The sequence below is a fragment of the Myroides sp. genome (assembly GCF_032073645.1).
GTDB classification, from domain to species: domain Bacteria; phylum Bacteroidota; class Bacteroidia; order Flavobacteriales; family Flavobacteriaceae; genus Flavobacterium; species Flavobacterium odoratimimum.
Map to the genome: position 1 here is coordinate 1 of NZ_DAMANB010000008.1, position 57,671 is coordinate 57,671.

Consider the following 57,671-nt stretch of genomic DNA (forward strand, 5'->3'; position numbering starts at 1 on the left):
ATTGTTATAGGACTAAAGAAATTTCAGAAAACTAAAAAGTCAAGATGACTTCAATGTGTAAAGGAAGAAAAAGATACTTTAGGTGATATAATATGTTTTGATAGGTATAATATTTTGAAGAGAATAGATTATCTGTATTTAAGTATTAATATTTTAAATCATTTTTTATGTAGAGATATGGTTTAAAAAAGTATTTTTGTTTAGAAACAAATAAAAGGAAGAAATATGCCAACTATAGAAAGAGTAAAGTGCTTAATTATCGGATCAGGACCTGCTGGTTATACAGCTGCTATTTATGCTGCACGTGCGAATATGGCACCTGTGCTTTATCAAGGTCTACAACCAGGAGGACAATTAACAACAACAAATGAAGTAGAGAACTTCCCTGGATATCCAGAAGGAGTTACAGGACCTGAAATGATGATGCAATTACAGGCACAAGCACAACGCTTCGGTGCTGATATCCGTGATGGATGGGTAACGAAGGCTGAACTAAAAGGAGATGTAAAGAAAGTATGGGTAAATGAAACGACTGAGATTCATGCTGATACTGTTATTATCTCTACTGGTGCGACAGCAATGTATTTAGGATTACCATCAGAGCAACATTACTTATCATTAGGAGGAGGAGTATCTGCATGTGCAGTTTGTGATGGGTTCTTCTATAGAAATCAAGAAGTAGTAATCGTGGGAGCTGGAGATTCAGCTTGTGAGGAAGCTCATTACTTATCTAAATTATGTAAGAAAGTTACTATGCTAGTGCGTAGTGATAAGTTCCGTTCATCTCGTATTATGGAGGAACGTGTACGTAATACTGAAAACATCGAAATCCTAATGAATACGTCTACAGTAGATGTATTAGGAGATGGTAATGTAGTAACAGGTGTTCGTGTGAAAAATAATATCACTGGTGAAGAGAAAGATATTGAAGCTACAGGTTTCTTCGTGGCTATTGGTCATAAGCCTAATACAGATATCTTTAAAGAAGAATTAGAGATGGATGAGACAGGATATTTAATCACTCAAGGAAAGACTAGTAAAACGAATGTTGAAGGAGTTTTTGCTTGTGGAGATGTACAAGATAAAGATTACAGACAAGCTATTACAGCTGCAGGTTCTGGATGTATTGCAGCATTAGATGCTGAGCGTTATTTAGCTGCTAAGTAATTTGTATTGAATACAGTATATAAGGGAACCCAATAGTGGTTCCCTTTTTTATTATTAAAAGTTAATATTATATAGTGCTTAAAGGGATATTATTATATTTGTTTTTCATAAAAAATAGAAATGCTTTTACTTAAAAATATATCATTTAGTTACTTAGAAGAAAAAACAGTTATTAATAACCTTAGCTTGGTTGTCGAAAAAGGACAGCATGTTGCTCTGTTGGGAGAAAGTGGATGTGGCAAGAGTACTTTGTTAAAATTGATTTATGGTTTACAAGATCTAGATCAAGGAGAAATTCACTGGAATAACAAGCAAGTTTTAGGGCCTGCGTATCATTTGGTTCCCGGAATAGATGAAATGAGATATCTAGCTCAAGATTTCGATTTAATGCCTTTTACTTCTGTAAAAGAAAATATAGGGAAGTATCTTTCTAACTTTTATATGGAAGAGAAAGAGCATCGTATAAAAGAACTTTTGACATTAGTAGATTTAGATGACTATGCAGATGTAAAAGTAAAACACCTAAGTGGTGGACAACAACAACGTGTTGCTATAGCTCGTGTACTTGCTTTAGAGCCTGAGATTCTATTATTAGATGAACCATTTAGTCATATTGATTATTCGAGAAGAAGTCTGCTTAGACGTAATCTATTTGCTTATTTAAAAGAAAAAGGAATTACCTGTATAGTGGCTACTCATGATAGTATAGATGCATTGAGTTTTGCTGACGAGACTATTGTATTAAAAGATGGTGAGTTAGTGGATATGGGAGAAACGAAGGATGTATATGAGTTCCCATTGAATAAGTATGTTGCATCTTTATTCGGAGAGGTAAATGAATTGTATATCTCGGATTTTACAACTTCTTTTGAAGAGGATGAATTATTGCTAATATATCCTCACCAATTAATGCTCTCAAAACAAAAAGGACAAATAGAGGTAGAGGTACTTGAATCTTATTTTAAAGGAGATGGTTATATGATAAAAACTTTCTTTAATGAGGATAGGGTAGTATTCTTTGACCATCCTTTTGATATCGAAAAAGGAACTAAGATTAAACTAGCATTAAAGAAATTTCAATAATAAAAAAACGCCACTTTAATTAAGTGGCGTTTTTTTGTAGTGGATATAAGAAAAAAGCTCAGCAATTGCTGAGCTTTTAAAATATATTATTTTTTGTTTTTTACATTTTTCTCTAAGAATTGATCTTGTTCCCATAGTAAATGGAAGATATTTTCCTTAGCTGCGTAACCGTGACTTTCTTTAGGTAGAATAACCATTCTTACAGGTGCTCCTAGTCCTTTTAAAGCTTGGAAGTAACGCTCTGTTTGTAATGTAAATGTTCCAGGGTTATTATCTGCTTCACCGTGTACTAATAACATTGGAGTTTTCATTTTACTAGCATTCATGAATGGAGACATTGTATTGTATACTTCAGGAACTTCCCAATAGTTTCTTTGTTCTGTTTGGAAACCAAATGGAGTTAATGTTCTGTTGTAAGCTCCACTACGTGCAATACCTGCTGCAAATAAGTCTGAATGAGTAAGTAAGTTAGCTGTCATAAACGCTCCGTAAGAGTGTCCTCCTACAGCTACTCTCTTTCTATCTATATATCCTAATGCATCTACAGCATCAATAGCTGCTTTACCATTCGCTACTAATTGTTCTACATAAGTATCATTAGGTTCTTCTTTACCTTCTCCAACGATAGGGAATGCAGCATCATCTAATACAGCGTATCCTTTAGTCACCCAATAGATAAATGATCCATAAGAAGGGAATGTAAACTCATTAGGGTTATGTGTTACTTGCGCAGCACTATTTTTGTCTTTGTACTCAGCAGGGTAAGCCCAGATTAATAGAGGTAATTTCTCCTTCTTAGCTTTAATATCATATCCTGCAGGTAAGTATAAAGTACCAGATAATTCTAAACCATCTTCTCTCTTATATTTAATCACCTCTTTGTGTACTCCGTTTAAAGAGCTGAAAGGATTTTTAAATGAAGTGATTGCTTTTAAGTCATTCTTCTTGTTGATATTTCTGAAGTAGTAGTTAGGATATTCAGTAGCTGATTGAATAGACACTAATACTAGTCCTTTCTTTACATCTTCTATAGATTGAATAGTCTCTTTTTTATCTGTGTAATTAGACTGGTACAATCTTTTTGTTTTTAATGTTTTTAAATCGAACTCATCGATGAAAGGGAATTGTCCTTTAGCTGTATAACCTTTTCCTATTAAGAATAGCTTATTGTTTTCTTTAGCTAGTACATAACGGTCAAATTCATTTCTTTTTAACTCGAATGTACCTGGATCACTGTATACGTCTTGTGAATTTCTGTCTTCTATTTTTACAGGAGCATCATTAAATTTAGATGGATTGATAATGAACGTTCTAGTATTTCTAGTGTCATACCATTGGTCACCTACTAAAGCTAAGTTGTTATCGCCCCAAGTGATACCACCATAACGTTGAGATAGCTTAACAATAGATTTAGGAGCATCAGTAAATGGAGCATCCCAAGTGAATACTTCGTCTCTGAAAGGTACATCTTTAGCAGGATCACCACCATCTAGAGCTTCTACATAATAAATAGTAGCAGCTTTATCAGCTCTCCATCCCATACTTCTTTTTCCTTCACGTGTAGCCATAAAACCTTTAGGCATAATTTCATTTAAAGGAATATCATTTACTTCTTTTACTAAGTTACCCGCTTTGTCATAAACTACAGTTTTCATAGGAAAACGGTTTAGTGATACTAAGTAAGAGAATGGTTTCTGTAATGTAGTAACCATTAAATATTCTCCATCAGGAGAGAAACTAGAACCAACAAATAAATCTCCTTTTTTGAAAAGTGTTTTATTTCCTTTTAGGTCTATTTTATATAATTCAGACGTAACTAAAGTTTCGAAGTTAGCCTCGTCAGTTTTATTCTTTAATAAATCTTGGTATGTTCTGTTTTGAGAAACAACACCTTCACTTACAGATACGATAGGGCCTGTTGGTAGGTTTTTAGAAGTATCGATTAATGCAGGTCTATTAGCAGGGATTTGGTTAATCAATAAAGATTGGCTATCCTTAAACCAAGTAATAGGGTTACCGATGTTTGCATTTAAATTTGCCTCAGTAAGTTTAGTTGCTTGAGCAGTTTTTACGTCTAAGATCCAAAGTTCCACACCGTTTTCAGCAGTGTTAGTGAATGCTAATTTTGATTGATCAGGAGACCAAGTAATATTAGTAATTCTAGGATTAGCTGGTAATCCTTTTACTTGTATTTCTTGAGTATCTTTTATTTTTCTAACTTTTAGGTTAGTAATATAAGTTACTGTGCTTGAAATATTAGTGTTTACATCGATACGTAAACCAGCAAGTCTCATTTCATTTACATTCAAATCCATTAATGTTTTATATGTACTCCTATAGCTTAGAAGCATATATTCCATTTTGTTGTCCATAGATATAGCAGGTGCTCTTTCGAAGTCAGCTAATTCTAGAATTTCTTGAGATGGCTTTTGATATGTAACATTTTCTTGTGCGTACATAGAACTAATCAAAAATAGGGATAATAAGGTTGTTTTGATGATTCTCATTATGGTTAGTTTTAACGTTAGGTTGGCTAATATAAATGAAATTATTGAGTGTTCTGTTAGTGTATAGCCTTTTTGTGGCAAAAATGTTTAAGTTTTTAGTTATTAGTGTATTTTTGTAGCTCGTAAACCAATTTTTTTAAAAATGTTTAGATCAAAAATAAGCGGATTAGGATATTACGTTCCTGAGAATGTAGTGACCAATGACGACCTGGCAAAGATAATGGACACTAACCATGAATGGATTGTAGAGAGAACAGGTATACATGAAAGAAGACACAAAGCATTAGAAGAAGATACAACTTCTGGAATGGGAGTAAAGGCTGCTCGTATAGCGATGGAAAGAGCAGGAGTAGAGGCTGAGGATATTGACTTTGTCGTATTTGCTACTTTGAGCCCTGATTATTATTTCCCAGGACCAGGGGTAATGTTACAACGTGAATTAGGATTAAATACTGTTGCAGCATTAGATATTCGTGCGCAGTGTTCAGGTTTTATCTATGCTTTGTCTATAGCAGATCAGTATATTAAAACAGGGATGTATAAAAATGTACTTGTCGTAGGGTCAGAAGTACACTCTACAGGTTTAGATATGACCACTAGAGGTAGAGGTGTGTCTGTTATTTTTGGTGATGGAGCTGGAGCAGCAGTATTGACTCGCTCTGAGAATGAAGAACAAGGATTATTATCTACACATATCCACTCACAGGGAGAGCATGCAGAAGAATTAGCTTTATTAGCACCAGGAATGGGAGGTAGATGGGTAACAGATATCTTAAAAGATAATGACCCAGACGATGTTAGTTACACTCCGCATATGAATGGACAGTTTGTGTTTAAAAATGCAGTAGTTCGTTTTAGCGAGGTGATTAATGAAGGATTAGAAGCAAATGGTCTACAGATATCAGATATTAATATGTTAATCCCGCATCAAGCTAATTTAAGAATCTCTCAATTTATTCAACAGAAGTTTGGTTTATCAGATGACCAAGTATTTAATAATATCCAAAAATACGGAAACACAACCGCTGCTTCTGTGCCAATAGCTTTAACAGAAGCTTGGGAAGCGGGTAAGATTAAAGAAGGTGATTTAGTTGTATTAGCAGCTTTTGGAAGTGGATTTACTTGGGGAAGTGTTATTATTAAGTGGTAAAAAATAATTATATTAGCTTTAATTAAGTTAATGTAGTTATGAAATTTGATAAAATCCACAATAAGGGTCAGGCTAGATTATTTAAGAATCCTTATTTAGAAATGCTTACTAAGGGGCATCCTGCAGTTATTTGGGGGATGTATATACCTGTATTATCATATATAGTATATCTAGGATATACAGATTACAATTTATCAGTCCAGAATCTGATTCTTCTATTCTTTGGAGGAATGATATTCTGGACTTTTTTTGAATATCTAGCACATCGTTATATCTTTCATTTAATAAGTGATAAACCGAATGCACAAAGGTTTGCTTATATTATGCATGGTAATCATCACCATTATCCTCGTGATAGACAGCGATTATTCATGCCACCTGTACCTAGTATTATTTTAGCTTCTTTACTTTTTGGATTACATTATCTGATTATGGGTAGATATACATTTGGTTTTTATCCCGGTTTTATAATAGGGTATCTGTTATATGCGTCGATGCATTATGCTATTCATGCATTTGCACCACCTTTTAAGTTTATGAAGCCACTATGGCGTAACCACCATTTGCATCACTATAAAGATGAAGACATGGGCTTCGGTGTAAGTAATACTTTTTGGGATCGAGTATTCGGAACAATGTTCGATCTAGATAAGGAGAAAGAAGATAAAGAGAAGGTAAAAGAACTTATGTTTGAAAAGAAAAATAAATAAAAAAACGACTATCAATCTGATAGTCGTTTTTTTTTTGTAAAAAATATTATTTTTTAGCCCATTTGTTTTCTGATAATTTAAGTTTACCATTATCATTTCCCCAGATTAGATTTGCTAAATAAGGGTTGTCAATAAAAGGATTTCTATTTCCTTGAGAATATTGATTATTTGGGTTACCGTGATAGTCATTACGTTTTATCTCTATTTCAGACACAGGATCTTCTTCATTCCATTTTAAGAATAAGTCAATCATGCCATCTCTTTCACCTTTATTAAAGAATAGGATAGATCCTTCTCCAATAGCTCCTGGATGACATTGCTGTTCATATCGCACGAACATATACATCATCATTCTAGCTACATCACCTTTCCACTCTTCACCAGGATACCAGTAGTTTCCTCTTTTTCCAGAATTACCTTTACCATCTACAAATTTTAGATTACCTCTAGTATTATTCCACTCACCATTAATAGGACGAAGGTTGTGGACATCTGTTCCTGCGATTAAACCTATTTCTGTATATCCAGGATATTTATCTGTAACTAGTTTTGGATTAGCGAGAGACTTTGCATACACGTGTTCACGTTCCCATAGTTTATCTCTTAGATTAGGGTTGCTTGTTCCACTTGTATTTCTGCGTTCTTTATCTAAAGATCGTGAATGTACATCTTTATTACTTTCTCCATGAGGCCAACCATATATTAATAAAACATTGTTTGGGTTATCAGGGTCTTCATCAGTTATTTTTGAAGCGTTCCATACATCAGGAGTGTACTTTAAGTGTCTATGAGTCTTAGTAACGAGTTTGTTTAAAGATTCTTTTAATTTTAACCCTCTTAAATTTAGATCAATATCTCTATAGTAAGCTATTTCTTCCTTTGTTACTGGAATATAGTTATTCGAATCATAGAGATTGTTGTCTGTGATAGGAGGATTTGGATCTTCAGGAATAGGTTTGTCTATTATAGCATTATCTTCTTTTGAACAAGAGAAAGATAATATGGCAAGACATAGTACTATACTAAATCTTTTAATCATTGGTAATTATGTTTTATTGTTTCTGTTAAAGCAAAATTACTTAATTAAAAAGTGATAATGACGGAAAGTGTCCAAAATAAACCAAATAAAAAAAGGACATCTTTATAAAGATGTCCTTTTACCTGTAGCCCCAACTGAACAAATCTCGAACCTTTTTTGGGAAGATTTGGAAAGGTTAGCCACTACAGATTTTCAAATTTAGATTTAAAGAAACCATATTCTTCATCAATGAGTATTCTTCTGTCTAGCCCCAAATTCATTTCCTCACAAGTAGTTTCAGCTACTAATGAACAAGAAAAGCAAGCAGATAAATTGAGGTCAAAAATACCTTGTCCGTCAGATTCCCAACATAATGGGTCTGACGAACAATTAGTTGATCTTTCTAATCCCTTTTTTATGATATTTAGTATTTCTTCAGGTTCTCCTTGTGAAACTAAACCTCCCATACTTCCCTCAGAGCCTTCTGCTGTATAAATTAGAACACCAGACATTGTTCTATCAGAAGTGTTTGAAATAAAAAGCCTTTCTTTTAAGCTAGCAGTTGGATAACCACAAGAGAATTCTAATTCTCTCATCATTAAATGGGAAAACGAGTGGATTAAAAAATGTTTCAAGCCATTGTTAGCTAATTTTTGTTTTATTCCAGCTCCTTGTTCTTTATAATTAATTTCTCGACTCGTAAATTTTGAAAATCTTTCGTTTAACTTTGTAGAATTCTGATTTATCCATGTATTAATTGCATCATCATTAAACTGAAAAAACAAACCTTCACCATAAGTTTCATTCGCTGGCAAAACAAACAACTCGTCCTTTCCTATTGAAAAAATATTTTGCCCTATTGATGCGTCTTCAACAACTTTTTCCCCAACCTCATTTAAACGTACTATTCGTTCTTTAGGCTTCACTCTAGTAAAATCAAATTGAATATTAGTTACCTTTAGTTCTTCTACTTGTTGTATTTTAGTAAAAAATGATTGTAGTTCACTTGTTAATACAATATCTTGAAAGCTAAGCCCTTTATTTTCTTTAATATTTGGAATTGAAGAATTCTGAGAAAAACATCTGTATTCTTGCCATCGATATTCTTCGTACGGATCCTTAGATTGTTCATTATCAATATTTAGGAAAATACTTTTTAATGATTTTGAAAATTGCTCTTGGTCTGATTCTATCTGAATGTCATTATCGCTTAAAAATTCGTCAAAATCATCTTCTACTTTATTTAACCAATAATCCTCTTTTAAAATAGCTTTGTTGCTATTTCTTTTGTTGTAGCGTTCTTCTAATATTTCGAGTGCATCAAGTAATTCTATTGAAATATCTTGAGCTAAATGCATTGGAATAAATAAACTGGAAAAAACGTTTGCATAATATACATTATTTGCTGTAACCAATGAAACCTGCATTTTCCCACGACCGTTCTGTTGTTCACCTAGAATATAACATTTTTCAAAAGGAATGGATTCTGGAACTGACAATTCTATTTCCCAAGGTTTTTGCCCTTTACAGTTTGGTTGTAAGCTATTAATCCCCTCTAAATTAACTTTCGGTTTTTCTTTTGAGACACCTGAACCTAATCCACAACTTTTACATTCTATATAAATACTTCCATAACCTTCGGATTTGGTTTTACTTTCTGTCCAAATTAAATTAGGATTACTGCAACATGGCTCTAAATCAAATAAATTCTCTCCATTTTCATTATCTTTCGCTAACTGATAATTCCCTTTTAGTGTTTTCCAGACTAAAAACTTTGACCAAGGTATATCGGACAAATGTCCATTAGGACAAATTAAAGATAAGTTTAGTTGTTCTAGTTCTTTATATTCTCTATAATTTATTTCACGCCCTTCAGCGTCTTTTCGCTTAAATTCTCTTACAAAATCAGATATATCTCTTGGCGGAGCAAATTCGCTGATTGTTGGTATTCCATTGTTTTTGCGACTTTCTCTTTCCCATAATTCTTTCCATTCCAAAACTGTTTTAAGTTCACCTTTTTTATTTTTGAACCATTTAGGAAAATGTGTTCCGACAATCATGTAATCACTTGACGTTCCTGTTTCTCCTGTGTTTTCCAATGCTGCCTTTATAGGATGATTTTTCCAATTTGGCGTATTGAAAGATTCATTGAGTGCCATGTGTGGAACACCAATTAAACAAACTAAATTGTTCAATTCTTTTTCAGCTCTTATAAAGCAAATAAATCGTTGGTCATTTATAAAATCAATACCACGTTTGCCTATTTCAGATTCACTTATATCATAAACTTTTCTGTCATCAGAATTGGTTGTACGAATTGTTTCTACTTTGGAATTCGCCCATTTCATAAATTTCCATTTGTTAATGTCAGAAATCAATACATAAGAACCAACCTTTGTTGTAATAATTGAACCCACACCTGCCGTTGAAGACAGTAATTTATACTTTCCTATACCTTGATTATACTGGTTGGAGTTTAATATTTTCATTTTTAAATTGAATTTATTTTAATTGCAGCTTCTGGCTCAATTACTCGTAGAGACATTGGAACTTGCCATTTTTCACTATGAATATTACCTTCATATTCCTCTATATCAACGTAAAGCTGTTCTTGTTTTCTTACTTGATTTGCTCCATTTTTCTTTCTAGTGAAAACTAAATCTGTTGAGCTATCAAGACTTTCTTCAAACTTCTTCCATTCTTCGAAAGCTTCTTCAATCCATTGTTTAATTTGAATAACATTCTCTTGTCTTAGTAGGTTGTTAACTAACTTATCAAAATTGGAAAGTCTTACTTTTCGTTTTTCAAAATAAGATGTCATTTCAGAAATAATCATAAAAAGTTCTGATTCTGTAATTGAAGAAATGCTACTTGCTGAATTTCTTTCTGTAAATCTTGTAGTATGACGAAGCATTGTCGCTAAATACAAGCCCATATACCTTTCAACAGATTTTTTTGTAAATGGTGTAATGGAAATAGGTTCAACATAACTATACATCTTTTCGTGAAACTCAATAAACTTCTCATAGTGTGATATATCTCTTGCCCTGAAAGGATGATGTACAGTTAAGACCAAACCATAATCATTCCTTGCTACACGGCTACTTGCTTGAATATATTCAGCATTATTTCTTGGCATTGAGTTCATAACAATAGTATTGAACCGTGAAACATCAATTCCTACAGAAATCATATTGGTTGCTACAACAAATTCAGGCGGCGTACTACCTCTTATAATTTCATCATTTTGATTGTTTGCAAATCTATTTTTAGCCTTCCATTTCGATTCTACTTCTTTAAGTTCCTCTTTCACTTCTTCTCCTGATAATCTGCCTGTTAATTCAGATTCTCTTATAGGTCCATAAGTATAAATTGGGTGCATTAATTTTTGTGGACGAATAACTCGATTGAAAACTCTTCGAAGTTCTTTCAAAATATAAGTCTGTATTTGAGATTGGGTTTTACCAACTTCTTTTAAGCTATTGAAATAGGAGATAGTTGTATGATAATAATCCATTGCTTTTTCAAAGTCTTTATATTTTTCAAAATCAATCGGAGTGTTATTAGATAATTCTTTTATTTCAAAAATTGCCCGATGCGTCATAATGATGGCTGCCAATCTCATTTGCATCCAAATTTGTGTTCTGCCCGTAGGTAACACTCCAATATATTTTCTTTTGGATAAATACTTTTCGGACTCTTTCTCAGCATTACTGAATTTTCTTCTATAGAATGCAAAGAACGAATCATCACATTCTACTCCAGGTTTGGGGAAAAGATTAACCTTTCTGTCAAACAATGCAGCAATTTGTAATTGCGTATTTCGAGTCGTAGCCGTGGATGAAATTATTTTTGGTCTTGTTCCATCCCCTCTTGTACAAAGTTGATCAACGGCGGCTTCAAACAATGCAACTGCAGAACCAAGAGGTCCAAGTAATAAATGAAGCTCATCTTGAATAATCAAATCTGGTGGCAGATAGCCAGCATGAGGTTTTCCTTGCTCCCAATTCCCCCTACCGAATAAACGTCTTGAATCTATATTTCTTCCTTTGTCTGTACCATTTACTTTGTGAGCTAATTGCGCAAATTTATCAACTGTACCAAATAACAATGTTGGTGGATGTTGATAAATGATTTCATCAGAAAGACAAACAGGGATTGAACCTTGATCACTTTGTCTCACTCTTGCTCGTCTTTTTGGATATGAAAAGGAACATTTATTATCTGAACACTTTAGGTGAACTTTATTTGAGAACCAATGATTTTCTCGGTTATTTAAATTTTCAGTATCTTCTTTATCCTCTCCTTCAATGTCATTTCCACACCAAGGACAATTTGAAAAAGGAATTTTATTAGGTTGCTGATTGTTTAGTTTTTCAAATTCAATTATTAAGTCTTCTGTTTTATTTGGTAGGGAGTTATCTCCAACCCATAACCCAATTGTAATAGGCTCACTTCCTAATTCATATTGATTCCAACGTCTAATTAATTCCAACGCCATTATCACTAATGTTGCTCTTTGAAATTGTTGCATTGTAAGCAAACGTAAAGTATATCGCATAATAGAAGCAACTCCTCCACCTTCTTCTTTATACAATTTTCTTCTATTGATTATTGTAAGAGCGATTAATCCAAGATATGCTTCTGTTTTTCCACCACCTGTCGGAAACCAAACTAAGTCCACCCATTCGTTTCTTTTCTCCCAATTATTATCATTTTTAATTTTGAAGACACCATCGAGATTTAAAAGAATAAAAGCTAATTGGAATGCTCTCCAACCAGCAGATTCCGTTTGAGAAAACAGTTTATCATCAGCTTGTTTATAAAAATCGAAATCAAAAAGATGAAAATCTTCTTGTTCAAGTATAGAAATGACTTTATTTTCTTTAACCTTTACAGAATGCCATAATTGCATAAACATCGCTCCATTCATCAATCGGAATGAATCTAAATTGTCTTTATTATTTTCTCCTTGCAATAAAGTTTCAATATTAGTTTTCATTCGTTGATAATCTTTCTTACATTCTTCTAATTCTTGAAAGGCAATATCTTTTAAATCAGATTGATATTTTATATCATTTTTTTTGTTCTCAATCCATTTTCCATACGAATTTACAAATGCCAGTAAACCGTTTACAACGTCGTTATTTTCTGTATCGGAAAATATAGAAAGCCATTTGAACTCTTGTGGGTGTGAATTTGGTAAAAATAGTGGCGAAACAAAATTACCATTAACAGTCTCAATTGCAGGTTTGCTTTTATCTCGAGGTATTGGATCAATATCAGGCGTTTGGCAGTCGGGCAAATATTCTGTTTCTACTCTTTTATTATCGATATCCCATTTTGCAGAACAACCATGACCGATAGCGTAATCCTTAAATTGATCATAAATAAATTGAGTTGTTGTATCTTCATCGTAAATTCCAGATTCATTTTTTAAATATTGATAATCAGAGTACGGTACCAAAAAATCGTCTTCTACAGAAATTTTAACACCAAAAAATGTTCGTTGATTTACCACTTCATTAAAAGTCGAGAAATATCTGTTATCATCATTTTTTTTGTTTAATGTAAAAGGAGAGCTTGTGTTAATTAATTGGATTTTTACAAAAATCTTATCGGATTTTACTCTTGAATCTCGGTTTAGTTGAATATTGGCAGATAGAGAAGCGTACTCTTCTTCTTTATCCGTAATATTGAATTTGAAAAGATGTTCCAGTCCTGTTTTTTCTTCTCCGTTCTCGTCAATTACAATAATATTTTTTACTGATTCTGGTTTATTATATAAAAAAGATGTTTTGCTTCTTGATTTTGGAAAATCAATATTTTGAAGTTTTATTGTTCTATTAATTAGATTTGATTGCCAAAGTCCATAACCTCCAGAATATGCATCTAATAGATTTCGTAGATGATCCGTAATATTTTCAATCAATTCTATTTCTTGAGTAATAACATATAGCTCTTGTCTTGTAATGTTATCAACAATTGAGTTTTTTAGTTCATAATAAATCGTTGATTTTAAACTGCTCAAGTAAGATTTATTCTTTGTTAAACGGGGTAAGCTATAAATTTCACTCGCTTTATCGAATAAGTTTTCTGCACAGCTTTTTTGTATATTTCGAATAGTTGTTTTTAGTTCAGTTATTTGTTCTGAACTAATTTTTGATAATAACAAAAAAACGTTTTGCCCTTTGGTAAGAATTGAAAATTGAGCTAACTTATTTTCAGTCAAAAAGTTTCTTAGCTTTTCTATTTCAACTTCGCACAATAATCCGTATTTGTTGTTGAACTTTCCTTCTTTGTCTTGTTTTAGTTTTTGGTAATATCTAAATGAAACGTCGAATGTTATTTCATCTTTCTCTAAATTTTCTTTTTCTAAACAGAAAGTAAGTCCCATCATTTTGGGGTACATCTGATTTAGTTCTATGCCATTAGAAGCCTCGTCAGATTCCATACTATTATTCTGTGAATCTTTTTCGTCAACACCATCTTCTTCTTTAGTTTGTTCATTGTTATCTAAAACGGCTCCTTGCTGGCAGGTTTCACTATGATCTTCAGGAAAAAGAATACCTGTACTATAAATCGCAGCAGGAACAATGTCTAAAATTTCAGTGTTATAGTTTATTGATGGTTCTTTACTAAGATCTTTTTCTAATAAAAGTTCATTTTCTAAGTCAACAAACTTATACCCGTTTATTCCTGGGCCTAATGTTTGTTCCCGAATAAACGTTTCTAAATCTTTTCTTTTTTGTAGTACTTTATTCATTATTCAACCTTTTTGAATTTTTCCATTTCTTTTAATACAATCTCTGGCTTTATTAATTCAACTAAAGCAACCAAATTGTCTCCCAAGTATCTTTCATCAATACCTAATTCATCCAAAGGATGTTTCCTTTTATAGTTTTCAAGATTAGCTGTGATAATTTTATCAATATCCTCACTTTCGTCAAAACTACTATCATTGAATAAATCCTGTAAAAGTCGATTCATTTGCCGAGTACTTTGCCGATTGGATTGTTTAGATGCATTTTTTAATCGACGAATTAGTGTGAAATATATTGGTGGTAATCCAAGAAAATTACAAAGTTCTATAAATACTTTTTTACTGATAGGAGCAATAGAATCACTTTCTGGATTTATCCAATTATTTGTAAAATGATGTAATGAAACAATTTTAACTCCTTTGGTTTCAAAATGATTTTTTAACTCTTCATATAATGCTTCTTCATTACTTGTTGATGCTTTTTGTTTTAATAAAAGTTTCCAAAGCCTTCCTGAATCTGTTTCATTTATTTCAAATTGCTGACGAATAATGTTCAACTCCTCATCTTGTTGAGATCTATCCATTATCTTTTCATACAGATTGATGCGTTCTTGAATTTCATCAAGATAATGAACAAAATATTTTTCATCCTCATCAATTGCTTCTATAATATTTCCGATTTTATCAACTTTAAAAACCTTTTTATCTCTTGAATAAATAAAAAGATCTGAACAGTTGAAAGTCTTTTCTCTTTCACCTTTCAGTTTAAGCTTAATGGTTTCTCGATTTGTGTTCCCTGAATATTGTTGTTCTAAGTCCCAATTTGTATTTTCTACTATTTCTGGTTTCATGGCATTGATTGATTTCTTTAATCTTTCCCATTGAAAATATTTTTGTCTTAAAGGGTGATCTAAAAGTTTATACAAATCTTTGGTAACATTATATTTTGCCCATTGGTATCTTATTAAAAATAAAAACTTATGGTAGATAGCCGTAATTTCTACATCTTTTAAAACTGTAGTTTCTATCACATTCGGATAAAAATAATACGGGAATTTTCCTTGATCTTGATATGATAAAATGATAATGTTATTATACTTATTAGGGATTAATTCAGACCAAGAAATTAGTTTATTACTATCTTTTAGTGATAGGGATTTGGAAATCAAACCTCTTAATTGTTTTGATTTAAGTATAAAAACATCAATAAACAATGTGGTTTCGCTTTTTATTTTTTCAGATACAGATTGTTTCATATCAGAGCTGATAATCAATTCTAATATATTCCCAAGACAATTCCTTAGAGTTGATAAATCTTCATATCTTAAATTCAATAGTCTTTGCTTTGTTTCTTCCGATATTAGTTCAGAAGTGTCTTTCTCTGAAAAAATATCTTGCAGTATGTAATCTTTGATTTCACTGTCGAAACATAAAGAATATAAATTCATCATTTTTATAGACCTCAATTCGTATAAATCCTGAACGTTTGTTTCAAGTAAAAAAGCATCCCAAAAACTAGACTTCTCAATTCCAACAAAAGTAACAGGAATGTATTTTGTAGATTTTCGTTTTAGACAATCATCAATTTCTGATTGAAGTATTGGATAACTTTCATTATTTGTTATTTTGAATCTGCTCTGAATTAATACCAGTTTATCTCTGAAAGTTTGAACAGAATTGTTTTTATTTCCAAAGGAAAAAATCAAATATTTTTTCAGATTAACATCATAATCTTTTATCATGTCTTGCTGTGAAAAACTTTGCATCATTCTCTTTCTTTCACAGTCAAATAGTACAACATTCTCTAAATTGTCAATGATAGAATTATCTATCTCATCGATTTCATTTAATGTCGATTTCGTATTTAATAGGTTAAATGTGGGATAAGCATTGTAATTATCAATTGTACAAGCATATGGATTAGTAGTAAGAAAATCATTTATGGAGTTTGTTAACCAGACCTGACAATTAAAAACCGTATTATTTAAAATTTCATTACCATTTCCTAAATCGCAATAAAAATCAATTAGAGTTTTTATACTAGTTTTTTCTTTAATCCAATTTTTATAAATTTTATTTCCTCCATTTTTCCCACTTGCACCATCTGGACAAGTGTTGAGTTTTCTCAATTTTGAATTAAGCTTGAGTTTAACTGATTCAAACCAATCATTATTTCCACTTGATAAATTGTTTTTCGTATAACTTTCTTTAAATAAACGTATTAACACATATTGAGCTATTATAGATAACGAATCATCATTAAGACTATGTGTAAAATGTAAATGAAATATTTGAGGGTTATCGTTTTCTTCGGAAAATACTGCATTCAATAATAAATGAATATAACGTAGCAAAAGGATGTTTTTTTCCTTCTTTTCGCTTTGAATCAACTCAACGATATTTTGAAAAAGAGCATCTTCCTCGTCCTGAAAACGAAACAAATGCTGACGAATATGTTGGTCTATTAAATTCATTATTTCACTATGTTTATTTCCAGATTTAACATTGCTCGTGTAATACCTATAAATATCTCATATTTATTTAGTTCGGAAGGCTCAGAAATAACTAAATAAACGTTCTTTTTTTCCAATCCTTTAAATTTTAATATTGACGTATATCGGAGCTTATTGGCAGTATCTCCAATATTTGATTCATTCAATTCCTCCACATCTTTTATTATTAACAGCTCCTTTAAATCTTCATGACCTTTATAATTTCCTTTTAGAAATGTTGATTCTATTAAAATAACACAATCATTTCCTTTAAGAGAAGAATCGGCTTCACGAATTGGCGTTAAGATCGATTTTACTATGTGCTTTTTTACACTTTTCAAATCATTATGATATATAATAGAAATATTAGAGAATTTAGCTTCAAAATTTTCATTGCTAAATATCTTTGGATTCTCCAATATTTCTTCACTTAATTTCCTAATACTGGGGTTTTGAATACTTCGTTTTACTTCATTTAGTTTAAAATGAGAATAATACTCTGAAATCAAATCCGCAAGCTCAGAAACATTTCTCCCACTATTAGAATAACTTTGGTCTATGTCATAAAGAATAAGTGAATTTCCATTTGAAAGTCCTTTACCATTATAACCTGAGAAAGAATTGATAAATAAATCTAAGCCTTTGTCAAATATATCTTGTGCTTCATCTATTACGATAAAGTCATAAGGAATAAAGCCTTTTTCATTCTCTATTCTTAAAATAGTATCTTTCACAAAATCATAAAATTCGTCTTCTGAAAATGATTTCAATTTTTCATATTCCATTTCTGGATTAAGTTTTTGGAAGAAACGAAAAAAGGTTGTTATTTCTATGTCGTTTAATAGATTTCGTTCATTCAATAGTGATTTAGTATAGTACATTAAAAAGCTATTCCAACACAAATAAATACCTTTTTTACCAGCTTGTTTGTCTATAAACGCTTTAGCTATAGTGGTTTTTCCAGAGCCAGGAGGTCCTTCAATAAGGATTCGTGGATTTTTATAAAGACCTTCAAGGATTTCAATGTTATGAACTCCAAGCCATTCCAAGGTGTTAATCGAGGTGTTTTGATTTCTATCTCCAATTCTTGGACTAAGTATTTTTTTAATTGCAGAATATTCCTTTGACGTAAGGTCTTCATAGTTCCTGAAATGTCGCTTGTGTTTAATCTTTGAATATTCAATCGCCCGTAAAAGAAATTCTTCGATTGAATTATTGAAAACTGGCGCATTGTAAGCTGTCCATAACAAATTGGAATCGATCAATTTTGAATCAAAAGGATAATCTACATGAGGAAGTGTTACAACTTCACAGAAGAAGCAATTCTTTAAGTTGTTGAGTATGTTATCTTTTAAGGTGAATCTGTACCCTTCTACTTGCTTGAATGGATTTTGCTTCATCGGTGTCTCAAAGTTTTTTCCATAATAAAATGTGTTATTCATTGTGGAAATAGGACCTCCTTTTACTTCTAATACAATTAATCCATGCTTTGAAAGTATTACAAAATCTATTTGCGCACTTGTTTTTTTGTAATAATTGTGATTATCTGAATGTTCTGGTAATTTTAAATCGTGCCAAACATCCCATTCAATGTCACTTTTACTCAGATCCTCCCAAAGCTTTCTGTAAACAGCAATTTCTCCGTTAAGAGGACTTCCGTCTTCTTTTACGATAATTTTTTCTAGTGCATCTATTGGGTTATTTGGATGAAATTGAACAGGCATAATCTTGGTTTATCAGGTTATATTAGTATTCAATTAAATGTGTGCTCATTAGCAAGTGTAGTAATTTTATTTACTCCATATAGTGCTAAAATCTGTTTCACAGGTATATTGTCTTTAAATTTAAATATTACATTTGATTGATTTTGAGAATATATCTCCTTATCTAATTCAATGTCATCAATAATTTTTTTAAGGTCATCCATCAAATGAGTAGGTTCTCTTTTTCCATTTTCACATTTTTGCTGTTCATACATTTTCTGCATCTGTGATGAATTTGCAATTTTCTCTGAAAAACCGTTGTTTATAATCTTTATAAATCTTTCCCCCCCCTTGACTTCATTTTTTATAATATTTTCTAAATTGAGATAGAAACCATCAGAAATTTCTTGATGTTTAAAATTAGCTCCTGTTCCATATTGAACAGAAGTAAACCATTTTCCCTCAGCTTTTTCATTAGACAAAATATTGAAGTTAGACAATGTAACTGTAAGGTTACCGTCTTTAATTGGATGTCTTCTATATTTCGAATTTTTAGTTCTTTTGGGAGGATTAGAAAAAATGGCTTCAGAAAAATCATTTAAATTGACTATGCCTTCTAAATTAACTTTTTTCTGCAAGGTTATCTCTAAAGGAATATTATAGTTGTTTTGAATTAGGAATTCTTTAGCCAATGCTCTACTAACAGAAGGACAAACCGCATTGCCCACTTGTCTCCATTTAGCATACAAATTTCCTGTGAATTGGTAAGTAATTGGAAACCCCATAATGGATGCGATTTCACGGATAGTTGGTGATCTGTATTCGCCATCTCCAGTTCTATTGTAATCAGATTTATAAACAAGACCTTCTCTTGATGTACCACTTTTAGTTGCAGTAACAGTTCTACTAGGTTTGTTCGCGTTTTCAGGAAAAGACATTTTTCCCATACAATGGTGATTAATCTTTAATTCTTTGGATTGTCGCCATTCACATTCATATAAACCACTATCATAGAAATGGTCTGTAAGCTCTATCGCTTTTATTTTTATTTCAGGATAAATAGGGTCAGTAATATTATCTTGCTGAGTTTTTAAACTAGGAGTTGGTAGATTGTTAATTAATTGTCCTAATGTTCTCCATGGTTTTAAAATAGTGCCTTTTTCCTCGTGAGTTGGTGTAGGGACAATAAAAGCCTCTTTAGAGATTATCTCTCCTGAGATAGATCTTTTACGTGATTGGTGTGAGCCATAATCCGCTGAGTTTATAATAAAGGTGTTTGATAAAAGTCTTAACGCTACGCAATCTGGTGTCTTTCCATTTTTCAATGCCCATTCTGCAAGATTTAATTCTGCGAAGGTGTAAACTTCTTGTAAATGTTTCTTAGAATTGACTACATTTTCCATAAACCATCCTTCAAGTATTGAATTTTCCTGATGTTTTTTTACAGCAACAATTCTTAAAAAGGTTTTTATTAAACGTAAACCTAATTTTTTATCTGCTTTTCCTGATTTGTTTGACGAAGAGAAGCTGACACAAGGAGGACTACCCAATATTACAGATGTATTAGGAATGTTTTCAATTTCTTCAATCGAATTTTCAAAGTCTAAAATATTTTTCACCTCACATTGAAGGTTGAAATTGTGATTAAAAGTATCGACAGCTGGCTTCCAATGGTCATAACCCTGTACGATATTAAATCCCATTTGTCTAAAACCTTCTGAAAAACCTCCTGCTCCACAAAAAAAGTCTATTATTGTCATTAATTATTATAGTTATCTTTAATATTATCTATAAGGCTGTATTTTTGGAAATCTAACTTAAGTAAGTTTCACAATACTACAAGTATGCTTATAGTTTGTAATATATACAAATGCTAAATTAAAAAAAAATTGTAGATCAGAAATGAAGTTAGTTCACTATAAAACATGAATTGCTATTTACATTAACTAATTCTCCTAAAAATACAACATAATCTATAAGATAATTCAACTACTTATCATATTTGGTAGTATTCAATTTGTATTGTCTCCAAACATAAAATATTTTTAGTAATCTCTATTACGGAAATCCGTAAACTACTCAATATTTTGAGTCTATCTACTATTTAAGCAAAAAACTAACGACTTCGGAGTAGTTTTCCAGCCCTCTGCAAGAGCAAGTAGTTTTGAAGGCACGAATGCAGTTTCGAGTGCCTCAAAACATAACTTGCTGTTACCTTTTCGGTAACTTTTTCAACATATTTATAATATGTTTTTTATAATATGAATACTGTTTATATACTTATAAGTAAACGCCAAATTAACTCTTTTAAGACCTGTTTTTAAATAGTTAGTCTATATCTCTGGTTATTTGCCTAATCAATGTTTTGGTTGGACAAACGCAATATTGTGGCTATGACTTTACATAGCTCCCAACGATTAAACACACAAATAGACTGTTGATAAAACCTTTATACAGTTTGATGTCTGAAACATTGGAATTGCAACTAAATGGACAACATAACATTTAACTAATAACATAAAAAGAGAGAATTATAAAAAGATATAAAAAACGAGAAATTATGGAAGAAGAATTTAAAAAGAAACGTGTTATTGACGAAGAAGCTATGATGGCACTAATGGTTGATGGACTAAGGCCTAATGGATTTACAGAGGCTGAACTCAATGCTCCTGGTATAAGAGATGAAGAGGAAGATACTGTGGATGAACCAAAGAAACAAAGACGTGTAAAAAAAGAACAGAACTCTACTAAAGAATGCGATTCAACAAATTATGAAGAACTCTTTTTTAAAGATGTCAAAAGCACAGCACGTCATGGGAAATCGGTGTACATAGATCCTGAGCATCATAAGATCCTTTCTCGTATTGTTCAAGTCATCGCAGAAGATAAACTTACTATCTATGCTTATTTATATAATCTATTAGAACATCATTTCAATGAGTTCGAACAACAGATAACTACAAGCTTTAATGAAAAGAACAAACCTATCTTTTAAGTATTTCACTAAAAAAATAAAGAAGTAAAACTGTAAAAGCACCTTTACAGTTTTACTTCTTTTAAAAAACAAAGGCACCTTATAAGATGCCTTCATCTACAAAAGAGTAGTAACTCTCTGCTGTTATAATTAAATGATCTAAAAAATTAATATCAAGTATTTTACTTGCTTCTTTAATCTTTCTTGTAATTTGTCTATCAGCATCACTTGGAGCTAATTTCCCTGACGGATGGTTGTGTATAAGCAAAAATCCGACTGCATTCGCTTTTAAAAGAGCGGAGAAAATGATTCTCAAATCTACTATTGTACCTGTTATTCCTCCTGAGGAAACTTCTAATACTCCAAGTACTTTGTTATTGTTTGAAAGCATAAGTACTTTAAACTGTTCTAATAATTCAATCTTATTACTATCCCATGCTTTTAATGCTATTTGATATGCACTATAAGAAGATGTAATCTGAGGTCTCTGGGAAGCCTTTACTTTTGATTTGTAGATCAATTCTACTTCTGAGGCGATAAGCCATTCTTTGTTTAAAACTTTAGTTTCCATACTATTAAATTTTTAAATTAATTATGGAACCACAATTGGTAATGGCTTAGCGAGCGCAAGAAGCAACGCAATAAAGCGCAGACTTTAGTCAAGCATTTATGGGGGAATTTCTTGTTAGCGAACCGCAAGGCATTGCCTAACTTTGTGCTATTATTAATAAAAATAATACTCTACTACTTAAATGATAGAATTAATTATACTATGAAAATATGCGGAAAACACGTATTGTTTTGAATTATAAAGAGTTGTAATTTTACCTCATAAGAATTTTTTCATGATTATATTTTTTTAGTTGAAGCTGTAATACTATACTTTGTACACGTATAGTAGGGATAGAAAAGTTCGATTTAGGGTAGCTACATAAATCGACTACGGTGAATAAAAGACATAGATTAACTTTAAAAGACGACCATTTTTATAACAGACACGAGGTTTGTTATATAATTTAAAAACGATAACATTATGAAACATTTGATAAAAAACCTACTTATGCCATTTGCCGTTGTTGCAATGCTAAGCGTAGGTGCATTCACAATGAATGCTAGTAATAAAGCTGATAATAAAATTGAAGCTACAAAAATTGCTGAATCACAAACACTATACATTGGTACATTACACTATAAGGTAGGAAGTACTTATCCAATAGCTACTATTGTAGATAGAAAAGACTGTACTTTGGATGAGACTACAGTTGCTTATTATGAAGAAGTAAATAACCAGCAAACAAGAATGTATGGTTGGGATTCTAATTTAAATGATTACAGGCCACTTTTTGAAATTACAGAATTGTAAATATTAAGTAAAAACGGAGAGCACCTATGTTTTAGGTGCTCTCTTATTTTAAAAGTTATCCAAAGGACTCCAAGAAGTATTGTCGTAATTAATTCCCTTTTCTATCCACTTAATTTCTTTTTTATCTCTTAAAAAGTAATCAAACCAATCAATAGTTCTTTTTGTTAAATCTTCGGATTCTATAGCATGATCTAATCCTAAGGCATGATCTATATCTTTGTAAAAAAGAGCAATAGTAGGTACTTGATACCGTTTTAAGGCAATATACATTTTACGGGTGTTTTCCCAATATACATTTTCATCTAAAAGACCTGTCCAAAGTAGCATAGGAGTAGTTGTTTTATGAGCATGTAAGATTGGAGAATTAGCCAAGTACTTTTCTGGATTTTCCGCATAACTTTGATTAAAAGCATATTGAGCGCTTTCTGTCATGAACCAATCTGGTATATTTCTCATATTACTATATCTATACATAAGCCCTCCTATTAAGTCATGAGCAGCTGCACCACTAACAACCGCTTTAAATAGATTGCTTTGAGTTGCAATAAAGCTACTTTTATACCCACCAAATGAATGCCCAATAAGTCCTAATTTATTGGAATCAATAGAAGATTCGGTTTGTGTTATGGCTTCAATCCCTTTAGTTATACACTCTAATGCAGATATTCCAGGACCTTGTTCAGAAACATAGGTCTGAGTATAAAAAACAAAATAACCCAGTTCTGTTAGCAAAGGAATATTAAATCCTATTTGACTTAAAAGCGTTGGTACTTCAAAGAAGTTGGTATCTGTTCTATTGAAATTATAGGTGTATACAATCATCGGATATTGTTTATTTGAATCAAAACCTTTGGGATAATAAAGTGTTCCTTGTAGCTCTTTTTGGTATTTATCTTTAAAAAAGATATTCTTTTTCTGTCTCCAAAAATAAAGCTCTTTAGGAATATCACTTGATAATAAGGTTTCAACCTTATTATTTCTCAATAGCATAATATCAGGTGCTTTATTGTAATTCTCTTGAGTAAAAATAAATATACTAAGGTCTTTACTGGTAAGATTTCTTAAACTTGAACGAGCTTGTGAAATATTATCATCTTTAATTTCTACTATTGTATCAATTTTGTTTTTATTGATTTTATAAATTGAAGAGACTTGTTCATCACTTGTTAATAATAAGATTGGTTTATCGGTATCCAAAGTATTGTTATTAATATCTTTAGTCAAGCTATTTAAAAAAGTAAACTGTGATTGGTTGTTTACTTTAAATAGTTTTTGATGGGTGCCCTTTTTCACATTAAGTTTAATTAGAAAATCATTATTTACATAAAAAACAAACTGTGAATTTTCCGACCACATAGGAATGAATCGATACTCTGTATCAGATGTTATTGATATTGTTTTTTTACTTTGTACATCCACTATTTTCCACTGTTTTGAATTGTTATTATCTATATACAAAACATACTTATTGTCTTGAGAAGGTATTAAATATTGTTTACTTCTACTAATAGTTGAGAATATAGAGTCAAAGTTATCTGTTCTAACAAGTGTGTACTTTATTTTTGCAAAGTAACTATCAAAGTCTTGGTAATCAAAAGGATTATAAGAGAGTATGTGATTGGGTAAATCAATAAACTCATAGTCGTTTTCTCTTGTTCTTTGTAATTCTTTAAGAGTATCACGTTGATAATTATAGACAAAAGCTTTATAAATAATCTCATACTTTTTTTTAAAATTACTCGGAAATAAGAATTTTGAATTCCCATTCCAAATATCAAGATACTCAGCGGCAGAAATCTCCTTATCAGATTTAACATTATACTTGATAAACACATCGTTATTACTGTAAAAATTGATTTCAAAACGCTCAATTTGTTTTTCGTTCAGTTTTATGGACTTTGCACTATTAGTTGTAGTGTTAACAAGATGTACTGTGTTTTTTGTATCTTTAAATGCAAATACATCTTGCTGTTTGTTCCAATACAGCATTTCTATTTTGTAGTCAAAAGAATCAATCTTTTGATTTTTAAATGTTTGCAAATCAAGAATAAAAACGGATTGACCTTGGTCGTTTTTTTGATACACCAGTTTTGTTTTATCGCTATTTATAAAGTAATTTCCTATTTCCAAATCACTAATTAAAACACGATCAATCTGTCCTTTACTATTTATTATACTAATTTTTATTTCATTGTTAGAAGATAAAGTGATTAATAGATTTTGATTTTCAACAGCTTTGGTTGTAAACTTTCTTATATTATTGACAAGTAATTTACTTGATGGATATCCAATTTTTTCTATTATGATATCTTGATTAACTTTTCCAACAACAAGATCATTGTAAAGCAAATTATTGGAAACATCTTTTAAGTGACCAATATCTACTTTTTGTTTAGTTAAAGTATTGATATACAATAAAGAGTCTTTGCTTTTATTGAACTTGTTTTGGTACCTTTTACTGATAAGAACCCACTTAGCATCAGGACTTAATTTACTTGGAAAAACAGTGTTCCATCTATCATCTATAGATAAAGTATCTTGCTGTAAACTGGCATTTGCATAACCAAATTGCAAGAATGCCAGTACTAACAAGATGCTATTTATAATATGTTTCATAACTAATTACATATAAAGATTTACAATGGTATCATTTTGAGGATAAAAACGAATAACATTAGGAGATAAAGACCACACGCTACACATAGATCCTTTTGGTACTTTTATAGAAAATGCACCATTTGTATCTGTTAAATGATAAGTACCTGTCCCTTCAGTATTATTATTAAAAGCTGATCCTACATCAACGTTTTTTAGTGGTTTTTGTGTTTTCTTACTATAAATATTCCCCTTAATTGTAATGAGTTTTTCAGGATCTACAGTTTGTACATGCTTATCCAAGTAATTTTTTAATGTAGGATTATTTTTAACTTGAGCCTCATATTCTTTATTCTTTGGTTCAACAGAGATATTTAGTATTTCATCTTTTGTGAAATCTGTAAAAGTATAAGCAGCTGTGTCCCTTCCATAAATGATATAGTTTGGAATTAAAACAAGAGTATCTGTTTTTTCTATTTGAATTTTATAGTATCCTTTTTTATCTACAAACACCCTTTCATTTTCTCCATAAACTTGTAATTCTTGGTTTTTCCACACCCATTTGTTCTTTATATTCATGGTTGTTAGTCCAAGTGGTACAGAATCCGTTGCTTTTACAGTCACTCTACCTTGTATTGTTATTTTGTTATCTGCTAGTTGAGGTGTTTTATCAAGTGATTTACATCCCATAATTAAAAGAAGCATTAACAATGAATGATAAATAGGTAGACGTTTTGTTATTGATTTAGGTGTATTAGTATCCATTGTTTTGAGGATTAAGATTTTTATTGATTAGTAATTGTTTCTCAGGTATAGGAAAAAGTTGATGAAATTCTCTCCAGTTAGGTTTAGTATCCTTAAGTATCTGTAGTTTTTCAAGTCTTTTTAAAGTAAAGAATCGATGCCCAGATTCAGTGAAAAACTCTTTATTTGATTCAGTAAGATATTGTGTTTCAAATTCTTGTTTTGTAATATTTAGAGGCAGACCATTTAATCCTCTTTTGATTCGTACAGTATTGATTACTTGTACTGCTTCAGAAATTTTGTCTTGTCTATAAAGACTTTCAGCTAACAAAAAGTTGGCTTGTTCTATTCTGAAAAAAACAGAGTACTCGTCAGTATTATTTGTTTTGTTTTTATACTTATAAACACCATATAACACACTTTCATTAGATTTCACTTCTTTTATCCAATGCTTAAAACGCATATCGTTAGTGTCAAAAGAATCTATTAGCTTTTTACTTAACACCGTTGTTGTTGGGGTAATTGACGTAAATAGATATAGATTTGCTTCCGGTGTAGCAGCAGAGTTTTGTAGTGGACTGATTTGCCATAGTGTACTTTTTGCAGTTTTCTTGAAAGTTTGGTCAAGATTCATTTCAATGTTGTACAACGAATTATAAACCAGTTTTTGAGCAAGGCTTTCAGCTTCACTATATTTTTTTTGCAGTAAATAATTCTCTACAAGAAGTAACTCCGCAACTGCTTTGTTAACATAAAACCGCTGATTATCCCTGTATTCATAAGAAAGAAGTTCTACAGCATGTAATAAATCCTTTTCAATTTCAATCAGTGCTAAATGATACGGTGTTTTGTAAATACTTGTATTAAAGATATAATCTGTTGAAGTTGTGTAAGGAATATCTCCATAGAGTTGTATTAGATACTGATAATGTAAAGCTCTAAGAGTATATGCTTCTCCTAATAACTGATTTTTTATTTGCTTTTCAAAAGCAGATGATTGGCTAACACCATTGATAAAAGCATTGATAGTATAGATGCTTTGATATGCGTTATCCCACCATAAACGGCTACTATTGTTATCTGCATTGATCGTATTTAAGTATAAATCATTGGTAGAAGTACCTAAATAATCTAATTCATCTGTGTAAAGACTAAGACCATATGCTAAACCACTGCTGTTTTTAGAGAGAAAGAACTTATCTCTTATATTGGAATAAATAGTTGATAACACTGCTTTAGTGGTGCTTATATTTTGATACACATCTTTCTCATTGATTTTATTTTCAGGTAAGTCAACCTCAATCATGCTTTCACATGAGGTGGTTAAAATGAGCAGTATCAAAAAAAGTAGTTGGGTTATGATATGTTTTTTCATGATTTAAAGCTTTAAAAAGTTAATTGTATTCCAAATGCATAGGTGCGCAAGGGAGGTAAATACCCATAAGTTGCAAATTCTGGATCCATTCCTTTATAGGAAGTGATTGTCCAAAGATTTTGCCCTTGTAGATATATTCTTAATGATTCAATATTTACAGTAGGTATTTTTAAAACATAAGAGACAGATATATTTTTTAAACGTAGATAAGAAGCATCACTAATAGAATTATCACTATCTATAAAAGCTTGAGTATTACTACTGGAAGCAGGTAAATTTGTATTGGCAGCTATATAAGGCGCATTTAAATTATCGATAGACCAACGCTGTGTCATTTCAACGGGTAAGTTTACGATTGCGGCACCAGGAAGGTTGTATAGTCTATTGATGTTATAGTTCTTTTGTTTTTTGAAATAGAATAAAAAATCAAGGGTAAAATTTTTGTAAGAGATGGTATTTTGTATCCCTCCATAGAATTTTGGGTTTAGATTTTGAACAAATACTTTATCTTGAGCATTTATTTTTCCATCATTGTTAAAATCTGTAAACTCATAAAAACCTGTTTGTGGATTAATTCCCTTGTATTGGTATGTTTTAACTATATTCAATGGTTCTCCAATAACATAAAAACTACTTTGTGTACCTTCTTCTAATCCTGGATAAGAAAGCAGTTTGTTTTTAGGAAATGAGATATTAAAGTTAGTAGTCCATTTCCAATCTTTATGTACTATGTTTTGAGTGTTCAAAGTAAATTCCCATCCTTTATTTTCAACCACAGCAGGAGAGTTTGTCAAAATAGAAGAAAAACCTGTGGTAGAACCAAGAGTTAGACCAACTAATTGGTCTGTTGAACGGTTGTTGTAATAAACAATAGAAGAATTGATTCGATCTTTAAACAAACTAAATTCTAATGCACCTTCAAGTTTAGTTGTCTTTTCCCATTTGTAATCTGCGTTATAAAGTGATGTAGGAGTTAATCCGCTCTCAGAATTATATGAAGTTGAAACAACACTATAGGTATTTAAGTACGCATAATCTCCTATATTATCACTTCCTGTAACACCATAGCTTCCTCTTAATTTACCAAAGCTCAACCAACTATTACCAGATAATAGCGACTCATTAGAAAACAGCCACGCAGCTCCAATAGCCCCAAAGTTTCCAAATCTATTATTTTCTGCAAAACGACTCGAGCCATCTCTTCGAGCAGTTAAGTTTAAAATATATTTGTTGCTGTAATTGTAATTTAATCGAGTAAATAAGGCAACATATTTGTAGGTTGAACTATACGTATTTCCTATATATTTTTGCTTAGCGGAACCAATATTTCTAATCAGTGATTCAGAAGAATAACCAACTCCTCTAATTTGTGAATTAGTACTGGTAGTTGTTTGATAGGTTGTTCCAACAAGAACACTAAAAGAATGATTATTAATCGATTTTTTATATTCTATTTGGGGCTCTATTAAATAAGTATTGAATTTTTGATCCGCCTTACTACTTGAGGAGTCATCACTTGTTAGACCATAGATTGGATTGTTAATTGTATAAGGACTAATTTTCCACTCTTCAAAGTTATTATTGGTTAACCCTGTATTTATTTTAAAATAAGTGTTAGATAAAAAATTATAAGTCAAATTAGCATTTAAGATTAGCGTATTTGTTTTGTTTTCATAAGTTTCATTTAATTGAGCAAGTGGATTTTCGAAAGTTCCGTTTTGCCAATTAAGATTACCCTTGTCATCATACAGTTTCGGCGCATTAGGCGCCAATTTAATTGCTTGTTGAGTTATATCTGTAACAGGAAGATTATTGCTCTGAGTTGAGTAGGTAGTGGTTGTGTTTATTGCAAGGCGATCATCCTTGCTTCGATGATTTAAACTAAGGAGGAGGTTATTTCTTTTATATCCTTTGTCTGTTGGAAAAACGGTAGTATTTTCATTGTGATTAAGATTGATATTAAACAATGTATATTGATTTCCTCCACTTGTGTTTAAAGCAATGTTTTTATCAATAGCCGTGTTTCCTATTAATTCTTTTTGCCAATTGGTATAGCGATTTCTATCCCATGTTCCGTTTAAATCATAAGCATTAATTGGGTAAGAAGTAACACCACTGTTTTTAAATGCTTCTTCACGCATTTGAAGATATTGATTGGTATTCATCATCTCTACAAACTTTGGTACTTTACTAAAACCAGTAGAGGATGAAATAGTAAAGCGCATTTTATCGCTATTGGCTTTTTTTGTAGTAATTAAAACTACGCCATTAGCCCCACGTGAGCCATAAATAGCTGTAGCATCAGCATCTTTTAGTATTTCTATACTTACAATATCTGATGGATTAATGGCATTTAAAGGAGAGATGTTATTGGGTAGTATTTCCGTTGCATAATTTCCATTGTTCTTACCTAAATTTTCCGAAATAAACGGTACTCCATCAATAATATACATCGGGTTATTCCTTCCAGAACTTGAACTATCTAAAAAGTTACGCCCTCGTATTTCTATATTCATTCCACCTCCTGCAACACCACTACTTTGGGTTATGTCAACCCCTGCAACTCTTCCTTGTATAGCCTGTAATGGATTAACCACAGGTTGAAATTCAATGTCTTTAGCAGTTACACGGGCAATACTTCCTGTACGTTCACGATCTTTAACGTTGTAATATCCTGCATTAACCACAATTTCATCCAGTGTACTACTATCTTCTAAAAGAGTAATATTTAATATAGAACCGTGATAATCTGAATAAGTAATAGTCTGCTGTTTATACCCTATCATTGAAAAAGTAATTTTATCACCTGCGCTTATCTCAATAGTGTATTTCCCACTTAAATCAGTTGCTACAACTTTATTGTCACTGGTAGATATGTGTACACCACCAAGAACACCTTGACTGTCTTTTACAATTCCAGTTAATTTAATCTTTTGCTTATTATCAGGTAAAGCATTTGGCATTGTAAAAAACAAGTAATGATTATTTGATACGGCATAGTTTGGATAACAGATTAAGAAACTTAATAGCATAGTTATCCTGTAACCATAATTGGTTAAAATTTGAGTTTTCATAATATTTATAATTGAAGTGATATAAGAGAGCTTTAAATCATTAAGATTATTATTGCCGTAGTACTTAGATAAGTCTATTATATCAAGGGTTAGTTAATTGAATTTTAAAACCATCTCCTTTACTCTAAAGCATGTCTCCCAAAATGCGATATAGAGCAAGGAGATAGTCATGGACTTTTATATGTCTTAAAATCCCTTTAAGCCATATTTTGTGTTGTGTGTTTAAGTGCTCACTAATAGTTTAATTCTACATTAACCAACTTAGAATAAACTAAGTAATGAGCGTTTTTCTCCATAGTGTAATAGTTTTTAAGTGTGATTAATAAATAGAACAGTGAATAAATTCTCTTCATAGCTTTTTACTTACTAACTAATCAATTTGCTCTATTGACTTAAAAATGAATATATTGATAACAATACGTTTCAAATTAATAGGCAATAGAAGTCCTGTACGCATCTAAAAAACTATCTTAGACATTGCGTAAAATGTGTGTTTATTCTAACTAAATAAGTAATAGGGTAGCTATCTAACATTAAAGCGTTAATGTCAAATTAATCTACATCGATAAGATTTAGTTAAACTAAAGTTTGATCATAGGCTAAATGTGAGTTTAGTTACTGATTGGTTGTTTGTAATAAAATGTAATAATTGAAAAAATCTCGAATAGAACATTCGATAAGTCCATTAAGGAAGAGGTATTGTTAGACTTCTATGATAGAATGTAAACAATATAACCTTGTTTTTTAAAACCTTTTAGAGCTTGTTTGGGAGACAGCATACATAAAAGGTCTGTTGTATTTTTAAGCAAAGAATAATTAATTCTCTTGCTTTTGTTCCTTGGATAGTCCAGTATATATACCAGACTATCACATCTTATGACCTTTACTTTTGGAGAACTGTAAGAAAGGATTTACTTTTAGAGTGCGAATTAAAAAAGAAAAAACCTAAATAGCTTAAAAGTTATCTATTGCGTAAAGGTAATAGTAGTGTAAAAAAGGGGAATCCCTGTTTTGCTACTATTAATGAGAGAGATAATTGCTTTTAGTGTAAAAACAAAAAAATCGCTCACATAAATTATATGAACGATGTTTAAGTATGATAGATCAAACCTTGTAAAAAAGCAAGGAGCGGTCGCATACTTTCAAGCCAAAGGGATCCTAAACCCTATTGAGTTTAACTCAATGCTTTTGAAAGTATACGTGAGTACCGCTCACATGCAAAGACAAAAGTATGAAACTTTTTTGCATGGAGCGACTGCACGGTTACTCTCGCAAGCAAATTTAGGATTTTATGGCGCGAGATAACATCGTTTGTTAAGCGTATAGCTTAATCAGTCTATTACTATAGACAAATATAAACAAATAATCTATAAACACAAAAAAGTTTTACAAATGTACTCTTTAGTGTTTTAAAAAATAAATGCAATATGCCTTATAAATTGACAATTGGCTTAAAGCTAAAGAAGAAAAGGGAAGAGTTAGATCTTACTGTTGAGAATATTGTAAGTATTACAGGTGTTTCAAAGGGAAGTGTATATAGAGTTGAAAGTGGTACTGCTGAAGACATTGATTTTTATGTAAAATATGCTATAGCTGTTAAATACCCATTAAAAGAATTAATGGATGTAGATTTAAGTATGGTAATAATGAATAATTCGGTTATTCTAAAAAATAGAAATCTTTCTTTGACTAAAAATATAAGGGATTTGATAAAGAATAGCTTTTTTTCAGAGTATCGGTCTACAAATGATATAAGGGAAAAATTGCTTGAGATGAAGTTAATAGACAGTTCTGTAAAGAGTAGTGTTATATCTAACGTGTTAATCAATTTAAAAAAGGACGGTTCTTTAACTGCTAAGAAAGAAGAGAATAAGAACTATTATAAAATTTAGTAGAGTTATAATTCTTTTTGTTTAAGACCAAGCGTCAAACATTACCTCTGATTGACATTTCACAAAATAAATGAATATCCCTCTTTAGTTTAGTCAATAACTAAAGAGGGATATTATGAAACGTAGAAATATAAAACGAATTAGTATAGAAGAGTCATTAGATTATTTTCAGAAAAATGGATTAGATGTTACTAAAGAGGAAGCATCTGAAATCCTCGATTTTCTCTATATATTAATTACTATAGTTTTTCGCGAATACTTTGATAGAGAGTAACTTATTTCTATCTTTGTGTTATCTCCCAATTTAATTTATCGTCTAATAATTAAATGGTTAGCTTATGAAAACAGCTGATTTGTATATTCGTGTGTCTACTGATGAGCAAGCAGACAAAGGATACTCACAAAGAGATCAAGAAGAACGCTTACGTCGTTATTGTTCCCAATATAATTTTAAAGTAGGAAATGTGATTTATGAAGATCATTCTGCAAAAACATTTAATCGTCCTGCTTGGAATAGTTTACTTCAAAATTTAAAGAAAAATAAAGGAAAAACTCATTTGGTATTATTTACTAAATGGGATCGTTTTAGCCGTAATGCTGGGGATGCTTATCAAATGATAAATATGTTAACCAAACTTGGTGTTAACCCTCAGGCTATTGAACAACCATTAGATTTAACTATCCCAGAGAACAAGATGATGTTAGCTATTTATTTAGCTGCTCCAGAGGTTGAAAATGACAGAAGAGCTCTTAATACTTTTTATGGAATGCGTAGAGCTAAAAAAGAAGGCAGAGTTATGGGGAATGCACCTTTTGGTTATGCAAATAAAAGTAAAGAAGATGGAAAGAAGTATATCGCCTTAATTCCAGAACAGAGTAAAGCAATGAAATGGGCGTTTACCGAATTAGCTAAAGGTATTCTCTCTGCTAATCAAATCAGATTAGAGATGAATAGAATGAATGCAGGAAAATTAAGTAGCACAGCGTTTCATGTAGCAGTACGAAATCCAATTTATTGTGGCAAAATCTTTATTCCAAAATATAAAGACGAGGAGGCATATTTTGTAACTGGATTACATGAGGCTTTAATAAGTGAAGCTTTATTTGATAAGGTGCAAATGATATTAGATGGAAATGTTCGTAAAGAAAGACCTAATACAAAGATTCTTTCGGATGAAAACCTCCCACTTAGAGGTTTTTTAGTTTGCCCAAAATGTAATAGGAATTTGACAGGTAGTGCTTCTACAGGAAGGAATAATAGGTATTATTACTATCACTGTTTAGCAAGTTGTGGTTTTAGACAAAAAGCTGGTGTAGCAAATGAGATTTTTGAAAATGGATTAAAACAACTTCAGATTAATAAAGTTGTGCAAAATTTTACGAAGAAGCTACTTATAGATAGTTATAATCAAGTCTTTGCAAATCCAGTAAGTCAGAAGAAAAGTATATTGGAAAACATTGATAAGATTAATCATAAACTGTCAATAGCTCGAAATAAATTGTTAGAAGGAACTTTAGAGGATGATGATTATTTAGCAATCAAGAAAGAATGTAAAATTGAAATAGAAAAATTTGAAAAGCAATTAATTGAGGAAGAAGGAAATAAAAAGATAGATATAAAAAGTATGCTTGATAGAGCATTAGATAAAGTCGTAAACCTTGGTATACTCTACGCTGAGGGAGGTATTCAAACCAAAAGAGAAATTATTGGTTCGATATTTCCAGAAAAATTAGAGTTTGATGGAAAAATTTATCGAACCACACGAATTAACACTTTAGTGAAGTGTATCTTTCAGATTAACAATGAATTGGCTGAAAATAAAAACAGGATATATGAGAATTTTCTCGATATATCCTGTGTAGTAGCGAAGACGGGAGTTGAACCCGTGACCTCAGGGTTATGAATCCTGCGCTCTAACCGACTGAGCTACCTCGCCATTTTTGGTCTGCATTACTTCCGTATTGCGAGTGCAAATATAGTAGTATTTATGGGTTCTCCAAACTGTTTTTACGAGTTATTTTTAAAATAAATGACACGATTAGTTTAACCTATTTAGAATGAAAAGTTTACTGAGTAAATATTTTTTTATTTTTTTTGAAATATTTTTATTCTAATCTGTTTTCTATTATAAAACACCTTTTTTAGACAGTAGAATAAGGATAGATGAAGTTTCTTGCACTATTTTTTGGATTTTAAATAAAGTATAGGACTATGTTTTTGTGTAGTTTCTCAAAAGGGTACACATTGTTATAATTTTGTGAAATTTCTTTTAGAAATTGTTTTGATATATATCTTTGAGGGTATGGAACTATTAGATTATCTTTTTCACATTGATAAGTATTTGCACATCTTTATAGAGCAATACGGAACGTGGTTATACGTTATTTTATTTTTAATCATTTTTGTTGAGACGGGCTTAGTGGTCATGCCGTTTTTACCAGGAGACTCGCTTCTCTTTGCGACAGGAATGTTAGTAGCTCAGTCAGATGAGCTGAATATAGTATTAACCATTGCGATTCTTCTAGTAGCAGCCATTACTGGAGATTCTTTAAACTATTATCTTGGACGAAAAGTAGGAATGCGTCTAACAGAATTTAAATTGTTCGGTAAACAAGTAGTGAAACAAGAACACTTAGATAAGACACAGTCTTTTTATGAGAAGTATGGAGAGCGCACCATCGTTATTGCTCGATTTGTCCCTATAGTTCGTACGTTAGCTCCTTTCGTAGCAGGGATTGGAAAGATGAGGTATGGAATATTTATGACTTACAATGTAGTAGGAGGAATAGTATGGGTAGTAGGACTTACTCTAGCAGGGTACTTCTTGGGTAATATACCTCTTGTAAAAGATAATTTCTCTAAAATTGTACTTCTGATTATCGTAGTGTCTGTATTACCTATTGTGTATGAGTTTATAAAGGCTAAAGTACAAAGCAAAAAAGCGATTGAATAGCATATTAATTTAAATAATAAACGATAGAACCAATGTGATAAGCATTGGTTTTTTTTATGTCTTTATCCAAAAAATATGTGAAGGTGATGTAAAAAAAACAATATGAGATAGTCTATATTAAGACTTAAGTACACTATAGTATAGTTTTAAAGCTAATGAAATAGAATTGCTTTGTAGTACTGAGTTAATGAGATAGAGCAGACGCTAGATATAATAAAAAAAGCTAGAAATCATGTGCTGACTTCTAGCTTTTACTTATAATAGGGTTTTGCTATTTACTCCAATTGTTTTTTGCCTTAGGACCACCCCAGATACGAGTAGCTAATTCAGGGTTGTCAATGAATGGGTTACGGTTACCTTGAGAATATTTATAGTTTGGATTATTCGGGTTACCATGGTATTCATTACGTCTTCTCTCTATTTCATCTACAGGATCTTCTGCATTCCATTTTAAGAATAAGTCAATCATTTCATCGCTTAATACACCAGCTTTAGCATCTATAGGCATTCCTACTTTAGTAGCTTTAGTATATCCTCCTCCATTTTCGTTTTCATAGCGGATATGCATATACATCATCATACGAGCTATATCACCTTTCCAGTCGTCACCAGGGAAATAGTATTCTTTACCTACTGTTTTTGAATTTCCTTTACCATCTACGAATTTTCTATTGCTTCTAGATGAGTTCGTAGATCTATTGATTGCACGTAAATGGTGTGCATCATGTCCTGCGATATCTTCTATTGCAGTTGGTTTATCATCAGAATATGTAGTTGTTAAGGCTTTTTGATTTTTGGCTTTATCTACAGCTAATGCTTTAGCGAATACATGTTCTCTTTCCCATTTAGAAGTAATTGGCATTGAAGGATTCGTACCATTATTCTTATGTTCTTTTGGGACAGATCTCATTTTAGTGATATCCCCCTTAGCATCTTTATCAGGCCAGCCATAAATCTGAAGAACATTATCTTTATTATCTGGATCTTGATCAGTAAATTCTGTAGCTTCCCATATACCCGGTGTATAGCTCTGTGGGATATGTGTATCTTTTACTAGTTTTGCTAACTGTTGTTTTAGTTGTGTTCCCTCTTTAGTGAAGTCTAGCTTACTGTAATACTGTTGGTATTGAGCAGGGATGATGTAGTCTCCAGGATTAGGTGTGATATTTCCTCCTTCGTCAGGTTTTTCTTCTCCACCGTTACCTGGTTTTTCTGTCGACTCAGTAGGTTCGGTAATAATAGGGTCTTTCGTACAAGAAGTAGCGAAGACGGCTAATCCTGCTAATACAAGTAATGTTTTTTTCATGTTTGGTAAGTGATTTATTATTCTGTTTTTTACAATAGAATGAATAATTATTGCGCTATTCTATTAGCTCGCAAGTTACTTATTCTATTCTCTAAGTTTAGTGGATATAGAGGGTTTGTGAATATTCTTGTATATACGCAAAAATAGGAAGTATGATATTGTTATTTATTGACAGTGTGAGAAGAACTTTAGTTTTTTAGGTCTTTTAGTATTAATTACTGAGGCGTTTTTAGAGGAATGAGGAAGAGATAAAACCAAAAAAAAGGACAATCCGTCAGATTGTCCTTTTTGTATATCTAAAATTGTACAGTTATTCTTTTGACCAGTTATTTTTTGCTTCTGGGCCGCCCCAGATTCGAGTAGCTAAATAAGGGTTATCTATAAAGGGATTTCTGTTTCCCTGAGCATATTTGTTCTTCGTGTTAGCATGATACTCATTTCTGTATCTCTCGATTTCAGAGACAGGATCTTCAGCATTCCATTCTAGCAATAGATTAATCATATTTGGATCTATCTTATTAGTAGTACCGACTACCACACCAGCGTTTCTTCCATTATTTCCTTTAGGAGTATACTTAGGGATACATCTATTCTCATAACGGATATACATATACATCATCATACGCGCCACATCTCCTTTCCACTCATCGCCAGGATACCAATAATCTCCTACTAGTTTAGAAGTACCACTACCTTGTACGAATGGTTTATTTCCCCTAATACTATTCCATTTGACATCTGCAGCTCTTAGATGATGTGCATCTGCCCCCGGACCAGCTTCATTTAGATTAGGTGTGCCTAGTGATTTAGCATAAGTGTGTTCTCTGTTCCATTGTCCTTGACCACCACCATTACTCTGTTTACCTCTGGTATAAGCTGTGGTGCCTGTGCGTACTCCTTTATGACCATATAATAGATATACTTCATTACCTTCAGGCGTTAGGTCAGTTGCTTTGGTAGCTTCCCATATTTCTTTATAACTTAATTCTCTTACGTGTTTACGAGTGCTTAGTTCTGTTAGCTCTTGTTTTAGCGCTAGACCTGTTTTAGTGAAATCTACTCCTTGGTAATAATCTTGTTCAGACGCAGGAATAGAGAAAATACCAGTGGTATTAGCCTTACTGTTTTTAGTGGCTTTTGTATCAGAAGTAGGTGCTTCTCCCGTGGAATAAATAGGAGTAAAGTTTGTATTACTCTTTTTATCACATGCACCTAGCGTAAGTACTAAAAGAAATATTGAGGCTATAAGGAAGTTGGTTTTCATATATCAGAAATATCAAAAGGAGTATATAAGTAAAAAGCCTGTTTTAAGGTAAAACAGGCTTTTGTTATCGGTAGGTTTATTTTTTCTCTAATAAAGCCATGTAGAATCCGTCAAAACCAGATTCACTAGATAGAATTTTATGATCTTCGATCAGTTTAAAATCTTTACCAGCATCTGATTTTAAGAACTTTTCTATCTGTAGTTCATTTTCAGAAGGAAGGATAGAGCAGGTAGCATATACCATCTTACCACCAGCTTTAAGTATTTTAGAATAATCTTGTAATACTTGCTCTTGTACTTGCTTAATTTCTTCTACGAACTCAGGTCTAAGCTTCCACTTGCTATCAGGGTTTCTTTTTAATACTCCTAATCCACTACATGGTGCATCGATTAATAGACGATCAGCCTTGTCATGTAGTTTTTTAATGGTTTTAGTACCTTCTATGATTCTGTACTCGATATTAAAAGCTCCGTTTCGTTTCGCTCTGATTTTTAATTGCTTTTGTTTGCTCTCATAGATATCCATTGCTATGATTTGCCCTTTATTCTCCATAAGAGAAGCCAAATGAAGTGTCTTACCACCCGCACCTGCGCATGTATCTACTACACGCATTCCAGGTTTTACATCTAACAATCTAGCTACTAACTGTGAAGAAGCATCTTGTACTTCGAACAATCCTTCTTTAAAAGCATCTGTCATAAATACATTCGCTCTTTCTTTAAGGATTAATGCATCAGGATATTCTTCTGGTAGGATAGTCTCTATATCTAGATCCATCAGAATACCATATAATTTTTGTCTAGTTGTTTTTAAAGTATTCACACGTAAGATCACGCTAGCCTGTTTATTCTGAGCAGCAAGTTCTTTCGTCCATTTTTCTTCACCTAATTCTTTCACACCTAATTCATCCATCCAGTCAGGAATAGACTCTCTGAATTTACGTGTTTTGTTTAATTCGTCGAATCTACCTTTAATACGTCTTGCAGGTGTGTTTTCGAAGTATTTCCAGTCCGGTAATGTATAACCTCTAAGTACAGCCCAAACAGCGAATATTCTCCAAGCGTCATCTCTGTTTATAGGGTCTTTTACTTCTGCTATTTCAGCATATAGTCTTCTCCATCTTACGATTTCATAGATAGTCTCAGCTACGAATTTTCTATCAGCGCTTCCCCAGCGTTTATCTTTTTTCAAGGCTCTAGCTACCATTTTATCTGCATACTCACCATCGTTGAATATAGCTAAAATAGAGTCTATAACTGTAAATACAAGGTTTCTGTGTAATCTCATTATTATATTATATATAAAATAGCCCACAAATATACGTTGATTTGTGGGCTTTATAGGTATGGATTAATATTATTTTAAGTTAAACCCAAATTACGCATTAGCCAAATACTACAAAGCAATTCTACTTCATAGTTCTTTCATTAGCTCTAAAACCATACTATAGTATGCTTTAATCACTAATTCAGACCTATTTTGTATAATTACTTTTCGTTTATATGTCTATTGCATAATTCGGGTTAAATAGAATTACTTCTTGTCTTTATACTTTTTGAGGAGTTGACGGTTAAAGTCGTCTTCTGCCTTTTTTAGAACAAGAATTTTCTTTTCACCTATGATCTTTTTAACATCTTCTACAAACTTGATTCGAGCAGAAGAATAAGATTCTTCGAAGTCTATTAGTTCCTGTACTTTTTTATTCGCTTCTTTATCACTTAGCTTGTTTAAGTCTTGTATATCTGCGTTTTTGATGTATTTAAATACATTAGTGTGTCGTAGTTCTGACATCTTTTTATCATAAGCGATGTAAATCGGTAAGAACTTTTCGGCTTGTTCGCTACTCAAGTTTAATTCGGCTGTAATATGAGCAACTTTTAATGATCTAATCTGATCATGTTTGTCTTGTGCATAAGTAGTTACACTAAACATAAGCACCATTAAAATACTTAATAATTGTTTCATTGTATTATTCATTTAAGTAATACTCGATATCAATATGTGATAACACATAATGATCTATTTGGGATTGTTTTATTTCTATATTATCTTTTAAATCGTTGAAGTCCTGTTCATCTAATGCATTGATAATGTCATTGTTTAAAGAGAAGCTTTGATTGTATTCTAAGTAACTCTCTATACTATCTTTATTTAAAGTATTAGAATCTGGAGTAAAGAAGAACGTAATACCAAACAGCAATGCAATAGCCGCTGCTGCAGCGGTCCAAATATAACGGTTTTTATACAGAGGTACTACCTTAGGAGTAGGAGTGATAGAAGAGTCAATATTAGCTAATACTCTATGCTCTAGATTAGCAAAGTAGTCTTCAGGTACTTTAAAAGTGCCTTTAGGATCTTTCGTATTTAAATATTTATTGTCCATATTCTTCTCCTTTATTAGTTAGACGATTAAAAAGTACAAAGGTTTAATTTGACTCTATAAAAAGTTCTATTTTCTTTACTGCGTGGTGATAAGAAGCTTTTAGTGCTCCTACACTAGTCTCTAAAATTTCTGATATAGTCTGGTAGTCTAGATCTTCATAGTATTTCATCTTGAAGACGAGTTGTTGTTTTTGAGGTAATGACGCTATTGCCTTTTGTAATATGAGTTCTGCTTCATCCCCATCGAATAGACTGTCTGCTTCTAGTTGATTGACTAGATACTCATTTAGCTCATCATCTTCTAGTTGCATTTTTCTACTTTTTGACTTTAGAAAATCTAGTGCTTGATTAGTCGCTATTCTATACATCCATGAGAACAATTGACTATTCCCCTTGAAGGTATCTATGTTTTGGTAGATTTTTATAAATACTTCTTGTAGCACATCATCTGTATCATCGTGATTCAACACGATAGTACGGATATGCATATATAAGCGCTGCTGATAGAGGCTTAGTAATTCACGAAATGCTTCATGCTTTGTGTCGTTATTTTGTAATCGATGTAAGAGTGAAATTTCGTCAGACAAGAGTTTTGATATTTTATAGTTTGTTTTTGGATGAGAGAAGTAAATGTAGATAAATAAAGTCAGTATATTGATATAAAGGATTATTTTTGTCAGAAAAAAAATGATCAAGACGGTTATATTTGATATGGACGGGGTGATTGTAGATACTGAGCCGGTACACCGTTATGCATATCACAGTCACTTTAAAGAATTGGGAATAGAAGTTTCAGAGCACGTATATAATTCCTTTACAGGGCACTCTACTAAGAATACGTATGAGCGCATAAAAGAAATATATGGTGTAGAAGGTAATATTCCGGACATGGTATTGAGAAAAAGAGCGTTGTTCAACGAATCTTTTGATACCAAGCCTGATCTAGAACTAATAGATGGTGTACGAGACTTGATAGAAGGATTACATGCTAAAGGGATAGAGCTTATCGTAGGATCATCAGCATCTAAGAGTACGATAGACAGAGTGTTTACTCGTTTTGGGCTGTATCCGTTCTTTACACATATCGTAAGTGGAGAGGATCTTCCTAAGTCTAAGCCAGACCCAGCGATATTCTTAAAGGCAGCTTCACTAGCGAAGTATAGTGATAAAGAGGACTGCATCGTGATAGAAGATAGTACTAATGGTATCAAGGCAGCTAATGCAGCAGGTATTAAGGTGATAGGATATAAGAGCGCTAACTCTAAACAGCAAGACTATACAGGGGCTAACTATATCGTCCATGATTTTACGACGATAGATGCAGACTATGTCATCCAACTCTAAGGTAGAGTAGATAAAAAGTCGATAAGAGAAATATAATGATTTAGGAATGTAAAGGCGTTTAATTTGACTTTCTTTTATTTTTATAATGGATAGAAATTATTAACTTTGCGTTCTTTATAATAAAAGCTTATTAAGTAGATGTTTCATAGATATATTAAATTAGGTATCGCTGCGGTATTATTCGCAGTATCAGTTTGGCAATTTGTAGAAGGTAATATTGGTAACGGTATTTTCTTATTGTTCCTTATTTCATTAGTAATATTACTTTACTATAAAAATGAGTTTATCTTATTAGCTTTCTTAAAATTGAGAAAACAAGATTTTGACGGTGCCCAAAAATGGTTGAATAAAATCAAAAATCCAGAGACAGCATTAGTGCGTAAGCAGAATGGATATTATAACTACTTAATGGGAATCATGACTTCTCAGACTAACTTAAATGCTTCAGAGAAGTATATGAAGAAGGCTGTAGAACTTGGATTAAACATGGATCAAGATTTAGCAATGGCTAAACTTCAGTTAGCAGGTATTGCGATGACGAAGAGACGTAAGCTAGAAGCTACTAAACTTCTAGGGGAAGCGCAGAAGCTTGATAAACAAGGGATGTTAAAAGACCAAATTAAAATGATGAAAGAACAAATGAAGAGATTCTAATCTTAGACTTTGTTAAAGATATAGAAAGCTACACTTCGGTGTAGCTTTTTTTGTATCTACTAGTTAGGTTCGTTTAGTTTTAGTTGCCTTGAGTCCGTAGTGAGTCCGTTATGAGTCCGTATTGACTCCGTTATTTTAGCTAAATAAACGGAGTGACTATAGACTTAGACTAGATTGAGTATGTATTTGTTTCGATAGAGAGTGATGTGAGTGTAATAGCAGGGTGCAGGGTAAGAGGATAACAATGTGTATGTATATCAATCTGAAGTTTTTAAAAGTTGAGGAGTTACTTGTATGAAGAATATGATGTAGTTGCCACTTGGTTGTGGTATTCTCTTACCTAAGAGAAGATTGAATCAAAAAAAAATCGCTTAAGATTATCTCTTAAGCGATTTTATATTTTATAGTATATTGACTATTTAATTTCTTCTGATGTGAATGCTAGCTTCACAGTAGGGAATTTACTTTGTGTCATTTGGATAGAGAATTCACTATCTGCTAAGAATACTAGTTGCCCTGATTTATCAAAAGCTAGGAACTTCTGTTTTATACGTTTGAATTCTTTGAACTCTTCGTTTTTAGGATCTTCTGGACGTACCCAACATGCTTTATAAGCAGGGAAGTTCTCATACGTACATTTAGCTCCGTATTCGTGTTCTAAACGGTATTGGATAACCTCGTACTGAAGTGCTCCTACAGTACCGATTACTTTACGACCATTCATCTCTAGTGTGAATAACTGTGCTACCCCTTCATCCATTAACTGATCGATACCTTTCTCTAATTGTTTAGATTTAAGTGGGTCAGCGTTGTTGATATAACGGAAGTGCTCAGGTGAGAAACTAGGAATACCTGTGAACTGCATGATTTCTCCTTCAGTCAATGTGTCTCCGATCTTAAAGTTACCAGTATCGTGTAACCCTACGATATCTCCAGCATAAGATACATCTACGATTTCTTTTTTCTCAGCGAAGAAAGCATTCGGGCTAGAGAACTTAAGCTTCTTACCTTGTCTTACGTGTAAGTAAGGAGTATTTCTCTCAAATGTACCAGATACAATTTTGATGAATGCTAGACGGTCTCTGTGTTTAGGGTCCATATTAGCATGTATCTTAAATACAAATCCTGAGAATGTATTTTCTTTAGGCTCTACTACTCTTGTACTAGATTCTTTAGCACGAGGAGAAGGAGCGATTTGGATAAAACAATCTAATAGTTCACGTACCCCAAAGTTGTTTAACGCAGAACCGAAGAATACAGGTTGTAGGTTACCACTGATATACTCTTCTCTGTCAAACTCTGGGTAGATACCTTCTATGATTTCTAATTCATCACGTAGGTTATTAGCAGATTTCTCACCTACTAATTTGTCTAATTCAGGAGATGCTAGGTCAGATACATTGATAGTTTCTTCAATGTTCTTACGGCTATCTTCACTGAATAAGTTGATATTCTTTTCCCAAATATTATAGATACCTTTAAAGTCATATCCCATCCCGATAGGGAAACTTAAAGGAGTTACTTTTAGTTGAAGTTTTTGTTCTACTTCATCCATTAGTTCAAAAGCATCACGTCCTTCACGGTCAAGTTTGTTGATGAATACGATCATTGGTATATTACGCATTCTACATACTTCTACAAGCTTCTCAGTCTGTTCCTCAACCCCTTTAGCAACGTCGATTACTACGATAACACTGTCTACTGCAGTCAGTGTTCTGAACGTATCTTCAGCGAAGTCCTTGTGACCAGGTGTATCTAGAATATTAATCTTTTTGTCTTTATAATTAAATGCAAGAACCGAAGTTGCAACAGAAATACCACGTTGGCGTTCAATCTCCATAAAATCGGAAGTAGCTCCTTTTTTAATCTTGTTGTTTTTTACTGCACCAGCTTCTTGAATAGCTCCACCAAAAAGTAGTAACTTTTCAGTTAATGTTGTCTTACCAGCATCAGGGTGAGCAATTACACCAAATGTACGTCTACGATCTATTTCCTTTAAAAAACTCATTATTAAAAAATTTAAGGTACAAAAGTACTTATATTTTGTGGAATTAAAAGTTGTTTTTTGGAGAATGATGTATACATTTAGTCGCTAGTTCATACTCTGATAGACTGATGTAATAGGATAGCGATGGTTAGAGTAGGTAATAGAACTAATGTTGGTAGTATAAAAAAGCAATATTTAGAAAGGAAAGGAGTTATCCTTTATGTAAAATAATTACATAATTATTATCAATACTTCGTTAACTAGTGTAGGTACTTTAGTAAAGATTTGTATTATTGTGTGTTGGAATTTAAAAGGAGAGAGGGATAAATATAAAGTAACTTGTTTTTGGGTATAAAACTTTATTTTAAAATAAGTATTTTTGGGAATTAGTTTCATAAATAGAAATAGTATATGAATAAATATCGCTTAGTAGGAACCTTGTTGTTGAGTGTGTTATGTGGTGCTATGGTGGTATCTTGTGATAAGCTAGGTAGTACTGGTACTAAGGAGAATGCTGTAGCAAGGGTGAATGATACTTATCTAGATAGAGATGAGGTGCATGGTATAGTACCATCTAGTGCTGATAAACAGGATAGTCTAGCCATCGTGACTCGATTTATAGATAAGTGGGCTACTAAAAAACTCTTGATAGAGGCAGCAGAGTTTAATCTATCTAGTGATAAGAAAGAAGAAATAGATAAATTAGTCGATCAATTTAAGAGCGATTTATTGATTAAGGATTATCTAGAAAAACTAGTACAGAAGAGTATAGATACAATCATTCAAGAGAAGGATTTGAAGGTGTATTACGATAAGTATAAGAGTAATTTCCTTGTAGAAGATATGCTAGTGAGAATGTCTTATGCTAATGTCTTAAAGGATAATAGTAATTATAGTACAATCAGAAAGTACTTTAGTTCGTCTCGAAAAGAAGATCATGAGAAGTTAGATGGAATGTCTCTGCACATGAAATCGTATGCTCTAAATGACTCTATATGGGTGGATGTGAAGCAGATATATGAGAAGCTTCCTTTCTTAAATAATAGTAACAAAGATAATTACTTAAAAAACAATGCCTTTTTTGAGGTAGAAGAAGAAAATAGTACTTATTTTGTAAAAGTGAATACAGTATTATCTAGAGGAAGTGTAATTCCTTTTAGTTATTTAAAGAAATCACTAAAGATGATGGTCATTAATGATCGTAAAATGGAATTACTAAAACAATACGAAGAAGATATATTAAAGGATGCTAAAAAAAATAAAAGGTATGAAGTTTTTTAATAAGAAGGTAATGGTAGCTTTAGGGCTAGCTCTTTCTTTTGTAGGATTTGCGCAAGGGCAGACTAAACAAGGTAGAAAAATAGATGGAGTAGTTGGGGTAGTAGGAGATTACATTATCTTAGAATCAGAAATTGATAAAACGTTGATAGAGCTAAAAGCACAACGTATCCCTACAGGTGATTTATCAAGATGTGATTTGTTTGAAAAACTATTAGAAGACAAATTATTTGCGCACCAGGCTGTACAAGACAGTTTAGAGGTAACAGATGCTGAGGTGACAAGTTTTATGAACGAACAAATCAACCGTATGGTGGAGGATGTAGGTTCTATAGATAAGATCATTCAGTTCTATAATAAAAAGAATGAAGAGGAACTACGTGAGGCATTATTCGAAATCGTAAAGCAAAATAAACTGACACAGAATATGCAACAGCATATCGTGGAGAAAGTAACTATCACTCCAGAAGAAGTACGTCAGTTCTTTAACGAGATTCCTAAAGATCAGTTGCCAACTGTAGGGGATGAGGTAGAGATAGCTGAGATTGTGATTAAACCAGAGATTTCTAAAGAACAGAAGCAAAAAGTAATCGATCGTCTAAATGAGATGAAGAAAGACGTATTAGAGAATGGTGCTAGTTTCTTTAGTAAAGCGGTACTATTCACAGATGATAGAGGATCTGCTAGTAATGGAGGATTCTATTCTATCACTAAAAAGTCTCCTTTCGTAAAAGAGTTTAAAGAGGTGGCATTCAATATGGCAGAGGGAGAAATCTCTGAGCCATTTGAGTCAGAATACGGATATCATATCATATACTTAGAGAAGATACGTGGACAACACTTAGATCTAAGACATATCTTATTAAAACCAAAACCAACTGATGCTGCATTAGAAGAAGCTAAAAAAAGGGCAGAGAATATCCGTACGAAGATTGCTAATAAGGAGATTACATTCGCAGCTGCTGCAGCGAGTGAGTCAGATGATAAGGATACAAAACAAAATGGTGGTATTATGAAAGATCCTAGATCATTAGACCCACGTTTTGAATTGAATAATATGGAAGATAGAGAACTATATTTCTTAGTGTCTAATCTAAAAGAAGGTGAAGTATCTCAAGTGGCATTAAAGAACGATATGCAAAAACAAGAGAAATACTATCGTATAGTAACAATCAATAAGAAATATGCAGAGCATAAAATTGACTTTGCAGAGGATTATACGAAGGTTAGAAATATGGCTTTAAACAAAAAACAAGCTGAAGAAGTGAATAAATGGGTATCTCGTAAGGTAAATGACGCTTATATTAACATTCAGGGGGAATTTCGTAATTGTACATTCCGTAATAATTGGCTTAAAAAATAAGAATATAATAATCTGAAGGAATGAAAACGACATTTTAGCAATAGGCTAGAATGTCGTTTTTTTTATGTTTAGGGGATAAATATCGTAATATGATATATTAAGCATTAAAAATTAATTAATTTCAGAAAAAGAGGTTCTGTTTATTAAAACTATTGAATTTAATTCAGTAAAGAAGAATGTTTGTAAATAATATTTTTTGTATTTGTAGGATTCATTAAAAACTTTTGAAAATAAATTAGTTTGCTTAAATTTGTGCTGACAAAAATTCAAAGTGATAAACTAAACATAATTATCTAAACTAAGAAGGATGAGTATGTGAGGATTAAGCTTAGAAAAAGAACTAATACAAAATAACATGTATAGGTTGATACAGGGTTCTATCCTCAACCTTTTATTAAATAGACATAACTATGAGTCTTTACAAGGATTACATCAACGAGATCGAAGAAAGAAAAACTCAAGGGCTTAATCCTAAGCCAATTGACGGTGCTGAACTATTAAGTGAAGTTATAGCACAAGTAAAAGATGCTGAGAACGAATACCATGAGGATTCTCTTAAGCTTTTTATTTATAATGTTTTACCTGGTACTACTAGTGCTGCAGGTGTTAAAGCAAAGTTTTTAAAAGAAATTATCTTAGGTGAGGTTGTAGTAAAAGAAATTACTCCAGCTTTTGCATTTGAATTATTATCTCACATGAAAGGGGGACCTTCTATTGAGGTTCTTTTAGACTTAGCATTAGGTAATAATGAAGCTATCGCTTTAGAAGCTGCTAAAGTACTTAAGACACAAGTATTCTTATACGATGCAGATACATTACGTCTAAAAGAGGCTTTCTTAGCAGGTAACGCTATTGCTAAAGATATTTTAGAGAGCTATGCTAAAGCGGAGTTCTTTACAAAACTTCCTGAAGTAGCTGAGAAAATAGAAGTAGTAACTTTCATCGCTGGTGAAGGGGATATCTCTACAGACTTATTATCTCCAGGTAACCAAGCTCACTCTCGTTCTGACCGTGAGTTACACGGACAGTGTATGATCACTCCTGCTGCTCAACAAGAGATTAAAGCACTACAAGCTGCACATCCTGGTAAGAGTGTAATGTTAATCGCTGAGAAAGGTACTATGGGAGTAGGATCTTCTAGAATGTCTGGTGTGAATAACGTGGCATTATGGACAGGTAAACAAGCTAGTCCTTATGTACCATTCGTAAACATTGCTCCAATCGTAGGTGGTACTAACGGTATTTCTCCTATCTTCTTAACTACAGTTGATGTAACTGGAGGTATCGGACTTGACCTTAAAAACTGGGTAAAGAAAACAGATGCTAATGGAGAAGTAGTTCGCAATGAAAAAGGCGAGCCTGTATTAGAACAAGTTTACTCTGTTGAGACTGGAACTGTATTGACTATTGATACAAAAGCTAAAAAATTATATAACGGAGAACAAGAGCTTATCGACATCGCTAAAGCACTTACTCCACAGAAAATGGAGTTTATCAAAGCAGGTGGTTCTTATGCTATCGTATTTGGTAAAAAGATCCAAACTTTCGCTGCGAAAGTATTAGGAATAGAAGCTCCTGTGGTTTTCGCTCCTTCAAAAGAGATTTCTATAGAAGGACAAGGACTTACTGCTGTTGAGAAAATATTCAATAGAAACGCAGTAGGAGTAACTCCTGGAAAAGTGTTACACGCAGGATCAGATGTACGAGTAGAAGTTAATATCGTTGGGTCTCAAGATACAACAGGATTAATGACTGCTCAAGAGTTAGAAGCAATGGCTGCTACAGTTATTTCTCCTATTGTAGATGGTGCATACCAATCTGGATGTCACACTGCTTCTGTATGGGATAAAAAAGCACAGACTAATATCCCTAAGTTAATGAAGTTTATGAATGACTTCGGGTTAATTACAGCACGTGACCCTAAAGGGGAATACCACTCAATGACTGACGTTATTCACAAAGTATTGAATGATATTACAATTGACGATTGGGCTATCATCATCGGTGGTGACTCTCACACTAGAATGTCTAAAGGGGTTGCTTTCGGAGCGGATTCTGGAACAGTAGCTTTAGCATTAGCAACAGGAGAGGCTTCTATGCCAATTCCTGAGTCAGTGAAAGTAACTTTCAAAGGAGATATGAAGCCACATATGGACTTCCGTGATGTAGTACATGCTACTCAATCTCAAATGTTACAACAATTCGGAGGAGAGAACGTATTCCAAGGTAGAATTATCGAAGTTCACATCGGAACTCTTCTTGCTGACCAAGCATTTACATTTACTGACTGGACTGCAGAGATGAAAGCAAAAGCTTCTATCTGTATTTCTCAGGATGATACTTTAATCGAGTCTTTAGAAATCGCTAAGAGCCGTATCCAAATCATGATAGAGAAAGGTATGGATAATAGTAATAAAGTTCTTCAAGGATTAATAGATAAAGCAAATAAGAGAATCGAAGAGATTAGATCTGGTGAAAAACCAGCATTAACTCCAGATGCTAATGCTAAATATTATGCTGAGGTTGTGATTGACTTAGACATCATTGATGAGCCTATGATCGCTGATCCAGACGTAAATAATGATGATGTATCTAAACGTTATACTCACGATACTATTAGAGAGCTTTCTTTCTACGGAAGTGATAAGAAAGTTGATTTAGGTTTCGTAGGATCATGTATGGTTCACAAAGATGACTTAAAGATTGTTTCTCAAATGCTTAAAAACCTTGAAAAACAAAATGGTGAGGTTAAGTTTAATGCTCCATTAGTAGTGGCTGCTCCGACTTATAATATTATTGATGAGTTAAAAGCTGAAGGAGATTGGGAATATTTACAAAAATACTCTGGATTTGAGTTTAGTGATTTATTACCAAAAACAACTAACCGTACAGAATACGAAAACATTATGTACTTAGAACGTCCTGGTTGTAACTTATGTATGGGTAACCAAGAGAAAGCTGCTAAAGGTGATACAGTAATGGCTACATCTACTCGTCTGTTCCAAGGACGTGTGGTAGAAGATTCTGAACGTAAAAAAGGAGAGTCTTTATTAGCTTCTACTCCAGTAGTAGTACTTTCTGCTATCTTAGGAAGAATCCCTACTATCGAAGAGTACAAATCTTCTGTAGAAGGAATTAACTTAACGAAGTTCAAACCAATTCCTACTAAATAATATACGCTAAATAGAAATATTTAAATGTAGTTAATATAGAACGAGCCTATCTAATATTAGATAGGCTCGTTTTTTTATGGGATCACGTTAATCAATGCATTGTGCATGATGTTCTATTTCAAAATTGCAAGAATTAGCAATAAAGCAAAGTTTGTTGGCTTGAACATGTAGTTGTAGCGCTAGTTCTTTTTGTGATTCATCTCTGATGCGTACTATCGGATTTAAAACCACTTTGGTTATACGTCCACTACCATCATCATTTAGTACCAATGTAGCCTCCGAATTATCTTCATAAGCAAGTACTTCTATATCGTGTTGTTGGCATACGTATAAATACGACATCATATGACATGATGTAAGAGCGCTTAGCAATAAGTCTTCTGGATTTAGCAACGTAGGGTCTCCTTTAAAGGCTTTGGCTGCTGAAATAGGTAAAATATCTTTTCCTTCTATTTTGATGGTATGGCTTTTAGCATACACCTTTTTGTTCGACTCTTTTTGCTTGTCGATAGCAATCCAATTTAGCGCAGCTTTAAAAAGATGTTTGTACATGGTGTTTGTTTTAAATAAGACGATGAATTCATAAGTAGCATTTGCTTACCTATATATCATAGTTGGCGAGTTTAGGTAAGGGCAATAATTCCTCTTATTAGTTTGATTCAAATTTAAACAAAATACTCAACTAATCATTTGTTGTGATATTATACTTAGACATAGTATTATAGTCTCTTTTGTAAACTTATTTCAATTAAATAGAATCATTTTAAATATATTGTTTTAACATTTATATAGAATTTATTAGGGGTAAAAAACTGTAAATTGTCTTAATAATTTAAATTGTAAAAAAAGAACTTTATTATGGCTTTTGATATTGAAATGATTAAAAAAGTGTATGATAAGATGCCTGACCGCGTAGCAAAAGCTCGTGAATTAGTAGGTCGTCCATTAACACTTTCAGAAAAGATTTTATATACTCACTTATGGGATGGAACACCATCACAATCATTTGAGAGAGGTAAAGACTATGTAGACTTTGCACCAGACCGTGTAGCGTGTCAAGATGCAACAGCTCAGATGGCTTTATTACAATTTATGCATGCTGGAAAAGAAAAGGTAGCCGTGCCAACTACAGTACACTGTGATCACTTAATCCAAGCAAAAGTAGGTGCTGCTACAGATCTTCAAACAGCACAAAACCAATCATCAGAGGTATTTAACTTTTTATCTTCTGTATCTAATAAATATGGTATTGGTTTCTGGAAACCAGGAGCAGGTATTATTCATCAAATTGTATTAGAGAACTATGCTTTCCCAGGAGGATTAATGATAGGTACAGATTCACATACAGTTAATGCTGGTGGTCTAGGTATGTTAGCTATAGGTGTAGGTGGGGCTGATGCAGTAGATGTAATGTCTGGTATGGCTTGGGAATTAAAGTTTCCTAAATTAATAGGTGTAAAATTAACTGGTAAGTTAAACGGTTGGACTGCCCCTAAAGACGTTATTCTTAAAGTAGCTGATATTCTTACTGTAAAAGGAGGAACAGGAGCTATCGTAGAGTATTTCGGTGAAGGAGCTACTTCTATGTCATGTACTGGTAAAGGTACTATCTGTAATATGGGAGCAGAGATAGGAGCGACAACTTCTACATTTGGATACGATGATTCAATGAGAAGATATTTAGCGGCTACAGGTCGTCAAGATGTAGTGGATGCTGCTGATAAGGTAGCTGAACACTTAACAGCAGATGCTGAAGTGTACGCTAACCCAGAAAAATATTTTGACGAGTTAATCGAAATAAACTTATCAGAATTAGAACCACATATTAATGGGCCTTTTACACCAGATAGAGGAACTCCTGTGTCAAAAATGAGAGCAGAAGCAGAAGCTAACGGATGGCCATTAAAAGTAGAATGGGGATTAATAGGTTCTTGTACGAACTCTTCTTATGAAGATATGTCTAGAGCGGCTTCTATTGTAGAACAAGCAGTAGCTCAAGGAATCACTCCTAAGGCAGAATTTGGTATTAACCCAGGTTCTGAACAAATTCGTTATACAATTGAAAGAGATGGTATCATTGAGACTTTTGAGAAGATGGGAACAAAAGTATTTACCAATGCTTGTGGGCCATGTATCGGTCAATGGGATCGTGAAGGAGCTGATAAACAAGAGAAAAACACTATTGTTCACTCGTTTAACCGTAACTTCTCTAAGCGTGCGGATGGTAACCCAAATACCCATGCTTTTGTAACATCTCCTGAAATGGTAGCTGCTTTAGCTATTGCTGGTGACTTAGGTTTTAACCCTATCACAGATATACTAATTAACGATAATGGAGAAGAAGTAAAATTAGTACCTCCTACAGGTGATGAATTGCCGACTAAAGGTTTTGCAGTAGAGGATCCTGGATATCAAGCACCAGCTGCTGATGGTTCAAATGTAGTAGTAGATGTAAACCCTACTTCTAGTCGTTTACAATTGTTAGAGCCATTTACTCCATGGGATGGAAAGAACATTACTGGAGCTAAATTGTTGATTAAAGCTTTTGGTAAATGTACTACAGACCATATTTCTATGGCTGGTCCTTGGTTGCGTTTCCGTGGGCACTTAGATAATATTTCTGACAATATGTTGATAGGAGCAGAGAATGCTTTTAATCACGAGACAAATAAAGTGAAGAACCAACTGACAGGTGCTTACGGAGCAGTACCTGCAGTTCAAAGAGCTTATAAAGCAGCAGGTGTACCAACTATTGTAGTAGGGGACCAAAACTATGGGGAAGGTTCTTCTCGTGAACATGCAGCTATGGAGCCTCGTCACTTAGGGGTAAAAGCTGTATTAGTGAAGTCTTTTGCACGTATTCATGAAACAAACCTAAAGAAACAAGGAATGTTAGCTTTAACGTTTGCTAATGAAGCTGATTATGATAAGATAAAAGAAGATGATACAATCAACTTCTTAGATTTAACTGAGTTTGCACCAGGTAAACAGTTATCATTAGAGTTCGTACATGCTGATGGATCTAAGGACATCATCATGGCTAACCATACGTATAACGCTAGTCAAATAGAATGGTTTAAAGCAGGTTCTGCATTAAACTTAATTGCAGCAGGTAAGTAATTAACTCTACAATTCTATATTATAAAGGGTATCTCAATTGAGGTACCTTTTTTTATCTGTTTGAATAGAGGTGTTATTAACTTTGAATTAACTAATTTTGCACTCTAGTTATAACTAGTAAACAAGACAACAAATGAGTGATATAGAGGATAAGAAAATAGTATTAGCAGTAGATGAGAAGCCTAAATTAGGGCAGTGGATTCTATTGAGTGTCCAACATTTATTTGCGATGTTTGGAGCGACAGTTTTAGTTCCTACCTTGACAGGAATGAATCCTGCTATAGCTTTAATATCGAGTGGTATTGGTACATTGGTCTTTATCTTTATAACTAGAGGGAAAGTTCCTTCATACTTAGGCTCTTCTTTTGCTTTTATAAACCCTATTATAGCAATGAAAGCTTTAGAGACAGATCCTTCTTCAGGAATGCCCGTAGGTAGTTTTTTAGTAGGTAGTTTTCTTGTAGGAGTTGTTTATTCTTTAGTAGCATTACTAATTGCTAAGGCAGGTACTAATTGGTTAATGAGATTATTGCCACCTATTGTAGTTGGGCCTGTTATTATGGTTATAGGATTAGGACTAGCGAGTACAGCCATCGGTATGGTGACTAATAATCCTCAAGGGAATATGACCTAACTTACGTCATGATTGGTCTAGTAACGTTAGCCATAACGATTATTACAGCAATATTTACCCGAGGTTTTCTTAGTGTTATCCCTGTGCTAGTGGGTATTGTAGGAGGTTATTGTTTTTCTGCAATCATGGGAGTGGTTCACTTCGAAAGAGTAATTGAAGCTAATTGGTTTGAAGTGCCTAGTTTTATGGTTCCTTTTGTACATTACGAGCCTACTGTGTCATGGTATGTTATTTTATTGATGTTACCTGTAGCTATTGTACCTATTGCAGAGCATATAGGGCATCAGTTGGTATTGAGCAAAGTCATTGATAAAGATTTAATAAAAGATCCTGGATTGCATAAGAGTATGTTAGGAGATGGAGTAGCTACTATGTTAGCCTCATTGATAGGAGGACCACCTAATACTACTTATGGTGAGAATATTGGAGTATTAGCTATTACAAGAGCCTTTAGTATATATATATTTATGGGAGCAGCATGTTTTGCTATTCTGTTTGGTTTTTGTGGTAAGATATCAGCTTTGTTAAGTACGATACCTGCACCTGTAATGGGAGGTGTTTCTATTCTCTTATTTGGTATTATTGCTTCGAGTGGATTGAGAATGTTAGTTGAGAATGATGTAGACTTTAAGGTAAAGAGAAACCTGATTATTTCATCAGTTATATTGATTATCGGTATCGGAGGAGCAGCTATTCATATAGGAGAATTATTCTCATTAGAAGGAATGGCATTGGCATCTATTATAGGGATAGTATTAAATATCGTATTACCAGGAAGAGTAGATGTGGACTTTGACGATATGTTTAGAAAATCTTAGTGCAGTTTTAGATAAGTACATTTTTTGTTGTGGCGACTTCTTTATATATTTAACTCAGAATACATTATAAAAAGATAAACGAAAAGTGATTGTACAATAATTATAACGTAGAATAGGTTTGTAGTATTTGTATAATGAGTATTCTAGATTTAAATATTGAATAAAGTAAGAGTATGAGTGAGAAGAATACCAAGAAGAAAGGATGGATATCTAATGCTATATTTATTTTAGTATTAGGAGTTTTTTTATTTACTCCTTTAGGAGATAGTGCGAAGGTGTGGTTGAATAGGCTTGTGGCTATGAGTCCTAGCTTAGAGAAAGTCGAAAATCAACAAACAGTGAATTACGAGTCATGGCATTTAATAGATGAGCACGGACAAACTTTTGATTTAGATAAGACTAGGGGAAAAGTGGTTATCATTAACTTTTGGGCTACGTGGTGCCCTCCATGTTTAGCTGAGAAACCTAGCTTTCAAGAGCTTTATAACGATTATAAAGATAAAGTAGTATTTCTTTTCGTTACCTCAGAGTCTCCTGATAAGGTAAAGGCTTTTAAAGAGAAGCATCAGTATACTTTACCTATTTATTTTGAGCAGAATGCAGCTCCTGCTGTCTTGTTTTCAGAATCTATACCAGCGTCTTATGTAATAGATAAAAAAGGAAATATAGTAGTGCGTAAGTTCAGGGCAGCTGATTGGAATAGCTCTAAGTTTAGAGTAACACTAGACGAATTATTGAAATAAAAATGTAATACATAGAAGTATAAAAAAAGTCCAGCTAATGCTGGACTTTTTTATATATTAAGCTTACTATCTACTAATAGTAAGTATAACGTCTAACTTGAGCGATGTACTTAGCTAAGCGGATAACTTGGTGGCTATAACCATACTCGTTATCATACCATACGTACATAACTACGTTTTTACCATCTGCAGAAACGATAGTAGCTTTACTGTCAAAAATAGATGGAGCAGATGTTCCTACGATATCAGATGATACTAATTCGTTATTGATAGAATATTTAATTTGCTCTACTAAGTCTCCGTTAAGAGCAGCTTTTCGCATTACTTCATTTAAATCTTCTACAGAAGTTTCTTTACCAACCTCTAAGTTTAATACTACAAGTGATCCATTAGGTACTGGTACACGGATAGCGTTAGAAGTAAGTTTACCAGCTAATGATGGTAACGCTTTAGCTACAGCACTTCCTGCACCTGTCTCAGTGATAACCATGTTTAATGCAGCAGCTCTACCACGACGGTATTTCTTGTGCATATTATCTACTAAGTTTTGGTCATTTGTATATGCGTGGATAGTCTCTAAGTGTCCTTTTACTACACCGAAGTTATCTTCCATTACTTTTAAGATAGGAGTAATAGCATTCGTAGTACAAGAAGCAGCAGACCAGATATCTACTTGGTTTGGATCATACTCAGTGTGGTTAACACCGTGAACGATGTTTGGTACACCTTTTCCAGGAGCTGTTAATAATACTTTAGAAGCACCTTTAGAAGTTAAGTGACGTTTTAAATCTTCATCAGTTTTAAAAGCACCTGTATTATCGATGATTAAAGCATTATCAATGTCGTATTGAGTATAGTCAATATCTTCTGGAGCATTAGCAGAAATCATGTGTACTGTAGTACCGTTAATGATTAAAGCATTGTTTTCAGGATCAGCGATTACTGAACCTTCGAAGTCTCCGTGTACTGAGTCATATTTAAGTAAAGAAGCACGTTTTTCTAAAAGAACTGCATCGTTTTTATCACGAGTTACAATTGCTCTTAAACGCATTTGTTGTCCTTTACCGATTTTATTCATTAACTCTCTAGCTAATAAACGTCCGATACGTCCGAATCCGTAAAGTACTACGTCTTTAGGTACTAATTCTTCTGTTTCTTTAGCGTCTTTTAATTTAGAAATAACAAAGTCTAAAGCATTGCTGTGCTTGTTGTCTTCTAAGTGATATTCATAAGTTAAACGACCGATATCGATTCTAGAAGGTGGTAAGTCAGCTCGTTGAATCGCTTCAGCTATTTCTACAGAATCAAAAATATTGATTGGTTTCCCAACAAATTTTGCAGCATACTCGTGTAAGTTAATGATATCGCTAACGCTACGGTCGATAAGTTGGTTACGGAACATTAATAGTTCAATAGACTTGTCATACCATAGGTCACTAATAATCTTAATAAACTCTACGCATGCTTTTCTACGATCTGCTTGAAAAGCTAATTCTTTCTCGTAAAGACTAGTATTTTTCATATATTAAATTGTGTTGTGATAAATTACTGCAAAAGTCTGTTTTTTTAATGAATTAATCAAGTTGGAAAGTTTAAAATACTCTTTTTAGTGTATTTATTGGGTGAACCTTACGATTATATTAGTAAACGAAGGTATTCTCCGTTTTTATTCATTAAAGTGAGCTTTATTTTTTGATTTTGATTAACCTGAGAGTCGATATTTTTAATTTGATTGATGTTAGAAACTTTAATATCATTGATAGAAAGGAGAATACTACCGATCAAATCGTCTTCATATTTCGCAAAATCCTTGTCTAATATCTTCGTTATTTTAAATCCGTAGTTGATGTTTAACTCTTCTTTTTCGGCTGTATCTAGTTCTTGTAATTCTAATCCTCTAAACCCTATTTTGCGAGGTTCATTCTTACCAAGTGTTATAGAAGTACTATGCGTATCGTTACCCCTTAGATATTCTATTGCTACTATATCTTTAGGGCGTTTAGTATTAATGATTGAGCGGAGGTCTACAAAGGTCTTAAT

General features: G+C 32.6%; 39 protein-coding genes, 1 tRNA gene and 1 pseudogene (1 of these 41 running past the window's edge). 18 read left to right on the top strand and 23 right to left on the bottom strand.

Annotated features, from left to right (window positions below; translation table 11 throughout):
• The first annotated feature begins 225 nt into the window (after positions 1 to 225).
• Together trxB and RT228_RS07735 are read left to right on the top strand one after the other, a co-directional pair.
• A complete protein-coding gene (gene trxB, locus RT228_RS07730; RefSeq protein ID WP_006260773.1) occupies positions 226 to 1,167 on the top strand; it encodes a thioredoxin-disulfide reductase in 942 nt (313 codons plus the stop codon).
• Positions 1,168 to 1,287: 120 nt separating this feature from the next.
• Complete coding sequence (locus RT228_RS07735; protein ID WP_006263107.1) at positions 1,288 to 2,250, top strand: ABC transporter ATP-binding protein; 963 nt, start codon at positions 1,288 to 1,290, stop codon at positions 2,248 to 2,250.
• Positions 2,251 to 2,336: 86 nt separating this feature from the next.
• Here RT228_RS07735 and RT228_RS07740 read toward each other — a convergent pair whose 3' ends face one another.
• Positions 2,337 to 4,838, bottom strand: a complete 2,502-nt coding sequence (locus tag RT228_RS07740) for an alpha/beta hydrolase family protein (protein ID WP_006266633.1) — start codon at positions 4,836 to 4,838, stop codon at positions 2,337 to 2,339.
• Positions 4,839 to 4,899: 61 nt separating this feature from the next.
• Here RT228_RS07740 and RT228_RS07745 point away from each other — a divergent pair, with 61 nt between their 5' ends.
• The gene (locus RT228_RS07745; protein ID WP_006256811.1) at positions 4,900 to 5,907 is read left to right on the top strand and encodes a 3-oxoacyl-ACP synthase III family protein; all 1,008 of its coding nucleotides are present in this window, start codon (positions 4,900 to 4,902) and stop codon (positions 5,905 to 5,907) included.
• 38 nt (positions 5,908 to 5,945) lie between these two features.
• Positions 5,946 to 6,617 carry a sterol desaturase family protein gene (locus RT228_RS07750; RefSeq protein WP_006266634.1) on the top strand — a complete coding sequence of 224 codons (672 nt, stop codon included), beginning with the start codon at positions 5,946 to 5,948 and terminating at the stop codon, positions 6,615 to 6,617.
• 46 nt (positions 6,618 to 6,663) lie between these two features.
• Here the strand turns inward: RT228_RS07750 and RT228_RS07755 are convergent, their stop codons facing one another.
• The 6 genes from RT228_RS07755 to RT228_RS07780 all read right to left on the bottom strand — a co-directional run bounded on the left by RT228_RS07755 (position 6,664) and on the right by RT228_RS07780 (position 20,353).
• The gene (locus RT228_RS07755) at positions 6,664 to 7,656 is read right to left on the bottom strand and encodes an endonuclease I family protein (protein WP_006266635.1); all 993 of its coding nucleotides are present in this window, start codon (positions 7,654 to 7,656) and stop codon (positions 6,664 to 6,666) included.
• A 182-nt stretch (positions 7,657 to 7,838) separates the two neighbouring features.
• Complete coding sequence (gene drmB, locus RT228_RS07760; protein WP_006260684.1) at positions 7,839 to 10,124, bottom strand: DUF1998 domain-containing protein; 2,286 nt, start codon at positions 10,122 to 10,124, stop codon at positions 7,839 to 7,841.
• A 2-nt stretch (positions 10,125 to 10,126) separates the two neighbouring features.
• Positions 10,127 to 14,401, bottom strand: a complete 4,275-nt coding sequence (locus RT228_RS07765; protein WP_006260685.1) for a helicase-related protein — start codon at positions 14,399 to 14,401, stop codon at positions 10,127 to 10,129.
• Entirely contained in the window at positions 14,401 to 16,872 is a 2,472-nt protein-coding gene (locus RT228_RS07770; RefSeq protein ID WP_006260686.1) for a hypothetical protein, read from the bottom strand. The genes RT228_RS07765 and RT228_RS07770 overlap by 1 nt, the downstream gene beginning before the upstream one ends.
• Positions 16,872 to 18,614: a nuclease-related domain-containing DEAD/DEAH box helicase gene (locus tag RT228_RS07775; RefSeq protein ID WP_006260687.1), complete on the bottom strand. Its 1,743-nt coding sequence runs from the start codon at positions 18,612 to 18,614 to the stop codon at positions 16,872 to 16,874. Before RT228_RS07775 ends, RT228_RS07770 begins: the two co-directional genes overlap by 1 nt.
• Positions 18,615 to 18,643: 29 nt before the next feature.
• On the bottom strand, positions 18,644 to 20,353 hold the full coding sequence (locus tag RT228_RS07780) for a DNA cytosine methyltransferase (protein WP_006260688.1): 1,710 nt from the start codon (positions 20,351 to 20,353) through the stop codon (positions 18,644 to 18,646).
• Positions 20,354 to 21,153: 800 nt separating this feature from the next.
• Between RT228_RS07780 and RT228_RS07785 the strand changes: the two genes are divergently transcribed.
• Positions 21,154 to 21,588: a DUF3408 domain-containing protein gene (locus RT228_RS07785; protein WP_006260689.1), complete on the top strand. Its 435-nt coding sequence runs from the start codon at positions 21,154 to 21,156 to the stop codon at positions 21,586 to 21,588.
• Between the two features lie 79 nt (positions 21,589 to 21,667).
• Here RT228_RS07785 and RT228_RS07790 read toward each other — a convergent pair whose 3' ends face one another.
• Positions 21,668 to 22,138 (bottom strand): JAB domain-containing protein, encoded by a 471-nt coding sequence (locus tag RT228_RS07790; RefSeq protein ID WP_006260690.1) that lies wholly within the window; start codon positions 22,136 to 22,138, stop codon positions 21,668 to 21,670.
• Positions 22,139 to 22,627: 489 nt separating this feature from the next.
• Between RT228_RS07790 and RT228_RS07795 the strand changes: the two genes are divergently transcribed.
• Positions 22,628 to 22,930, top strand: a complete 303-nt coding sequence (locus RT228_RS07795; protein WP_313138585.1) for a hypothetical protein — start codon at positions 22,628 to 22,630, stop codon at positions 22,928 to 22,930.
• A gap of 48 nt (positions 22,931 to 22,978) precedes the next feature.
• On the opposite strand, the gene RT228_RS07800 is transcribed toward RT228_RS07795, so the two are convergent.
• From RT228_RS07800 to RT228_RS07815, 4 genes are read right to left on the bottom strand one after another with little or no spacing between them, the layout of a single operon-like run.
• Positions 22,979 to 25,546: an alpha/beta hydrolase family protein gene (locus tag RT228_RS07800; protein WP_036496604.1), complete on the bottom strand. Its 2,568-nt coding sequence runs from the start codon at positions 25,544 to 25,546 to the stop codon at positions 22,979 to 22,981.
• Between the two features lie 6 nt (positions 25,547 to 25,552).
• Positions 25,553 to 26,290, bottom strand: a complete 738-nt coding sequence (locus RT228_RS07805) for a hypothetical protein (protein WP_006260693.1) — start codon at positions 26,288 to 26,290, stop codon at positions 25,553 to 25,555.
• Positions 26,280 to 27,644, bottom strand: coding sequence for a RagB/SusD family nutrient uptake outer membrane protein (locus RT228_RS07810; RefSeq protein WP_006260694.1), 1,365 nt, complete (start codon positions 27,642 to 27,644; stop codon positions 26,280 to 26,282). The genes RT228_RS07805 and RT228_RS07810 overlap by 11 nt, the downstream gene beginning before the upstream one ends.
• 11 nt (positions 27,645 to 27,655) lie before the next feature.
• The gene (locus tag RT228_RS07815) at positions 27,656 to 30,718 is read right to left on the bottom strand and encodes a SusC/RagA family TonB-linked outer membrane protein (protein WP_036496607.1); all 3,063 of its coding nucleotides are present in this window, start codon (positions 30,716 to 30,718) and stop codon (positions 27,656 to 27,658) included.
• Between the two features lie 1,427 nt (positions 30,719 to 32,145).
• Between RT228_RS07815 and RT228_RS07820 the strand changes: the two genes are divergently transcribed.
• From RT228_RS07820 to RT228_RS07830, 3 genes are all read left to right on the top strand, one after another.
• Complete coding sequence (locus RT228_RS07820; RefSeq protein ID WP_006260698.1) at positions 32,146 to 32,610, top strand: helix-turn-helix domain-containing protein; 465 nt, start codon at positions 32,146 to 32,148, stop codon at positions 32,608 to 32,610.
• 115 nt (positions 32,611 to 32,725) lie between these two features.
• Positions 32,726 to 32,884 (top strand): hypothetical protein, encoded by a 159-nt coding sequence (locus tag RT228_RS07825; protein WP_006260699.1) that lies wholly within the window; start codon positions 32,726 to 32,728, stop codon positions 32,882 to 32,884.
• 64 nt (positions 32,885 to 32,948) lie between these two features.
• Positions 32,949 to 34,514, top strand: coding sequence for a recombinase family protein (locus RT228_RS07830; RefSeq protein ID WP_006260700.1), 1,566 nt, complete (start codon positions 32,949 to 32,951; stop codon positions 34,512 to 34,514).
• On the opposite strand, the gene RT228_RS07835 is transcribed toward RT228_RS07830, so the two are convergent.
• Positions 34,474 to 34,547 (bottom strand) — tRNA-Met (locus RT228_RS07835). The two genes, RT228_RS07830 and RT228_RS07835, sit on opposite strands and share 41 nt — an antisense overlap.
• A gap of 366 nt (positions 34,548 to 34,913) precedes the next feature.
• Here RT228_RS07835 and RT228_RS07840 point away from each other — a divergent pair.
• On the top strand, positions 34,914 to 35,564 hold the full coding sequence (locus RT228_RS07840; protein WP_029988604.1) for a DedA family protein: 651 nt from the start codon (positions 34,914 to 34,916) through the stop codon (positions 35,562 to 35,564).
• 271 nt (positions 35,565 to 35,835) lie between these two features.
• On the opposite strand, the gene RT228_RS07845 is transcribed toward RT228_RS07840, so the two are convergent.
• The 6 genes from RT228_RS07845 to RT228_RS07870 all read right to left on the bottom strand — a co-directional run bounded on the left by RT228_RS07845 (position 35,836) and on the right by RT228_RS07870 (position 41,104).
• On the bottom strand, positions 35,836 to 36,870 hold the full coding sequence (locus tag RT228_RS07845; protein ID WP_006266636.1) for an endonuclease I family protein: 1,035 nt from the start codon (positions 36,868 to 36,870) through the stop codon (positions 35,836 to 35,838).
• A 310-nt stretch (positions 36,871 to 37,180) separates the two neighbouring features.
• A complete protein-coding gene (locus RT228_RS07850) occupies positions 37,181 to 38,134 on the bottom strand; it encodes an endonuclease I family protein (protein ID WP_006266637.1) in 954 nt (317 codons plus the stop codon).
• A 76-nt stretch (positions 38,135 to 38,210) separates the two neighbouring features.
• Complete coding sequence (locus RT228_RS07855) at positions 38,211 to 39,422, bottom strand: RsmB/NOP family class I SAM-dependent RNA methyltransferase (RefSeq protein ID WP_006263112.1); 1,212 nt, start codon at positions 39,420 to 39,422, stop codon at positions 38,211 to 38,213.
• Positions 39,423 to 39,668: 246 nt separating this feature from the next.
• On the bottom strand, positions 39,669 to 40,100 hold the full coding sequence (locus RT228_RS07860) for a hypothetical protein (RefSeq protein WP_006263113.1): 432 nt from the start codon (positions 40,098 to 40,100) through the stop codon (positions 39,669 to 39,671).
• A 4-nt stretch (positions 40,101 to 40,104) separates the two neighbouring features.
• Positions 40,105 to 40,518, bottom strand: a complete 414-nt coding sequence (locus RT228_RS07865; protein ID WP_006256802.1) for a hypothetical protein — start codon at positions 40,516 to 40,518, stop codon at positions 40,105 to 40,107.
• A 43-nt stretch (positions 40,519 to 40,561) separates the two neighbouring features.
• Positions 40,562 to 41,104, bottom strand: a complete 543-nt coding sequence (locus tag RT228_RS07870) for an RNA polymerase sigma factor (protein ID WP_006256801.1) — start codon at positions 41,102 to 41,104, stop codon at positions 40,562 to 40,564.
• A gap of 100 nt (positions 41,105 to 41,204) precedes the next feature.
• Between RT228_RS07870 and RT228_RS07875 the strand changes: the two genes are divergently transcribed.
• On the top strand, positions 41,205 to 41,861 hold the full coding sequence (locus tag RT228_RS07875) for an HAD family hydrolase (RefSeq protein ID WP_006256800.1): 657 nt from the start codon (positions 41,205 to 41,207) through the stop codon (positions 41,859 to 41,861).
• Between the two features lie 138 nt (positions 41,862 to 41,999).
• Entirely contained in the window at positions 42,000 to 42,515 is a 516-nt protein-coding gene (locus RT228_RS07880) for a hypothetical protein (RefSeq protein WP_006256799.1), read from the top strand.
• A 415-nt stretch (positions 42,516 to 42,930) separates the two neighbouring features.
• On the opposite strand, the gene RT228_RS07885 is transcribed toward RT228_RS07880, so the two are convergent.
• Complete coding sequence (locus RT228_RS07885; RefSeq protein ID WP_006256798.1) at positions 42,931 to 44,523, bottom strand: peptide chain release factor 3; 1,593 nt, start codon at positions 44,521 to 44,523, stop codon at positions 42,931 to 42,933.
• A gap of 390 nt (positions 44,524 to 44,913) precedes the next feature.
• Between RT228_RS07885 and RT228_RS07890 the strand changes: the two genes are divergently transcribed.
• From RT228_RS07890 to RT228_RS07900, 3 genes are all read left to right on the top strand, one after another.
• Entirely contained in the window at positions 44,914 to 45,783 is an 870-nt protein-coding gene (locus RT228_RS07890; protein WP_006266638.1) for a hypothetical protein, read from the top strand.
• Positions 45,770 to 47,143 (top strand): peptidylprolyl isomerase, encoded by a 1,374-nt coding sequence (locus tag RT228_RS07895; RefSeq protein ID WP_006256796.1) that lies wholly within the window; start codon positions 45,770 to 45,772, stop codon positions 47,141 to 47,143. The genes RT228_RS07890 and RT228_RS07895 overlap by 14 nt, the downstream gene beginning before the upstream one ends.
• A 410-nt stretch (positions 47,144 to 47,553) precedes the next feature.
• A complete protein-coding gene (locus RT228_RS07900) occupies positions 47,554 to 50,316 on the top strand; it encodes a bifunctional aconitate hydratase 2/2-methylisocitrate dehydratase (RefSeq protein ID WP_006266639.1) in 2,763 nt (920 codons plus the stop codon).
• A gap of 87 nt (positions 50,317 to 50,403) precedes the next feature.
• On the opposite strand, the gene RT228_RS07905 is transcribed toward RT228_RS07900, so the two are convergent.
• Positions 50,404 to 50,868 carry an OsmC family protein gene (locus RT228_RS07905; RefSeq protein ID WP_006256794.1) on the bottom strand — a complete coding sequence of 155 codons (465 nt, stop codon included), beginning with the start codon at positions 50,866 to 50,868 and terminating at the stop codon, positions 50,404 to 50,406.
• A 306-nt stretch (positions 50,869 to 51,174) separates the two neighbouring features.
• On the opposite strand from RT228_RS07905, the gene RT228_RS07910 reads away from it, so the two are divergent.
• The 3 genes and pseudogenes from RT228_RS07910 to RT228_RS07920 all read left to right on the top strand — a co-directional run bounded on the left by RT228_RS07910 (position 51,175) and on the right by RT228_RS07920 (position 55,631).
• Positions 51,175 to 53,436 (top strand): aconitate hydratase, encoded by a 2,262-nt coding sequence (locus RT228_RS07910; RefSeq protein ID WP_006266640.1) that lies wholly within the window; start codon positions 51,175 to 51,177, stop codon positions 53,434 to 53,436.
• A 133-nt stretch (positions 53,437 to 53,569) separates the two neighbouring features.
• A pseudogene (locus RT228_RS07915) lies at positions 53,570 to 54,888 on the top strand (solute carrier family 23 protein).
• A gap of 173 nt (positions 54,889 to 55,061) precedes the next feature.
• A complete protein-coding gene (locus RT228_RS07920) occupies positions 55,062 to 55,631 on the top strand; it encodes a TlpA family protein disulfide reductase (protein WP_006256791.1) in 570 nt (189 codons plus the stop codon).
• A 73-nt stretch (positions 55,632 to 55,704) separates the two neighbouring features.
• Here RT228_RS07920 and RT228_RS07925 read toward each other — a convergent pair whose 3' ends face one another.
• Both RT228_RS07925 and RT228_RS07930 read right to left on the bottom strand, forming a co-directional pair.
• Positions 55,705 to 57,153, bottom strand: a complete 1,449-nt coding sequence (locus tag RT228_RS07925) for a glyceraldehyde-3-phosphate dehydrogenase (protein WP_006266645.1) — start codon at positions 57,151 to 57,153, stop codon at positions 55,705 to 55,707.
• A gap of 113 nt (positions 57,154 to 57,266) precedes the next feature.
• On the bottom strand, positions 57,267 to 57,671 hold the 3' end of the coding sequence (locus RT228_RS07930; RefSeq protein WP_006266646.1) for a S1C family serine protease. 996 nt of this gene lie beyond the right edge of the window; 405 of the gene's 1,401 nt are visible here — the last part of the coding sequence; its start codon lies off the right edge, out of view — the gene reads right to left on this strand; the stop codon is at positions 57,267 to 57,269.

Bases quoted from the DNA above. Each gene is read 5' to 3' on its own strand.
- trxB (WP_006260773.1), top strand. From the start codon at position 226: ATGCCAACTATAGAAAGAGTAAAGTGCTTAATTATCGGATCAGGACCT.
- RT228_RS07735 (WP_006263107.1), top strand. From the start codon at position 1,288: ATGCTTTTACTTAAAAATATATCATTTAGTTACTTAGAAGAAAAAACA.
- RT228_RS07745 (WP_006256811.1), top strand. From the start codon at position 4,900: ATGTTTAGATCAAAAATAAGCGGATTAGGATATTACGTTCCTGAGAAT.
- RT228_RS07750 (WP_006266634.1), top strand. From the start codon at position 5,946: ATGAAATTTGATAAAATCCACAATAAGGGTCAGGCTAGATTATTTAAG.
- RT228_RS07755 (WP_006266635.1), bottom strand. From the start codon at position 7,656: ATGATTAAAAGATTTAGTATAGTACTATGTCTTGCCATATTATCTTTC.
- drmB (WP_006260684.1), bottom strand. From the start codon at position 10,124: ATGAAAATATTAAACTCCAACCAGTATAATCAAGGTATAGGAAAGTAT.
- RT228_RS07765 (WP_006260685.1), bottom strand. From the start codon at position 14,401: ATGAATAAAGTACTACAAAAAAGAAAAGATTTAGAAACGTTTATTCGG.
- RT228_RS07770 (WP_006260686.1), bottom strand. From the start codon at position 16,872: ATGAATTTAATAGACCAACATATTCGTCAGCATTTGTTTCGTTTTCAG.
- RT228_RS07775 (WP_006260687.1), bottom strand. From the start codon at position 18,614: ATGCCTGTTCAATTTCATCCAAATAACCCAATAGATGCACTAGAAAAA.
- RT228_RS07780 (WP_006260688.1), bottom strand. From the start codon at position 20,353: ATGACAATAATAGACTTTTTTTGTGGAGCAGGAGGTTTTTCAGAAGGT.
- RT228_RS07785 (WP_006260689.1), top strand. From the start codon at position 21,154: ATGGAAGAAGAATTTAAAAAGAAACGTGTTATTGACGAAGAAGCTATG.
- RT228_RS07790 (WP_006260690.1), bottom strand. From the start codon at position 22,138: ATGGAAACTAAAGTTTTAAACAAAGAATGGCTTATCGCCTCAGAAGTA.
- RT228_RS07795 (WP_313138585.1), top strand. From the start codon at position 22,628: ATGCCATTTGCCGTTGTTGCAATGCTAAGCGTAGGTGCATTCACAATG.
- RT228_RS07800 (WP_036496604.1), bottom strand. From the start codon at position 25,546: ATGAAACATATTATAAATAGCATCTTGTTAGTACTGGCATTCTTGCAA.
- RT228_RS07805 (WP_006260693.1), bottom strand. From the start codon at position 26,290: ATGGATACTAATACACCTAAATCAATAACAAAACGTCTACCTATTTAT.
- RT228_RS07810 (WP_006260694.1), bottom strand. From the start codon at position 27,644: ATGAAAAAACATATCATAACCCAACTACTTTTTTTGATACTGCTCATT.
- RT228_RS07815 (WP_036496607.1), bottom strand. From the start codon at position 30,718: ATGAAAACTCAAATTTTAACCAATTATGGTTACAGGATAACTATGCTA.
- RT228_RS07820 (WP_006260698.1), top strand. From the start codon at position 32,146: ATGCCTTATAAATTGACAATTGGCTTAAAGCTAAAGAAGAAAAGGGAA.
- RT228_RS07825 (WP_006260699.1), top strand. From the start codon at position 32,726: ATGAAACGTAGAAATATAAAACGAATTAGTATAGAAGAGTCATTAGAT.
- RT228_RS07830 (WP_006260700.1), top strand. From the start codon at position 32,949: ATGAAAACAGCTGATTTGTATATTCGTGTGTCTACTGATGAGCAAGCA.
- RT228_RS07840 (WP_029988604.1), top strand. From the start codon at position 34,914: ATGGAACTATTAGATTATCTTTTTCACATTGATAAGTATTTGCACATC.
- RT228_RS07845 (WP_006266636.1), bottom strand. From the start codon at position 36,870: ATGAAAAAAACATTACTTGTATTAGCAGGATTAGCCGTCTTCGCTACT.
- RT228_RS07850 (WP_006266637.1), bottom strand. From the start codon at position 38,134: ATGAAAACCAACTTCCTTATAGCCTCAATATTTCTTTTAGTACTTACG.
- RT228_RS07855 (WP_006263112.1), bottom strand. From the start codon at position 39,422: ATGAGATTACACAGAAACCTTGTATTTACAGTTATAGACTCTATTTTA.
- RT228_RS07860 (WP_006263113.1), bottom strand. From the start codon at position 40,100: ATGAAACAATTATTAAGTATTTTAATGGTGCTTATGTTTAGTGTAACT.
- RT228_RS07865 (WP_006256802.1), bottom strand. From the start codon at position 40,518: ATGGACAATAAATATTTAAATACGAAAGATCCTAAAGGCACTTTTAAA.
- RT228_RS07875 (WP_006256800.1), top strand. From the start codon at position 41,205: ATGATCAAGACGGTTATATTTGATATGGACGGGGTGATTGTAGATACT.
- RT228_RS07880 (WP_006256799.1), top strand. From the start codon at position 42,000: ATGTTTCATAGATATATTAAATTAGGTATCGCTGCGGTATTATTCGCA.
- RT228_RS07885 (WP_006256798.1), bottom strand. From the start codon at position 44,523: ATGAGTTTTTTAAAGGAAATAGATCGTAGACGTACATTTGGTGTAATT.
- RT228_RS07890 (WP_006266638.1), top strand. From the start codon at position 44,914: ATGAATAAATATCGCTTAGTAGGAACCTTGTTGTTGAGTGTGTTATGT.
- RT228_RS07895 (WP_006256796.1), top strand. From the start codon at position 45,770: ATGAAGTTTTTTAATAAGAAGGTAATGGTAGCTTTAGGGCTAGCTCTT.
- RT228_RS07900 (WP_006266639.1), top strand. From the start codon at position 47,554: ATGAGTCTTTACAAGGATTACATCAACGAGATCGAAGAAAGAAAAACT.
- RT228_RS07905 (WP_006256794.1), bottom strand. From the start codon at position 50,868: ATGTACAAACATCTTTTTAAAGCTGCGCTAAATTGGATTGCTATCGAC.
- RT228_RS07910 (WP_006266640.1), top strand. From the start codon at position 51,175: ATGGCTTTTGATATTGAAATGATTAAAAAAGTGTATGATAAGATGCCT.
- RT228_RS07920 (WP_006256791.1), top strand. From the start codon at position 55,062: ATGAGTGAGAAGAATACCAAGAAGAAAGGATGGATATCTAATGCTATA.
- RT228_RS07925 (WP_006266645.1), bottom strand. From the start codon at position 57,153: ATGAAAAATACTAGTCTTTACGAGAAAGAATTAGCTTTTCAAGCAGAT.